General features: G+C 69.1%; 49 protein-coding genes and 1 pseudogene (1 of these 50 only partly in view). 29 read left to right on the forward strand and 21 right to left on the reverse strand.

What is annotated here, in order from left to right; genetic code table 11:
* The 4 genes from ACIBTS_RS20395 to ACIBTS_RS20410 all read right to left on the reverse strand — a co-directional run.
* Positions 1–2,130: the 5' portion of an Orn/Lys/Arg decarboxylase N-terminal domain-containing protein gene (locus ACIBTS_RS20395; protein ID WP_399321002.1), read on the reverse strand. The gene continues 249 nt to the left of window position 1, outside the view; only the first 2,130 of its 2,379 coding nucleotides appear in the window; its start codon is at positions 2,128–2,130; its stop codon lies beyond the left edge, outside the window.
* A gap of 240 nt (positions 2,131–2,370) precedes the next feature.
* Positions 2,371–3,006, reverse strand: a complete 636-nt coding sequence (locus tag ACIBTS_RS20400) for a dihydrofolate reductase family protein (RefSeq protein ID WP_399321003.1) — start codon at positions 3,004–3,006, stop codon at positions 2,371–2,373.
* Complete coding sequence (locus ACIBTS_RS20405; RefSeq protein ID WP_399321004.1) at positions 3,006–3,512, reverse strand: SRPBCC family protein; 507 nt, start codon at positions 3,510–3,512, stop codon at positions 3,006–3,008. Before ACIBTS_RS20405 ends, ACIBTS_RS20400 begins: the two co-directional genes overlap by 1 nt.
* A 3-nt stretch (positions 3,513–3,515) precedes the next feature.
* Positions 3,516–3,857: an ArsR/SmtB family transcription factor gene (locus tag ACIBTS_RS20410; protein WP_399321006.1), complete on the reverse strand. Its 342-nt coding sequence runs from the start codon at positions 3,855–3,857 to the stop codon at positions 3,516–3,518.
* 407 nt (positions 3,858–4,264) lie between these two features.
* Here ACIBTS_RS20410 and ACIBTS_RS20415 point away from each other — a divergent pair, with 407 nt between their 5' ends.
* From ACIBTS_RS20415 to ACIBTS_RS20430, 4 genes are all read left to right on the forward strand, one after another.
* Positions 4,265–4,507, forward strand: a complete 243-nt coding sequence (locus tag ACIBTS_RS20415) for a hypothetical protein (protein ID WP_399321007.1) — start codon at positions 4,265–4,267, stop codon at positions 4,505–4,507.
* A gap of 423 nt (positions 4,508–4,930) precedes the next feature.
* On the forward strand, positions 4,931–5,536 hold the full coding sequence (locus ACIBTS_RS20420; protein WP_399321009.1) for a SigE family RNA polymerase sigma factor: 606 nt from the start codon (positions 4,931–4,933) through the stop codon (positions 5,534–5,536).
* On the forward strand, positions 5,529–6,218 hold the full coding sequence (locus ACIBTS_RS20425) for a hypothetical protein (protein ID WP_399321010.1): 690 nt from the start codon (positions 5,529–5,531) through the stop codon (positions 6,216–6,218). The genes ACIBTS_RS20420 and ACIBTS_RS20425 overlap by 8 nt, the downstream gene beginning before the upstream one ends.
* A 194-nt stretch (positions 6,219–6,412) precedes the next feature.
* Complete coding sequence (locus ACIBTS_RS20430) at positions 6,413–7,945, forward strand: MMPL family transporter (protein ID WP_399321011.1); 1,533 nt, start codon at positions 6,413–6,415, stop codon at positions 7,943–7,945.
* Positions 7,946–8,074: 129 nt separating this feature from the next.
* On the opposite strand, the gene ACIBTS_RS20435 is transcribed toward ACIBTS_RS20430, so the two are convergent.
* Entirely contained in the window at positions 8,075–8,587 is a 513-nt protein-coding gene (locus ACIBTS_RS20435) for a pyridoxamine 5'-phosphate oxidase family protein (RefSeq protein ID WP_399321013.1), read from the reverse strand.
* Between the two features lie 443 nt (positions 8,588–9,030).
* On the opposite strand from ACIBTS_RS20435, the gene ACIBTS_RS20440 reads away from it, so the two are divergent.
* A complete protein-coding gene (locus tag ACIBTS_RS20440) occupies positions 9,031–9,918 on the forward strand; it encodes an MIP/aquaporin family protein (protein WP_399321015.1) in 888 nt (295 codons plus the stop codon).
* A gap of 219 nt (positions 9,919–10,137) precedes the next feature.
* Positions 10,138–11,655 (forward strand): glycerol kinase GlpK, encoded by a 1,518-nt coding sequence (gene glpK, locus ACIBTS_RS20445; protein ID WP_399321016.1) that lies wholly within the window; start codon positions 10,138–10,140, stop codon positions 11,653–11,655.
* Between the two features lie 76 nt (positions 11,656–11,731).
* Here glpK and ACIBTS_RS20450 read toward each other — a convergent pair whose 3' ends face one another.
* The gene (locus tag ACIBTS_RS20450) at positions 11,732–12,655 is read right to left on the reverse strand and encodes a LysR family transcriptional regulator (RefSeq protein ID WP_399321017.1); all 924 of its coding nucleotides are present in this window, start codon (positions 12,653–12,655) and stop codon (positions 11,732–11,734) included.
* Between the two features lie 143 nt (positions 12,656–12,798).
* Between ACIBTS_RS20450 and ACIBTS_RS20455 the strand changes: the two genes are divergently transcribed.
* From ACIBTS_RS20455 to ACIBTS_RS20465, 3 genes are all read left to right on the forward strand, one after another.
* A complete protein-coding gene (locus tag ACIBTS_RS20455) occupies positions 12,799–13,914 on the forward strand; it encodes a M20 family metallopeptidase (protein WP_399321099.1) in 1,116 nt (371 codons plus the stop codon).
* A gap of 104 nt (positions 13,915–14,018) precedes the next feature.
* On the forward strand, positions 14,019–14,759 hold the full coding sequence (locus ACIBTS_RS20460; protein WP_399321018.1) for a DUF6585 family protein: 741 nt from the start codon (positions 14,019–14,021) through the stop codon (positions 14,757–14,759).
* Between the two features lie 111 nt (positions 14,760–14,870).
* Positions 14,871–15,650: an MBL fold metallo-hydrolase gene (locus tag ACIBTS_RS20465; RefSeq protein ID WP_399321019.1), complete on the forward strand. Its 780-nt coding sequence runs from the start codon at positions 14,871–14,873 to the stop codon at positions 15,648–15,650.
* A gap of 69 nt (positions 15,651–15,719) precedes the next feature.
* On the opposite strand, the gene ACIBTS_RS20470 is transcribed toward ACIBTS_RS20465, so the two are convergent.
* The gene (locus ACIBTS_RS20470) at positions 15,720–16,700 is read right to left on the reverse strand and encodes a threonine/serine dehydratase (RefSeq protein ID WP_399321021.1); all 981 of its coding nucleotides are present in this window, start codon (positions 16,698–16,700) and stop codon (positions 15,720–15,722) included.
* Positions 16,701–16,981: 281 nt separating this feature from the next.
* On the opposite strand from ACIBTS_RS20470, the gene ACIBTS_RS20475 reads away from it, so the two are divergent.
* Positions 16,982–18,901, forward strand: a complete 1,920-nt coding sequence (locus tag ACIBTS_RS20475) for an ABC transporter ATP-binding protein (RefSeq protein ID WP_319674119.1) — start codon at positions 16,982–16,984, stop codon at positions 18,899–18,901.
* 105 nt (positions 18,902–19,006) lie between these two features.
* Here the strand turns inward: ACIBTS_RS20475 and ACIBTS_RS20480 are convergent, their stop codons facing one another.
* Together ACIBTS_RS20480 and ACIBTS_RS20485 are read right to left on the reverse strand one after the other, a co-directional pair.
* On the reverse strand, positions 19,007–20,653 hold the full coding sequence (locus ACIBTS_RS20480; protein ID WP_399321022.1) for a glycoside hydrolase family 27 protein: 1,647 nt from the start codon (positions 20,651–20,653) through the stop codon (positions 19,007–19,009).
* A gap of 96 nt (positions 20,654–20,749) precedes the next feature.
* Positions 20,750–22,168, reverse strand: coding sequence for a non-reducing end alpha-L-arabinofuranosidase family hydrolase (locus ACIBTS_RS20485; RefSeq protein ID WP_399321024.1), 1,419 nt, complete (start codon positions 22,166–22,168; stop codon positions 20,750–20,752).
* A 746-nt stretch (positions 22,169–22,914) separates the two neighbouring features.
* Here ACIBTS_RS20485 and ACIBTS_RS20490 point away from each other — a divergent pair.
* Positions 22,915–24,339: a family 43 glycosylhydrolase gene (locus tag ACIBTS_RS20490; RefSeq protein WP_399321100.1), complete on the forward strand. Its 1,425-nt coding sequence runs from the start codon at positions 22,915–22,917 to the stop codon at positions 24,337–24,339.
* A 378-nt stretch (positions 24,340–24,717) separates the two neighbouring features.
* Here ACIBTS_RS20490 and ACIBTS_RS20495 read toward each other — a convergent pair whose 3' ends face one another.
* Positions 24,718–25,743, reverse strand: a complete 1,026-nt coding sequence (locus ACIBTS_RS20495) for a LacI family DNA-binding transcriptional regulator (protein WP_399321026.1) — start codon at positions 25,741–25,743, stop codon at positions 24,718–24,720.
* A gap of 765 nt (positions 25,744–26,508) precedes the next feature.
* On the opposite strand from ACIBTS_RS20495, the gene ACIBTS_RS20500 reads away from it, so the two are divergent.
* The 11 genes from ACIBTS_RS20500 (at position 26,509) to ACIBTS_RS20550 (ending at position 39,739) form a co-directional block, all read left to right on the forward strand.
* Entirely contained in the window at positions 26,509–27,858 is a 1,350-nt protein-coding gene (locus tag ACIBTS_RS20500) for an ABC transporter substrate-binding protein (protein ID WP_399321028.1), read from the forward strand.
* 98 nt (positions 27,859–27,956) lie between these two features.
* Positions 27,957–28,940 (forward strand): sugar ABC transporter permease, encoded by a 984-nt coding sequence (locus ACIBTS_RS20505; RefSeq protein WP_319677393.1) that lies wholly within the window; start codon positions 27,957–27,959, stop codon positions 28,938–28,940.
* Positions 28,937–29,839 carry a carbohydrate ABC transporter permease gene (locus ACIBTS_RS20510; RefSeq protein WP_319339714.1) on the forward strand — a complete coding sequence of 301 codons (903 nt, stop codon included), beginning with the start codon at positions 28,937–28,939 and terminating at the stop codon, positions 29,837–29,839. The genes ACIBTS_RS20505 and ACIBTS_RS20510 overlap by 4 nt, the downstream gene beginning before the upstream one ends.
* 66 nt (positions 29,840–29,905) lie before the next feature.
* Positions 29,906–31,426, forward strand: coding sequence for an alpha-N-arabinofuranosidase (locus ACIBTS_RS20515; RefSeq protein WP_399321030.1), 1,521 nt, complete (start codon positions 29,906–29,908; stop codon positions 31,424–31,426).
* 136 nt (positions 31,427–31,562) lie between these two features.
* Positions 31,563–33,608, forward strand: a complete 2,046-nt coding sequence (locus tag ACIBTS_RS20520; RefSeq protein WP_399321031.1) for an RICIN domain-containing protein — start codon at positions 31,563–31,565, stop codon at positions 33,606–33,608.
* Between the two features lie 94 nt (positions 33,609–33,702).
* Positions 33,703–35,358 (forward strand): ribulokinase, encoded by a 1,656-nt coding sequence (gene araB, locus ACIBTS_RS20525; protein WP_399321033.1) that lies wholly within the window; start codon positions 33,703–33,705, stop codon positions 35,356–35,358.
* A gap of 41 nt (positions 35,359–35,399) precedes the next feature.
* On the forward strand, positions 35,400–36,917 hold the full coding sequence (gene araA / locus ACIBTS_RS20530) for an L-arabinose isomerase (RefSeq protein ID WP_319671490.1): 1,518 nt from the start codon (positions 35,400–35,402) through the stop codon (positions 36,915–36,917).
* Between the two features lie 24 nt (positions 36,918–36,941).
* Complete coding sequence (araD, locus tag ACIBTS_RS20535; protein WP_399321035.1) at positions 36,942–37,670, forward strand: L-ribulose-5-phosphate 4-epimerase AraD; 729 nt, start codon at positions 36,942–36,944, stop codon at positions 37,668–37,670.
* 83 nt (positions 37,671–37,753) lie between these two features.
* Entirely contained in the window at positions 37,754–37,945 is a 192-nt protein-coding gene (locus ACIBTS_RS20540) for a hypothetical protein (protein ID WP_399321108.1), read from the forward strand.
* 332 nt (positions 37,946–38,277) lie between these two features.
* Positions 38,278–38,775 carry a DUF4232 domain-containing protein gene (locus ACIBTS_RS20545; protein WP_399321037.1) on the forward strand — a complete coding sequence of 166 codons (498 nt, stop codon included), beginning with the start codon at positions 38,278–38,280 and terminating at the stop codon, positions 38,773–38,775.
* 175 nt (positions 38,776–38,950) lie between these two features.
* On the forward strand, positions 38,951–39,739 hold the full coding sequence (locus ACIBTS_RS20550; RefSeq protein ID WP_399321101.1) for a lysostaphin resistance A-like protein: 789 nt from the start codon (positions 38,951–38,953) through the stop codon (positions 39,737–39,739).
* Between the two features lie 124 nt (positions 39,740–39,863).
* Here the strand turns inward: ACIBTS_RS20550 and ACIBTS_RS20555 are convergent, their stop codons facing one another.
* From ACIBTS_RS20555 to ACIBTS_RS20570, 4 genes are all read right to left on the reverse strand, one after another.
* Positions 39,864–41,033 carry a permease gene (locus ACIBTS_RS20555; protein WP_399321039.1) on the reverse strand — a complete coding sequence of 390 codons (1,170 nt, stop codon included), beginning with the start codon at positions 41,031–41,033 and terminating at the stop codon, positions 39,864–39,866.
* A gap of 121 nt (positions 41,034–41,154) precedes the next feature.
* On the reverse strand, positions 41,155–41,322 hold the full coding sequence (locus tag ACIBTS_RS20560) for a hypothetical protein (RefSeq protein ID WP_399321040.1): 168 nt from the start codon (positions 41,320–41,322) through the stop codon (positions 41,155–41,157).
* Between the two features lie 237 nt (positions 41,323–41,559).
* The gene (locus ACIBTS_RS20565; protein ID WP_399321041.1) at positions 41,560–42,831 is read right to left on the reverse strand and encodes an MFS transporter; all 1,272 of its coding nucleotides are present in this window, start codon (positions 42,829–42,831) and stop codon (positions 41,560–41,562) included.
* 323 nt (positions 42,832–43,154) lie between these two features.
* Positions 43,155–44,402, reverse strand: a complete 1,248-nt coding sequence (locus tag ACIBTS_RS20570; protein WP_399321043.1) for a DUF418 domain-containing protein — start codon at positions 44,400–44,402, stop codon at positions 43,155–43,157.
* Between the two features lie 391 nt (positions 44,403–44,793).
* Here ACIBTS_RS20570 and ACIBTS_RS20575 point away from each other — a divergent pair, with 391 nt between their 5' ends.
* The gene (locus tag ACIBTS_RS20575; RefSeq protein ID WP_399321044.1) at positions 44,794–46,581 is read left to right on the forward strand and encodes an ABC transporter ATP-binding protein; all 1,788 of its coding nucleotides are present in this window, start codon (positions 44,794–44,796) and stop codon (positions 46,579–46,581) included.
* A gap of 225 nt (positions 46,582–46,806) precedes the next feature.
* Here ACIBTS_RS20575 and ACIBTS_RS20580 read toward each other — a convergent pair whose 3' ends face one another.
* Together ACIBTS_RS20580 and ACIBTS_RS20585 are read right to left on the reverse strand one after the other, a co-directional pair.
* Positions 46,807–47,925 (reverse strand): sensor histidine kinase, encoded by a 1,119-nt coding sequence (locus ACIBTS_RS20580; protein ID WP_399321045.1) that lies wholly within the window; start codon positions 47,923–47,925, stop codon positions 46,807–46,809.
* Positions 47,922–48,593 (reverse strand): response regulator, encoded by a 672-nt coding sequence (locus tag ACIBTS_RS20585; RefSeq protein WP_399321047.1) that lies wholly within the window; start codon positions 48,591–48,593, stop codon positions 47,922–47,924. The genes ACIBTS_RS20580 and ACIBTS_RS20585 overlap by 4 nt, the downstream gene beginning before the upstream one ends.
* 371 nt (positions 48,594–48,964) lie before the next feature.
* Between ACIBTS_RS20585 and ACIBTS_RS20590 the strand changes: the two genes are divergently transcribed.
* Complete coding sequence (locus tag ACIBTS_RS20590; RefSeq protein WP_399321049.1) at positions 48,965–49,552, forward strand: DUF418 domain-containing protein; 588 nt, start codon at positions 48,965–48,967, stop codon at positions 49,550–49,552.
* Between the two features lie 247 nt (positions 49,553–49,799).
* On the opposite strand, the gene ACIBTS_RS20595 is transcribed toward ACIBTS_RS20590, so the two are convergent.
* From ACIBTS_RS20595 to ACIBTS_RS20610, 4 genes are all read right to left on the reverse strand, one after another.
* The gene (locus ACIBTS_RS20595; protein WP_399321050.1) at positions 49,800–50,558 is read right to left on the reverse strand and encodes a DUF2182 domain-containing protein; all 759 of its coding nucleotides are present in this window, start codon (positions 50,556–50,558) and stop codon (positions 49,800–49,802) included.
* Positions 50,555–51,169 (reverse strand): DUF1326 domain-containing protein, encoded by a 615-nt coding sequence (locus ACIBTS_RS20600; RefSeq protein WP_319671504.1) that lies wholly within the window; start codon positions 51,167–51,169, stop codon positions 50,555–50,557. The genes ACIBTS_RS20595 and ACIBTS_RS20600 overlap by 4 nt, the downstream gene beginning before the upstream one ends.
* 167 nt (positions 51,170–51,336) lie before the next feature.
* The gene (locus tag ACIBTS_RS20605; RefSeq protein WP_399321052.1) at positions 51,337–51,924 is read right to left on the reverse strand and encodes an exonuclease domain-containing protein; all 588 of its coding nucleotides are present in this window, start codon (positions 51,922–51,924) and stop codon (positions 51,337–51,339) included.
* A 328-nt stretch (positions 51,925–52,252) separates the two neighbouring features.
* Positions 52,253–52,525 (reverse strand): hypothetical protein, encoded by a 273-nt coding sequence (locus ACIBTS_RS20610; RefSeq protein WP_399321110.1) that lies wholly within the window; start codon positions 52,523–52,525, stop codon positions 52,253–52,255.
* Between the two features lie 617 nt (positions 52,526–53,142).
* Here ACIBTS_RS20610 and ACIBTS_RS20615 point away from each other — a divergent pair.
* From ACIBTS_RS20615 to ACIBTS_RS20635, 5 genes and pseudogenes are all read left to right on the forward strand, one after another.
* Entirely contained in the window at positions 53,143–53,505 is a 363-nt protein-coding gene (locus ACIBTS_RS20615; protein WP_399321102.1) for a MarR family winged helix-turn-helix transcriptional regulator, read from the forward strand.
* Complete coding sequence (locus tag ACIBTS_RS20620) at positions 53,502–54,935, forward strand: MFS transporter (RefSeq protein WP_399321054.1); 1,434 nt, start codon at positions 53,502–53,504, stop codon at positions 54,933–54,935. Before ACIBTS_RS20615 ends, ACIBTS_RS20620 begins: the two co-directional genes overlap by 4 nt.
* Before the next feature lie 33 nt (positions 54,936–54,968).
* Entirely contained in the window at positions 54,969–55,262 is a 294-nt protein-coding gene (locus ACIBTS_RS20625; protein WP_319671507.1) for a DUF1330 domain-containing protein, read from the forward strand.
* A gap of 48 nt (positions 55,263–55,310) precedes the next feature.
* The gene (locus ACIBTS_RS20630) at positions 55,311–55,871 is read left to right on the forward strand and encodes a nuclear transport factor 2 family protein (protein WP_399321055.1); all 561 of its coding nucleotides are present in this window, start codon (positions 55,311–55,313) and stop codon (positions 55,869–55,871) included.
* Between the two features lie 4 nt (positions 55,872–55,875).
* Positions 55,876–56,210, forward strand: a pseudogene (locus tag ACIBTS_RS20635) (pyridoxamine 5'-phosphate oxidase family protein).
* Positions 56,211–56,288: 78 nt separating this feature from the next.
* Here ACIBTS_RS20635 and ACIBTS_RS20640 read toward each other — a convergent pair.
* Positions 56,289–56,798: a MarR family winged helix-turn-helix transcriptional regulator gene (locus ACIBTS_RS20640; RefSeq protein WP_399321057.1), complete on the reverse strand. Its 510-nt coding sequence runs from the start codon at positions 56,796–56,798 to the stop codon at positions 56,289–56,291.
* Positions 56,799–56,953 lie beyond the last annotated feature (155 nt).

Here is a 56,953-nt window from a genome sequence, read left to right on the forward strand (position 1 = left end):
GCCGGGCGGCGTCACCGTGACCATCGCCGCGGCGATGCGGCCCGGTGCGTCCCTCAGGCGGATCCGTTCCGTGCCGCCACGGATCAGGCTCTGATAGCACGCCTGGGGCGGGGCGACCGGTTGCGGGAGTTGCTGGAAGGCCGTGTCGAGCAGTTCGACCAGGCGAGCCTCGCGCAAGTGATCGTGCATCTCCTGGCACAGGTCGCGCAGCGTCAGTCCGGCGTAGCGCCGCGGGTGCTCGGCGATGAGCGCGGGCAGCACCCGCTCCAGCGGGGCGTCGGCGTCGTAGAGGTCCTTGAAGTCCATCAGGGCGTCCAGCAGCGTGCCCCACTTGCCCTTGGTGATGCCCATGGAGAACAGCACCAGCGCGGTGTAGCTGTCGGTCTTCTCCACGACGATGCCGCGCGTGGTCAGATAGGCGGTGAGCACCCGCGCCGGGACGCCCCAGTCGGACATGACACCGGTCGCGCCGAGCCCCGGGCAGGTCAGGGTGACCTTGATCGGGTCGAGCATGCAGTAGCCGTCGGTCAGACCGGGGAAGCCGTGCCAGTCCGCGTCGGGTGCGAGGTGCCAGCAGGACGGCTCGGTCCGCAGCAGGTCCGCCGGAGCCTCGTCGAACGGCAGCCGCGCCCCGCTCGCAGGGTCAGTCACCTCACCCGGCTGCCACACCCCGAAGAACCAGGAGGGCCGGTCCCCGGCGGCCTCGATGCGCCGCCCGATCCGCACCATCTCCTGGCGGAACCGGACCGCCTCCGACACCGCCTCGTCGACCAGCCACTGCCCTTGCGGACCGTCCATCATCGCCGTGGCCACGTCCAACGAGGCGATCATCGGATACAGCGGGGACGTCGTGCCGTGCATCATCAGCGCCTCGTTGAACCGCTCATGCTCCACCGGCGCTCGCGGCGCGGACCGGACGTGCACCATGGCGCCCTGCGACAACGCCGCCAGCAGCTTGTGGGTGGACTGGGTCGCGAAGACCGTCGGCCGGTCGGGGCCGGGGAAGGCCTCCTCGTCCACCGACATGCCGTAGCGTCCCGCGTAGAGCGGATGGAAGCGGGCGTACGCGAACCACGCCTCGTCGAAGTGCAGTCGGGGTGTGCCGGCCGCGAAGGCCCGGGCTGCCGTCACCGCGTCGTAACTCAACCCGTCGTACGTGGAGTTGGTGATCACCGCGTACTGGGCACGCGAGGATACCGCGTCCTGGGCGAGGGGGCTCTCCGCGATCCGCGCCGCCACCGAGTCCGCCGCGATCTCGGCCGGCGGCAGCGGTCCGGCGAGGCCGTAGCCGTTGCGGGTGGGTACCAGGTACACCGGCCGGGCGCCGGAGACGACCAAGCCGTGCAGAACCGACTTGTGGCAGTTGCGGTCCACCAGGGCGATCTCGTCGCGGGTCACGCTGAAATGGCCGACCAGACGGTTGCAGGTGGAGTCGCCGTGCAGGACGAAGTACGTGTGGTCGGAGCCGAAGACCCGCGCGGCGTTGCGCTCCGCCTCGCCGATCGGGCCGGTGTGCTCGAACAGCGAGCCGAGCTCCTCCACCGAGATCGACAGGTCGCTGCGCAGCAGCCGCTCCCCGAAGTAGTCGTGGAACGCCCGGCCCACGGGCGACTTGAGGAAGGCGACACCGCCGGAGTGCGCCGGGGTATGCCATGAGTACTCGTGCGCGTCCTCGAAGCGCCGCAGCGCCTTGAAGAACGGCGGGAGCAGGGCCTCCTGATAGGCGCGCGCGGCGGTGGTGATGCGCCCCGCGATGAACGCCGGCGTGTCCTCCAGCGGCCACACATAGCCCACCACCGACTGCGACACCCACAGCGGCAGTTCACGCAGCCCCTCGTCCGCCATGACCAGGAACACCGGCAGGTTTTGGAACCGGTGCCCGATCCGGCGCAGCACCGTCGCGCCGCCGGGGCCGTCCTCGGCTCGGGGCGGAAGGTCCCAGGCGACCACCGCGGCGGCCAAACCGGCCTCCGTCCTGAGCACCGCCTCGGCGTCACCGGCGCTCACCACCCACCGGACCGGTAAGCCGCGCGCCCGGATCCCCTCGGCGATGCGCGCCAACTGCTCAGCGGCGGCGCCCCCGTCCTCCGGATGCTCCGCCACCGCCACCAAAACCGTGCCCTCGGCCATGCCGTCCCCCTTCCCCGGTGGCCCGCGCCACCCCCCGACCAGTGTTCGCGGACTCCGCACGGACGATCGGCCGACAGCCGGCAAAACCACCCCATCGGCGCACAGCCCGGACCGCTCGTTGACGTGACAACGCCCGCTTCGGACCGCTGAACCGGCCGATCCTCTTCTTCACCGGCCAGCAGGCGGACTCGCCATCCCAGCAGGAACCGTCCGCGTCACCAACCTCACAGGGCAATACACCTAGCGCTCGTGGACGGTGTAGGTCAGGTGGGTCACCCGCTGCGTCGGCTCCGCGCGGACCGGCTCCAAGGCCACGCGGCCCGCGTCCACGCCCTCGAACAGACGGATCCCGGAGCCGAACAGCACGGGCGACAGCGCGATAGTGAACTCGTCGATCAGGCCGGCGTTCACGTACTCCAGGATCGTTGCGCCGCCGCCCGCGACGCGGACGTCCCGGTCGCCGGCGGCCTCGCGCGCCTGGTCGAGCGCGGGCTCGATGCCGTCGTTGACGAAGTGAAAGGTGGTCCCGCCCGGCCGCTCCCAGGGGTCACGCTTCTCGTGTGTCACGACGAAGACCGGAGTGTGGAACGGCGCATCCTCCGGCCACGCCTGCTCGCCAAGGTCGAACATGTGCTTGCCCATCACGCTCGCGCCGGTGCGCTCGAACGTCTCGCGCGCGATGTCGTTGTCGCGCCCTTCCTCGCCGCCCTCGCCGAGCTTCAGGTTCTCCCGGAAGAACCGCTGCGGGAAGATCCACTGCTGCAGTTCCATCCACTGCGCCATCCAGCGCTGCACATCCGGGTCGTCCACGCGCTCCTCGGGCGCGATGAACCCGTCCAGCGACATCGTCACGCTGAAGAAAACCTTCCCGGCCATCAGTCCTCAACTCCCTTCCGGACGATTTCGGCGACGTAGGCAGCCAGGTTGCTCAGGGTCTGCTGACCGCCCTCGATCGCGTGGTACTTCTCGATCGCTTCGTCGCGCAGCTCCTTGGTGGGGAACACCGTGCGCATGTCGATCCGGGTGTCCGCGCCGTCGGGCGCGAACGTCAAGACCGACTCGAAGGCGTTCGGGTCGTCGCGGGACTCACCGTGGAGCAGCGCGATCCGCTCCGGCGGGGCGATCTCGGTCCAGCAGATCCACTCCTGGTAGTCCGTTCCGTCCGGTCCGTGCATGACGAAGTCCCACTCCCCGCCGACGCGGAACTCGAACGTCCGCGTGGTGGTGGTGAACCCCTCCGGTCCCCACCACCGCGACAGGTGCTGCACCTCGGTGAACGCCTCGAACACCAGCTCCCGTGGGGCGCTGATGACCCGGGAGATCACGATCTCGCGGTCGGCCGTCGCGGACTGTGCCGCCGCTTCTCGTCCCGTCGCGCTCATCGGCTATTCCTCCTGCCTTGCCTGCTTGAGGTCCTGGACGTACTCGTCCAGCCGGGCGAAGCTCTCGTTCCAGAACCGCTCGAACCCGCCGGTCCACTCGTGAACCGGTCGCAGCCCGCGGGCGTCAAGGCCGTACAGGCGTCGCTTGCCTGCCTTGCGGTCCCGCACCAGTCCGACCTCGCGGAGCACCCGCAGGTGTTTGGATGCCCCCGGCTGGGTCATCCCCAACTCCTGGGCCAATTCGGTCACCGGCCGCTCGCCCGCCCGCAGCAGCATCAGGATCTCCCGGCGCTGCGGCTCGGCGATCGCGTTGAAGACGTCCGACGTCGTCGCTGCTCGTGCCATGACCCCATCGTATTCCGATATAGGCATACGTCAAGCGAGCGAAATCAGGTGGGTCTGGTCAGATGACGAGGGTGACCCTGTCAGCGGCTGCGGAAACACGTATTCCGGTGGGAGGCCGAGTGCGTGCCGCGGCCGGGAGGGAGGACGTACCGCTCGCGCTCGGGGCTGCCGGGCGGGCGCCGACCGTACGATGCTCACCCGGGTTGCTCGCGCCCGGATTGGCCGACGCTGTGGTCATCGGACCATCGCCGACCCAGGCATCCCGACCCCGCAGTGGGCCTCCCGGAACCTCCGTCCCAGCCATGACCCTCACCCTCACCATGGCCAGGAGTAACAGGGGCGGACTGAGCTGCGACAATCGGAGACGGGAGCACAGCCCATCGGCTGGGCACGGGAAGGAAGCAGTTGTGTTTGACCACATGGTCGGAGTACGTCCCGAGCAAGCCGCACGCTGGGCCGCGCTGGTCGAGGAGTCCCGGCCAATCCTTGAGAGCGATGGCATGGAGGCTGTCCAAGCCCTCCTGGTCGAGCGCGGCATGAGCACCATCCAGGCGATCGTCATCACGCGGGCACTACTGGGGAATGCCGAGACACCCCTCCAAGTCGCCATCGAAATCGTGGCCACGAGCAAGGCTCGGCAGTCATTTTAGGTTTCGGCATCCAGGTCTTCTGCTGCCGTCCCGACATCGAGGGGGCTCACGGGAAAGGCGTCCCGCACCCGCAGAGCGCCGTGGCCCCAGGTCTTCGGCGGACCGCTGTTGTGGTCGACCTCGCCGCAGGAATGATCACGTCGGCCTGTTGCCGGGCCCGTCGGAAATTAGGGCCTGCCGACCGGAGCGCCTGAAGCCGTCTACTTGCTCCATATGCCCCTTCGGGGACGGAACCTGTTCGGTGTGAGCCGACGGCCGCCCCGCCATGTGTCGGGTGCCTGCCGGCCGTGCGCTGGACGAGCGTCGCTTGGTCGCCCATGCCACTTTGACATCGTGTGCCTGCTGCCGTGCAACCTCGCACCCTCTCCGGGCGTGACAAGGTGGTGAGGGCACGACCCCTCAACCCGTGATGTGGAGGGGGCAATGCGCGACCCACGCGTCTTCGACGAGTTCTACGCCGGCCATGTACGCCGGCTGACCAGCCAGATATACGCGATGACAGGCAGCCTCGCCGAAGCCGAGGACCTGGTGCAGGAGGCCTTCGCCCGGGCCTGGCAGAACTGGGAGAAGGTGTCCGGCTATGCCGACCCGGAGGCCTGGGTGCGTTCGGTGGCTTGCCGTATCCGGGTGAGTGTCTGGCGGAAGGCGGTCAACCGGCTCACGGCCCACCGCCGCCACGGCGTACCGGACGAGGTGCCCGGTGTCAGCCCTGACTACGTCGCGATCGTCGCGGCGTTGCGGCGCATCCCCTACGAGCAACGGCGGGCGATCGTGCTGCATCACCTGGTCGGGTTGTCCGTCGACGAGACCGCACGTGAAACCGATGTCGCGCCGGGAACGGTCAAGGCCCGGCTCTCGCGTGGGCGCCAAGCGATGGCGCCGTATCTGTCCGACAGCGTGGCCGACGGTCGCGCCGGGGCCAGCCCGCCGATGGGCTTGCGGTCGGCCCTCGCGGCACCCGGCACCGCTCCCGCTGCCGCGACCGACGTCCTCGGCTCCACCGACCAGGAGGTGCACCACCATGACTGAGGACTTCGAGGCTGTCCTCAAGGCAGGGTCTGAGGAACTCGCCGCACGAACCGGCGCCCGGCCCGTCGCGGCTGTCCGGGCTCGCGGCGACGAGCTGCGTCGCCGTCACCGGATGGCCACCGCCGCACTGGCCGTCGCCCTGGTCGCCGCGGTCGGCGGCGGCGCCCTCGCCGTCACCGGCCCGGCGCGCCGGGCCTCCCCGCCCGAAGGGGCCGTGAGCCCGGCCACACCTGCCACGTCCGCGGCCCCACCGACCGCGACCCCGAAATCCGACACCGCGGCGCCGGACCCGGCGACCGAACCCCCGTCAAGCTCTTCACCAACATGCCGTTCCCTGGTGGTGCCACAGCAGATCAAGGACGCCGTGACTCAGGCCTACCGGCGATCGCAGCCGGGACTGGTGCACATCACCCCCGTGAAAGGCACCTTCTACTACGGCCAGTGCGACGGCGATTTCTACGCCGGAGCCTCCTTCACAGCGACGGCCGACGCCACCGGAAACGAACTGGTCCAGCTTCAGGACGAGGGGAGTGCGGAGAAGTACTTCATGAAGACCCACGACGGCGGTTGGACCTATGTGGCCAGTGACGGGTTCCCGCGCAGTCCCCGGGGCTGCGCCGCCATCCCGGAGATCCCGGCAGGGCTGGCCCCACTGTGGGGTGACTGCCTGGCCCGGCCCTGACCCCGCCAGAAGGCACCACGCCGCTGTGCCGGTGAGTTGAGACTCGATCCAGATGGCCTTGAGCGGCATGGACCGCTTCGAGCGGTCCATCCGTCCGACACCGCCGACGGCTTCACCGGCGCGGTGGATCTGCGGCAGGTGGCGTCTGCACGGCCGGCGCGGTGTCAGCTGCCGGCGTAGCCGGGGGTCAGTCCGTGAGCCGGCCGGGGCTGACCATCACCGCGCTGTTCGCGGTCGGCGGCGCCATCGGCTTGATCGCCCTGGCCTCGCACATCTTCACCGTCGCCGACTTCACCCCGCCCATCCTGATGCTCGTCGGCCTCGGCGTCGGCGTCGACTACGCCCTGCTGATCTTCTACCGCTACCGCCATGAACTCCTGGCCGGTATCCAGCCGGCGGAGGCCGGCCGCAAGGCCCTCGACTCCGCGGGGCGTACGGTCTTCTTCGCCGGCTGCACGGTCATCGTCGCCCTGTTGGGCCTGGTCGCCCTCGGGCTCGGCTCGCTCCAGGGCATCGCCCTCGCGGTGGCTGTCACCGTCCTGATCACCATGGCCGCCTCCCTGGCGCTGCTGCCTGCATTGTTGGCCCTGTCCGGCAAGCGCATCCAGCGTCATGTGCTCAAGCAGCGGGCCAAGGCCACCGAGAAGGGCAAGACCGAATGCAACCGCTGGCGCGCCATGGCACGCGCCGTGCAGCGACGCCCCATCCCGACCCTGCTGGCCGGCGTGATCGCGCTCCTGGCCCTGTCCGCACCGGCACTTGGCATGCGTCTGGGCTTCGCCGACTCCGGCAACGACCCCAAGGACACCACATTCCGCCGCGCGTACGGCCGGCTCGCCGAGGGCTTCGGTCCCGGCTTCAACGGTCCGCTCATCGTGCTGGTGAAGGGCGATCAGCAAGCAGGCAAGACCGTGCGGGCAAAGCTCGCCACCACCGATGGCGTCGCCGAAGCCAGCCCAGCGATGCCCTCTGAGGACGGCGCCCTGTCCACCGTTTTCGTCTACCCGACGACCTCGCCGCAGGACGAGGGGACCGTGAAACTCGTGCACCACCTGCGGGACGACGTGGCCCCGCCCCTGGAGCACACCACCGGCGCGGGGGTCCTGGTCGGCGGTGCCACGGCCGCCTCCCAGGATGTCTCCGAAACCCTCGCCAACCGGCTGCCCCTGTTCGTCGTCGTCGGTGTCTCCTCGCTCCTGCTCCTGCTGGTCTTCCGGTCCATCTGGATCCCCGTCAAGGCAGCCATCCTGAATCTGCTGTCCATCTCCGCCGCGCTCGGCGTGATCACCCTGGTGTTCCAGCACGGCTGGTTCGGAGCACAGCCGGGCCCCATCGAAGCCTTCATCCCAGCGCTGATCTTCGCGATCGTCTTCGGGCTCTCCATGGACTACGAGGTCTTTCTCATCTCCCGCATCCACGAAGAATGGACCCGTACCAAAGACCATTCGCAATCCGTACGCGAGGGGCTCGCATCCACCGGCAAGGTCATCACCGCCGCCGCGGCCATCATGATGTTCGTCTTCGGGGCCTTCGTACTCAGCTCCGACCGCATGCTCCAGCAGTTCGGTCTCGGCCTGGCCGTCGCCATTCTTCTCGACGCCGTCGTCATCCGATGCCTCATCGTCCCCGCCGTCGTGCAGATGCTCGGCAGATGGGCCTGGTGGCTCCCTGCCCCGCTGGCCCGAAAACTGCCCAAGGTGTCCATCGAGCGCCCTGAGCACAGCTGAGCAGCGGCCCGCGACGGCTCGGATCACCAGCAAAACCCACGCGCGGCGGAGACGCGGGAGTGCGCTTGGTCGGTCCTCCAGGCGACCCCGTTGGACCTCACCTCGGAAAGTCCCCTCTCAGTAAAGGACTCACGGCTGTGCATCGTGGTCCGAGAGAGGCGCGTCGGCGAGGGACGGCCGCTGTCCCAGCCACATTCCGTCGCGCATGATGACTCTCCCGCGCAGTTCCGGCTCGCCGCGCCAAGCGCGCACAGTCCTCGGGACCACGCGTACATACAGAAAGGAACCCTCTTCCACGCGTGGATCCCACCCGAACTTGTCGGCGAACGCCTCCGCTGCGCCTCCGGGCACCTCCTGGTCCGGGAAGCACTCCGCCTCCCCCTGGAGGAGCACCACGTCGAAGGTGTCCGGTAGCGACAGGCGAACGCGCGGCTCTTTGCGCACGTTCCGCGCAGTCACGGAAGTGGCGCCGGTGCACAGCCACACGGCTCGCCCATCCCACAAGAACCAAAGCGGCACCTGGTGCGGCCCGTGATCAGGGTGAGCCGTCGACACCCATACATCCCGCTCGGTGACGAGCCGCTCCAGAGCGTCGCGCATGCGCTCCGCCGTGCGGCGGCCAACGATTCCCGTGGTCTCCATGAAGACCGACCCTAGCCAAGCAGGCGCGAAGGGCGCCTGAGGCTGAGGACCTACTCCCAGCGACCGATGAAACCCTCAGCTTGCGGCCCGGGGCGACCGACTCCGGTGCACACACTTGTCTGCGGGGATCTCGTTGCCCCACACACTGCGCGACATGTCGGCGGCCCCCGGGACACAGGTCCGTTCGCCCGCGATATCGGACGCGGCACTGCCCTCGCCCTTGCCCTTGTCCGCGTTCAGGGAGAGCGCCAGCTTGCCGAAGCGGTCCGCTTTTCGTGTTCGTCGGACCGACAGCACACATTCAGGTTCAGTGGCGCTTTGGATTGCTCCATAGAGGGGAAAATCTGCGGATACACGCGCACGATCACCCAGATGCGCTTCCCTTCGCGTACGTTTTGGGCAAGGAATGGAAAGTTCCGATACTTTCTAATCAAGGAGGGACAATGGTTGAACGCACCGTGCGTCGACGCGGCTATCGCGAAGGCCTCGGCGGTGAGATGATTGCCGAGTTTCTGGGAACGTTCGTCCTGCTTCTGCTGGGCATCGGGTCGGTGGCTGTCGCAGTCGTCGGTCTGCCGGGATCAGGTCGACAAGTCGTGGAGTTCGGGCCCGCCAACTGGCTCATCATCTCGTGGGGATGGGGCCTCGCCGTGGTGTTCGGCGTCTATGTGGCCGGCGGCATCAGCGGCGCCCACCTCAATCCCGCGGTCACCCTCGGCTTCGCGGTTCGTCGGGCTTTCCCCTGGCGGAAGGTCCTGCCCTACTGGCTGGCGCAGGTTGTGGGCGCCTTCGTCGCCGCCGCGCTCATCTACGCGACCTACAGGTGGGCCATCGACGCGGCCAACACGAAGACGGGTACCCCGCGAGACAAATCGCTGGGAACATACTCGATCTTCGCCACATTCCCTGCCGAATACTTCGGAGACTCTTGGTGGGGTCCCTTGCTTGACCAGATCGTGGGTACCGGGATCCTCCTTCTGTTGATCTGTGCACTCATCGACACCCGCAATACGGCCCCGATGTCCAATCTCGGCCCGTTCATTATCGGCCTGGTGGTCGTCGCGATCGGCTTGACTTTCGGAACCAACGCCGGGTATGCGATCAATCCCGCACGTGACTTCGGCCCCCGATTGTTTACCTTCTTTGAAGGCTGGGGCTCTATTGCTCTGCCCGGTACGTTCGGGTGGTTCAGCGGCTACTGGTGGATCCCCATTGTCGGCCCGCTCATCGGCGGAGTCGTCGGTGTCGGCGTGTATGACCTGCTGATCACTCCGCTGGTCAAGGCCAGGGGCGGGGTTGCCGAGGAAGGCCCCGCCACCGAAGAGCCCTAGACGCGGCAGCAGGCTCCGTCACCTGTCCGGCAGGGGCAGTTGTCCGCTGAGGGAACGACGCCTGCGCACTCCGCGCCCCGGCCCTCCCGGATGGCCGTACTCCGCAGGCGTACGCACCAGGCTTGACCTGATGGTTCGGGACGGGCGACAGCACTGCCCGACCCGGAACGTCACCCCCAGAGCGTCATGACACCAGGACCAGGAGAAGAGGCGGCAACGATGCCCGAATTCGTCGGAGCGGTGGACCAGGGGACCACCAGCACACGGTTCATGATCTTCGATCACGCAGGCAACGAGGTGGCGAAGCACCAGCTCGAGCACCATCAGATCCTGCCGCGGTCCGGTTGGGTCGAGCACGACCCGGTGGAGATCTGGGAGCGCACCAACACGGTGATCCAGAGTTCCCTGCGAAGCGGAGGGCTCTCGGCCACCGATCTGAAAGCGATCGGCATCACCAACCAGCGCGAGACGACCGTGGTCTGGGACCCGCGCACCGGCCGCCCCTACTACAACGCCATCGTCTGGCAGGACGTTCGCACCGACAGCATCGCCGCCGCCCTCGAACGTGACGGCCACGGCGAGACCATCCGCCACAAGGCAGGCCTGCCGCCGGCCACCTACTTCTCCGGCGGCAAGATCAAATGGCTGCTGGAGAACGTGGACGGCCTGCGCGAGGCCGCCGAAGCGGGCCATGCCCTGTTCGGCAACACCGACGCCTGGGTGCTGTGGAACCTCACCGGCGGCCCCAACGGCGGTGTGCACGCCACCGACGTCACCAATGCCAGCCGCACCATGCTGATGAATCTGGAGACCCTGGACTGGGACGACGAACTGCTGGGAATCTTCAACATCCCACGCGCGATGCTGCCGGCCATCCACCCCTCGTCCGATCCTGAGGCGTTCGGCCAGGCTCGCACATCCCGGCCGTTGAACGCCGCCGTCCCGATTGCCGGTGTCCTCGGCGACCAGCAGGCGGCGACCGTCGGTCAGGTCTGCTTCGCCCCTGGCGAAGCCAAGAACACCTACGGCACCGGCAACTTCCTGGTCCTCAACACCGGTACGGAGTTGGTGCGTTCACAGCACGGTCTGCTGACCACAGTGGCGTACCAGTTCGCGGGCAGCCCCGCCGTCTACGCGCTGGAGGGGTCGATCGCCGTCACCGGCGCGGCCGTGCAGTGGCTGCGCGACCAGCTGAAGGTGATCAGGACGGCCGCGGAGAGTGAGCAACTCGCCCGCTCGGTGGAGGACAACGGCGGCATGTACTTTGTCCCGGCCTTCTCGGGTCTCTTCGCCCCGTACTGGCGCTCCGACGCTCGTGGCGCGATGGTCGGTCTCGCCCGTTACAACACCAATGGGCACCTGGCCCGGGCCACGCTGGAGGCCATCTGCTACCAGAGCCGCGACGTCGTCGACGCCATGGAGCAGGACTCAGGCGTGCACTTGGACGTACTCAAGGTCGACGGCGGGGTGACCGCGAACGACCTGTGCATGCAGATCCAGGCCGACGTGCTGGGCGTGCCCGTCAGCCGACCGGTGGTTGCTGAGACCACTGCGCTGGGCGCCGCCTACGCGGCCGGGCTCGCCACCGGTTTCTGGCGCGATACCGACGAACTGCGCTCCCACTGGCAGGAGTCGAAGCGCTGGAGCCCGGAGTGGAGCGAGGAGCAGCGCCAGGACGGTTATGAGGGCTGGAAGCGTGCTGTGGAGCGCACCCTGGACTGGGTCAAGGTCACCTGATGACCGGCACCTGGCTCTCGCGAAGGGCGCCTTCCCTCGGCTACCGCAGAGACCGGGAAGAGCGCCACCGCATCCATCACTCTTTTTGTCCTGGGTGATTGCCGCGAAGAACGGTTCGGTCAACGGTGTCGCGCAGCAGTTCCCGCAGCTTGAGTGCCGCCGGCAGTGGGGCGGCGGGCAGGGCCAGGTGGACCGTCCGTCGCAAGGCGGGGTCGGTGAGCCGGCACAGCGCGAGTTCGGCCGGGACCGCCCAGGCGGCCAGGGAGGGGATGAGCGCCACGCCCAGGCCGGCGGCCACGTATCCGAACTTGCCGGTCCACTCCGCGATTCTGATGATCTTTCTGGGGCTGAAGCCGGCGCGGGCGCAGGCGTCGGCGAGCATCGTGGGGCGGTCGCCGTACGCGTCCTGGAGCCAGGCTTCTTCGCGCAGGTCGTGCAAGTCGATCGCCCCGGTTCCCGCCAGGGGATGTTCGCGGTGGAGGGCGACGAGCAACTCGTCCTCCAGCAGTGCGGCTGTCGTGATGCCGTCGGCGGACGGCAGGCCGGAGGGGTAGTCGCTGACCACGGCGAGGTCGAGCGCCCCCTCCGCGAGGCGCTGCATCAACGCGCTGCTCCGACCCTCGACCGCGACGACCTCGACGTCCGGGTTGATCCGCCGGAACTCCCGCAGAGCGGCGGGCACCAAGGAGATGTTCGCGGTCGCGAAGGCTCCCGCCCGCAGCATGCCGCCGTGGCCCGCGTGGATCATGGTCAACTCCTGTGCCGCCCGCGCCAGACGTTCCAGTACGTCCTCGGCGTGATGGTGCAGTGCCCGGCCGGCGGGATTCAGCCGCACGCCCCGGGGGAGCCGGTCGAACAACGGCCCGCCTGCCTGCTGTTCCAGTGCGGCGATGCGCCGGGACACCGCGGACTGCGTGTAGTTGAGCCGGACCGCCGCCCCGGTGAACGACCCGGTCTCGGCCACCGTCACGAGCAGACGCAGCGCGTCGATCTCAAACATGTTCCCCCTTGTGCAGATCACCCTGACACATTCCATCAGTGCATGGCTTCCATGAAATGCAGTCGCTGGTGGAATGCCTTGCTCCCTCGTAACGTCTCATGACATCGCCGGTCCGAGGGGGAAACGTGATTGATGTGCCTGTGATGCTGGCCGACCTGGAGCAGCTCGTGGTCTGCGAGTCCTTCTCGGCCGACCACGTGGCGGTGGCTCGCAGTGCCAGGGTGGTCGGTGCCCTGGGAGCGAGACTGCTGGGCTCCGTGCCGGAGTCGATCGTGATCGACGGTGTGACCCACCTGCGGTGGACCTTCGGTACCCCGCGCGTGCTGCTGCTGGGCCATCACGACACGGTGTGGCCCGTGGGCTCGCTGGAGACCCACCCGTGGTCGGTGGTCGATGGGATCGCCCGGGGCCCCGGAGTCCTGGACATGAAGGCCGGGCTGGTGCAGATGTTTTACGCGCTGGCCTCCCTGCCGTCCCCTGCCGGTGTGTGCGTGCTGGTCAACGGAGACGAGGAAGTCGGCTCCCCGACCTCCCGGGAACTGATCGAGGAGTCCGCGCGCGGCTGTGTGGCCGCCCTGGTGGCGGAGGCCGCCGCAAACGAGGCGGGCGCACTCAAGACCGCCCGCAAGGGCACCTCACGGTATGAAGTCGTGGTGCACGGCAGAGCCGCGCACGCGGGCCTGGAGCCGGAGAAAGGGGTCAACGCCGCGGTCGAGGCGGCCCACCAGGTCCTGACCCTCGCCGACCTCGAAGCCTCACCGGCTGCCAGCGGTGCCGCCTGCCCGGTTCTGGGCAGGACGACTGTCACACCCACCCTCCTGGCGGCCGGGAGCACGCTCAACACGGTGCCCGCGGTGGCGAACATATCGGTGGACGTGCGCGTGCCGACCCTGGCGGAGCAGCACCGGATCGACGATCTCATGCGGGGGCTCACCGCCCGGACACCCGGCGCCCGGCTGACCGTGTTGGGCGGCAGGAGACGGCCGCCCATGGCACCGGAGTCCTCCGCCGAACTGTTCGCCCTCGCCTCCCGGATCGCGTCGGAGCTGGGTCAGGAGCCACTGAGCGGGGCCGCCGTCGGCGGCTCGTCGGACGGCAACTTCACCGCGTCCGCGGGCTGCCCGACGCTGGACGGCCTGGGCGCCGTCGGCAGCGGTGCCCACGCGGACACCGAGCACGTGGACGTCGCCCGGATGATCCCCCGCACCCGGTTGCTGGCCCAACTCATCACCCGTACACGGCGATGGCCCGACAGATGACCGGAACACGAGCGCTCCCGCCCGGACAGCAGAAAGTGGCCCGATCCGTGACTTCCCGTCCCTCTGCCGCTCCCACCCGCCACTGCCCCAGGAGATAGAGGCCAATGACCACAACGACCCTCCAGTCGTCCGAGGTTGCCGCCCTGGCCGCCCGTCATCGACTCGGCAGACTTGAGAGCGCGTTCACCCCCAAGCGTCTCGGCAAACTGCTGTTCGCCCTCCACATCAACACGCTCGTCCACCTCTCCGTGCTTTTCCTGGTGCCCGGTCTGCTGTACTTCCGGTGGCTGCGCCGATTCCCGAATTTCAGCAGGAAGCAGGCCGCCAAGCGCCTCTATCTGTTCGAGCACGGGATGATCGTGGAGCCGCAGTTCGGGAGCGGCATGACCGCCTTCCGCTGGGAGTCCGTACAGCTCTACCAGGACATCACCCAGTTGTTCATCAACGGCATCCCCGCCCCCACCAAGTATGTCTACTCCGTGGCCGCCCCGAGCTACGGCGGCGCGGAGATGACGGGGTTCTACGAGAATCCCGAGACCTGGGGACCGTTGCTGCAGGAGGCTGTTCTCCGTGTCCAGGGGCCGGTGGTGCTGAAAGCGATTCTTGAAGGCGGGACCGTCGACTTCGGTTCACTCTCGGTCTCCCGCACGGGTGTTGCCTCCACCAAAAGCGGTCATCTCCCCTGGTCCGCCGTCAAGGAGATATCGGTCAAGGCCGGCACCGTCCACGTCATGAAGTTTGATATGCCCAACCCCTGGTCCACCGTCCCGGTCAGCTGCATCCCGAATCTCTACGTCTTCCTGGCCATCGCCAGAAACCTCACCCCGGCCAGGCAGGTCGCTTGACCCACCGATCCGAAGTCCCAGTCCTCCGGCCGGCCCGCGCATCGACGCGGACTTCGCGCGCACTTGGATGGCGCAGCCTGACACCGGCACCCCAGATATTACGATCGCCCGATGAACAGCGAACCCATCCGTCTCACCGTCCTGGGAAGCGCGACGCCATACCCGAGCGCGGACAACCCATGTTCCGGCTACCTGGTGTCGAGCGGGGATACCCGCATCTGGGTGGACGCCGGAACCGGGACGCTCGGCCCGCTCCAGCGATATGTCCCGCTGGACGAGCTCGACGCGATCTGGATTTCCCATCTGCACGCCGATCACAGCGCAGACCTGCTCACCGCCTACTACGGCGCCCTGTTCGCCGACATCCGTCTCGCCGCGCCGATCCCTCTCTACGGCCCGGCGGGAATCGCCGACCGGCTGGCCGGCTTTCTCACCAACACCCCGAACCGCAGCCCGGTCGAATCCGCCTTCGCCGTCACCGAGCTGTACGACGGGCACCGGACCACCATCGGCGCACTCCGGCTGACCAGCCGGGCGGTGGCGCATGGCATCCCGGCCTTCGCCGTCCGCATCGAGACGACAGACGCCTCGCTGGTGTATTCCGGCGACACGGCCCCCTGCACCAGCCTCGCGGAACTGGCCAAAGGCTGCGACGCGCTCCTGTGCGAGGCCGAAAGCGCACAGCCACCGACCGAAGGCGCACAGGTCCACCACACCCCCGAGGACGCCGGAGAGACCGCCGCCGCAGCCGGCGCGAACCGACTGATCGTCACCCATGTCGGCCGCTTCCTCACCCCACAGGAAGCGGTGACACGCGCCGCCACCTGCTTCACCGGCCCCATCGACTACGCCGCCCCCAGCACCACCTTCACCATCCGACAAGACAGTTAAAGCCGGAATACCTCGGGACCAGCCGGTGTCAGCGGGAGCCGACGGCACCGCTTCGGTGACACCGACGAGTCATGGCTTGAGGATGGGAGCCGCACCAACCCAGCGGTGATAGGAGTTTACGTCGACGTTGCTGCCGCACACGATGGTGACGACGTGTCGGCCGGCGAAGCGGTCACGGTCTTCGAGGATCGCCGCGATGCCGAGCGCGGCCGACGGTTCGACGACGAGGCCGGCGTGGTCGAGGAGCAGCCCCATCCCGGCGATGATCGACGCCTCCTGGACCAGGACGGCGTCGTCAGCGACCAGGAGGAGGTCGTCCAGGACGGCGGGGATGGGACGCCGGCCGGCGACGCCGTCAGCGATGGTGTTGGTCGAGTCGGTGGTGACGACGCGCCGCGCGCGCCACGAGCGTGTCATCGCCGGTGCGCCCAGCGGCTGGACGCAGATCACCTCGGCTTCGGGCGCCATGGCTTTGAGCACATGACCCACGCCGGTGGCCAGCGCCCCGCCGCCGAGAGCGATCAGGACGGCGTCGAACGACGACGCAGTGTCCACCAGTTCCAGGCCGATGGTCGCCGCGCCCTCGCAGGTCTCGATGTCCAGGCTGTCTTCGACCAGCCGGATGCTGTCGCAGCGCGCGATGGTCGCCGCCCGCTCGCGAGCCAACTCGTGGTCACCGTCCACCAGTTCCAGCCTGGCGTCCAGTGCACGGATACGATCAAGTTTGGCCTTGGTCGCGAAGCGGGATGCCACGACGGTGACGTCGAGCCCTCGGCCGCGGCCCGACCAAGCGAGGGCTTGGCCAAGGTTGCCCGCGCTGGCGCACACCGCGGCTCGCGAGCCATTGTCGGCGAGCAGGCTCGCGACCACCTCGGTACCGCGGGCCTTGAAGCTGCGGACCGGGTTCGCCGTTTCGAGCTTGATGCTCACCGTGCACCCGAGGTCGGGCTCCAGCGCCTCGCAGCGGTACAGCGGAGTGTCGAGGAACATCGGGTTGATCACCCGGCGAGCCGCCCGGATCCGAGCAGTGTCGAGGCGCGTCTCCTGCATGACACAGCAGCGTAGCGCCGCCGGCACTGTGCCCTTTGAGTCTGGGATGTGCCTGCCGGAGTGCTGGTCGTACTCCGCAGAACAAGGAACTCGCCACCAGGGTCGGGCGGGCCCTGAACCGCGATGGACGGCTGCACCGACCACCGCGGGCTCACCACTGGATACGTCCGCTGCGTCCGCTGAACACAGCGGTGTCCGGTTCTCGCCGGTCTGGGTTAATTGCCTGGACTGGCGGCCTCCCCTGACGGGACAATTCCGACTTCCGAATCTCCGGGAGTGTGATGGGGACCACAGATATGCGAGGGCCGACGCCGGGCAGGAGCGCGGTCGTTCTGGCACTGCGCCGCTACGGACGAGAACTGCTGCGGCTACGACGGCTGGCCCTGCCCGCGCTGCTGCTGCCCGCCCTGGGCAACATCGGCACCCGCTACGTCGCCCCCCTGCTGATCGCCAAACTGGCAGGACAGGCCGCCGGTGACGGCGGTCTCACCCTCAGCTCGGCGCTGCCGTACGTGCTGGGCTTCGGCGTGACGCTGCTGCTCGCCGAGGCCGTGTGGCGGGTCGGGCAGCACTGCCTGAACCGCGTGGACGCCCTCGGCGTGGAACACCTGTACGTGAGCGGCATGGACGAACTCTTCGCCAAGGACGCGGCATTCTTCCACGACAACTTCGCCGGCTCCCTGACCAAGCGTGTGCTGAGCTTCGGCAAGCGCTTCGAGGACTTCGTCGACACGGTGACGTACCGGATCGTGGGGAGTCTCGTCCCCCTGGTGTTCGGTGCCGTGGTGCTGTGGAGCTACGAACCGATGCTCGTCGCAGGCCTTCTTGTGATGATCGTGCTGACCGTGGTGGCGGCGACCCCTCTGATCCGTCGTCGGCAGAGGCTCGTCAATGACCGTGAGGCGGCGATCGCCAGGGTCTCCGGACATGTCGCGGACAGCCTCATGAACATGGAGACCATCCGGGCGTTCGCGGCCGAGCGGCGGGAGGCCGACGAACACCGCAGCCGTGTCGCGGACTCCCGGCGCCTGACGCTGAGGTCGTGGGACTACGGCAATCTGCGCGTCGACACCCTGATCGCCCCCATGTCCGTGCTGACCAACGTGCTGGGTCTGTTGGTAGCCATCGCCTTCGGTGGCCCGGGCCAGGGAGTGGAGGAGGTCGTCGTCGCCTTCACCTACTACTCCAACGCGACCCAGATCATGTTCGAGTTCAACCAGATCTACCGGCGTCTGGAAAGCTCGATGACCGAGGCCGCGCAGTTCACCGAGCTGCTGTTGGATCCGCCCACCGTGCTCGACCCGACGGAACCCGAACCGCTCGCACCGAGGGACACCGGCATCCGCTTCGAGGCGGTGACCTTCGCCCACGCGGGCGCGAAGCCGATTTTCCGAACACTCGACCTGGATGTGCCCGCAGGCGCACGGATCGGTCTGGTCGGCAGGTCCGGTGGCGGCAAGACCACACTCACCCGGCTCCTGCTGCGGATGTCGGACATCGACGACGGACGCATCCTGATCGGTGGCCAGGACATCAGCCGGCTGCGCCAGACCGACCTGCGCTCACTGATCGCCTACGTCCCGCAGGAACCGGCCATGTTCCACCGCAGCCTGCGGGACAACATCGCCTTCGCCCGGCCCAGCGCCACCGATGCGGAGATCCGCGCCGCGGCCGCGGCCGCGCATGTCACGGAGTTCGCCGACCAACTCCCCGACGGCTTCGGCACCCTGGTGGGGGAGCGGGGAGTGAAACTGTCGGGCGGCCAGCGCCAGCGCGTCGCCCTCGCCAGGGCCATTCTGCGCGACGCCCCGGTCCTGCTGCTCGACGAGGCGACCAGCGCGCTGGACTCGGAGAGCGAGCTCCTCGTCCAGGACGCCCTGTGGCGGTTGATGGACGGACGTACGGCCCTCGTCGTCGCCCACCGTCTGAGCACCGTCGCCGGCATGGACCGACTCGTCGTCCTCGACCGCGGAAGCGTCGTCGAGCAGGGCGCCCACGAGGAGCTGCTCGCGGCGAACGGCGCCTACGCCAAGCTGTGGCAGCACCAGTCGGGGGGCTTCCTCGGCGAGAGCACCGAATCGGCGCTCGGACGCCCGGCCCCAGGATCCGGTCCCGGCGGACTGCCCGGACCGGCCGACCCGGCACCGGACGGGGACCGCGGGACGTCGTCGCACGCTCGTACGAGCACCGGGTCCACGTGACCGGGCGCCGCCGCTCCCGGCGGGAACGGCGGCGCCCAGGCCGGCGGTGGGGCCGGTGCAGTGGGTGTTCACAGGGCGTTTCCCTGCGTGGGCAGGGGTGGCGAGTTACGGGAGTGTGGTCCACTTCTGGTTGTTCTGGCCGGTGCAGGTCCACAGGATGACCGGGGTCCCGTTGGCGGTTCCTGCCTGGTCGGCGTCCAGGCACAGTCCGGCGTGGACGTTGCGGATCGACCCGTCGGCCTGCTTGGTCCACTTCTGGTTGTCCTGGCCGTTGCAGGGCCAGATGATGACCGGCGTGCCGTTGGCGGTGCCCTGTCCGGAGGCGTCCAGGCACTTGTCGCCGTAGACGCGGATCTCGCCTCCGGCCCAGCTGGTCCAGAGCTGGTTGGCGGCGGTGTGGCAGTCCCACAGCAGCGTCTTCGACCCGGCCGCCGTGGAGGCGCGATCCACGTCCAGGCAGCGGCCGGAGCCGGTCCCGCGCAACCGCGAGGTGGTGGCGGTCAACGGGCTGCCGCCACTCACCCGGAACACGGCGGCGCCGTGCGCGGGGACGCTCGCCGAGATCTGCCCCGACGTGCTCGATGTGCCGCCGGTCCACAGGTCGGTGAGGGTGAACGGCCCTCCGGTGAGGCCGACCTGGGCGGCCGTGGCGGTGACGGTCGCGGTGCTGCTCCCCCGGTTGAACAGGCCCACGGCGACGGAGCCGTCGGACAGGGGTTTGGCGAACACCTCGGTGTCGCCGTCGTCGCGGACCCGGCGTCCGCCCGCGCCCAGCGAGTCCTGGTTCACCGCCAGCAGGCGGGGGTTGCGCAGGATGGCGCTCACGTCGGAGGACATGGTGCGGATGTCGTTGCCGGCGATGAGGGGGGCCGAGAGCAGCGCCCACAGAGTGAAGTGCGAGCGGGATTCGGTCAGTGACAGACCGGGGCGGCCGACGACGAGCATGTCGGGGTCGTTCCAGTGTCCCGGTCCCGACTGAGCGGCCAGCGGCGCGGTGATGTCCAGGACGTTGCCGACGCCCATGGGGTAGCTGTTGGTGTTGCCGTTCTGCCAGATGTCGAGCAGGTCCTCGGTCGTCCGCCACAGGTCGGCGACCTGGCCCCAGTTGTAGGTGGCGCCGGTGATGGCGTGGAAGCTGTTGGGGTTGATGCTGTAGACGATCGGCCGGCCGGTGGCGCGCAGCGCGTCGCGCATGACGGTGAACTGCGCGACCTGATCGGCCAGGGTGCCGCTGCCGGAGCACCAGTCGTACTTGAGGTAGTCCACGCCCCAGGAGGCGAACGCGGCGGCGTCCTGGGCCTCATGCCCCTTGCTGCCGGTGGAGCCGGGGTAGGTGCCCACGCCCTGGGCGCACGTTTTCTCGTTGGGCGCCTGGTAGATGCCGAACTTCAGGCCCTTGCTGTGGATGTAGTCGCCGAGCGCCTTCATGCCGCTGGGGAACTTGGTCGGATTGGAGCGCAGATTGCCCGCCGCGTCGCGCTGCGGGTCGAACCAGCAGTCGTCGACGACGACGTACTGGTAGCCCGCGTCCTTCATGCCCGAGGACACCATTGCGTCGGCGGCCTGGCGGACCTGCGCCTCGGTGATCCCGCATCCGAAGCTGTTCCAGCTGTTCCAGCCCAGCGGGGGAGTGATCGCGGGACTGCCGGGCGCGGCCTCGGCCATCGTGCCGGCGGAGGCGGTGACGCAGGCGGAGAGCGTCAGCGCGGTGGCTGTGAGGAGACGCAGCAGTCGCCTGTGCATGGGAACCATGCAGATTTCCTTCCTGGGGGGGGGAGACAGGGCGCAAGCAGCTGGTGACCGTGCCTGTCGGGCACGGTCACCAGCTTGTGGTCGGGTGCGCGCGGGTCAGCGCTGCAGGGTGAGGACGCCCGGCCGGTACGGCAGTTGGATGTAGGGGGTGGTCGACGGTGTGCTGGTGGACAGGCCCTGGTAGAGGAACTGCAGGTTGCAGGGGTCGATGGTCATGGTCTGGTCGGGGTTGTTGCGGACCAGGTCACCGTGGCTGATGCTGTTGGTCCAGGTGGCGCCGCTGTTGGCCTTGCCCGCGAAGGGGTTGGACTCGGTGGCGGCCTGCGGGGTCCACGGTCCGTTCAGGCTGGAGGCCGTGAACGAACGGAAGAAGCGGTCCTCATTCACACCGCGCGCCTCGACGATCATGAGGTACTGGTTCTGGCCCTGGACCTTGTAGACCTGCGGCGCCTCGAACAGGTTCTTCTCCGTGTCGCTCATGACCGTGGTGTACGAGGAGCCGAAGCTGCCCGGGAAATTACCGATCGGCATGGTCGACTTGAAGATGCTGCCCTTGTCATTGGCGAAGAACAGGTACATGTTCTGGCTGTCACCGATCAGGGTCAGGTCGATCGGGGCGCCGGTGGGGAGGCTGCCGGTGAACAGCGGCTGCGGGGAGGACCAGCCGTTGGGGTTGGTGGGGTCGCTGGAGGTGCGGTAGACGAAGGGCGCCGAACCCCACTGGGACGCCAGCACCCAGATGTTCTTGGGCGCGAAGTAGAACAGTTGGGGCGCCACCGCGCCCTGGTTCATGGGGATCTGGGTGGCCGAGGCCATGTCGGACCAGTTCGTGAAGGGTGCGAACCCCGTCGATTTCCAGTTCGTTCCGTCAGAGGTGGTCGCGTAGACGAGGTGCTTGCCGTTGTACGTCACCGTGGTGAAGTCCTTCAGCGCGACCCACCCGTTCGTCGGCTGCGCCAGCGGACCCGTCGAGGCCCACTTGTACGTCGACGGAAGGGCACACGAGTTGGTCGTGCCGGACAGACCGGTCCACTTCTGGTTGTTGGCGCCGGTGCAGTTCCACAGTTGCACCGCCGTGCCGTTGGCCGTACCGCCGCCCGAGACGTCCAGGCACAGCCCGGACTCCACGGCGACGACCGTGCCGTCGGAGTTCACCCGCCACTGCTGGTTCGTGCCGCCGTTACAGGCCCAGATCACCGGCCGGGTACCGGCCGTGGTGGCGTGACCCGGTACGTCCAGGCACTTGTTGCCGTAGACGGTCAGCTGGTTGCTGTCCGTCAGCGTCCACTGCTGGTTGGACCCGCCCGTGCAGTCCCAGATCTGCACGTTCGTGCCGTCGGTCTGGCTGGCGCCCGACACATCGAGACACCGGCCGGACCCGACACCGCGCAAGGCGCCGCTGGTGGCCGCCTGAGCCGGGGCGGCGACGAGCATCGCCGCCAACGTGACCAGGGCCGCGACCGCAGCGGCGAACACCGCGGTCAGGCGTCTGCGGCTGGAGCTTCGTCTGTACATGCGGGCCTCGTGATTCCTTGAGTAGGCGGTTCCGGTCGGCCTCCGTCGGAGGCTGTACCGACAGTCGATGTGGTGCGGCCTCGACTTGTTCGCTATGTCGAACAATGGTCGGCCTGTCGAGCAAGCCGATGAAGGAGAACGGCCGAGATCTACTTCCCGGGTGGGAGGTGTCCCCGGTCATGGCGTACAGCTGTGCCCATGCCGTGAGGAAGTGCCCTTGGGGTGGGTGCGGAAGGGGAACGCCGGGCGCGCCCCAGCCGGCGCGACCCGGCGAGGAGATCCGGGGTCCGTAGGGGGCTCGGCCCCATTGATCCGCTCCGCTGATACATGGGATGGATTAACGGGTATGAGCGCATCCGTTGTCTAGTCTTGCGACTCAAATTCGTTACCCGCTGTCGGATAAGCGTCCGGCCGGCACCACGGCAGCCAAGTCGGACATTGGATGTGCCCAGAAGGGGCGCGGGATGACCGGGCGTTGGGCGGCTCGGGGTCTACGTATCCCTGCAACACGCGGGCGCTTGCCGTACCTTCGGCTCGCCTTCGGGACTGCTTCGAGCACCACGGACGCCAAGGATGATTTTGTGACGGGAGTGTTGACTGGGGCGGGTGCAGAACCTATCTTCTGGCCGGGTTTACGAACGGCGTTCGATATACCGGCAAGGTGTGGACAGGGGGTATCCCCGCACCACCAGCACCAGAGGGAGTACTCCATGAGGCCTGCGCTCACCCGTCGAACGGTCCTCGGCATGATCGCCGGCTCGGCCGCCGCCACCGTCACCGGTGTCTCGGCCGGCACCGCCCACGGCGCCGTGCCCGCGTCCCCCGGTGTGACGTACACGAACACCATCGCCGAGCAGCGGGCCGACCCGCACATCTACAAGCACACCGACGGCTTCTACTACTTCACCGCCACGGTGCCGGCGTACGACCGCATCGTGCTCCGCCGGGCCACCACGATCCAGGGGCTCACGTCGGCCGCCGAGACGACCATCTGGACCAAGCACGCCACCGGTGTGATGGGCGGCTACATCTGGGCTCCGGAGATCCACTTCATCGACGGCAAGTGGTACATCTACTTCGCCGCCGGTGACGCCAACAACGTCTGGCACATCCGGCCCTACGTCCTGGAGTGCGCGGACGCGAACCCCATCACGGGCACCTGGACGGAGAAGGGCCGTATCGCGCTGCCGCTGGACACCTTCTCCCTGGACGCGACGACCTTCGCCGTGAACGGCACCCGCTACCTCGCCTGGGCTCAGAACGACCCGGCCGTCGGCTCCGGCACCAACCTCTACATCGCACAGATGTCCAGCCCGTGGACCATCACCGGCACACCGGTCATGATCAGCCGGCCGACCGCCGCGTGGGAGACCGCCGGAGGGGCGACGGTCAACGAGGGCCCGGCCGTGCTCCAGCGGAACGGCAAGGTCTTCATGACCTTCTCCGCCAGCGCCACCAGTGCCGTCTACTGCATGGGCATGCTGACCGCGTCCGCCTCGGCCGATCTGCTCAGCGCCTCGTCGTGGGCCAAGACCGCGAACCCGGTCTTTGCCAGTAACGACGCCACCAGCCAGTACGGCCCCGGGCACAACCAGTTCACGGTCTCCGAGGACGGCACGTCCGACATCCTCGTCTACCACGACCGCAGCTACAAGGACATCAGCGGCTCCCCGCTCAACGACCCCAACCGCCGCACCCGCGTCCAGAAGATCTACTGGAAGGCCGACGGCACACCCGACTTCGGCATCCCGGTCGCCGACGGCCTCACCCCGATCCGGCTCTCCTCGTACAACTTCCCCGACCGGTTCATCCGGCACTGGGACTACCGCGCCAAGATCGAGGCGAACGTCTCCCCGCTGGCCGACTCGCAGTTCCGTGTCGTCACCGGTCTCACCGGCACCGGCACCGTCTCCCTGGAGTCGGCGAACTTCCCCGGCTACTTCCTGCGCCACAAGAACGGCGAGGTGTGGGTGGAGAAGAACGACGGGACGTCGCTGTTCGCCGGTGACGCCTCCTTCACCGCCCGGGCCGGCCTCGCGGACTCCGCCGGAGTCTCGTACGAGTCGTACAACCTCCCGGGCCGCTACATCCGCCACTACAACTACCTGCTCTACGTCCAGGCGATCAGCACGACGACCGACCGGGCCGACGCCACCTTCTACACCCAGTGAGCCACAACTGCGGCCCATTACCCCGGCGATGGCCCCGCCCCGCGTCCAGCACCGTGCTCAGCGCCGTCGCGAAGCCGCCACCAGTCGGCTGAGGCGGCCCAGGCGCGTGGTACGTGCTGGCCAACCGTGGCAGCCGCAAGGTACTCGATGCGGGCGACGCGACCACCGCCGACGAGGCGCCGGTCTGCTCACCCGGACCAACTCCCCCTGCTGACCGCCGAGGCATCCCGGGGGAGGGGGCGCCCCCCCCGTCGGCGAACGCGCCGGCGGGGCAAAGGCGTTGTCGGCCGCCGACCTCGAATCCCGCCCGGCACTCGGCGCGGCGCGGGGCCCTGGCGGGGCGCTGTTGCGATCCGGATTGGTCGGCAGCCTCGAGGGTCAGGCCTGCTGGCCCATCGTGCTTGCCCGTGGGATGAGCCGGTACGGTGCCCGGATCTCCATGCCGGGGACCGGTGTTGAGCTGCTGATCCGCTTGAGCAGGCGCTCCACGGCCGTCTTGGCTATCACGTCCTTGGCCGGCGAGATCGTGGTGACGGGCGGGTTCGAATAACGGGCGTCCTCGATGTCGTCGTAGCCGACGACCGCGACGTCCTGCGGGACGCGCAGTCCGCGTGCGGCCAACGTGTGCAGAGCCCCCAGGGCGATCAGATCGCTGTAGCAGAAGACCGCGTCCGGTGGTTCCTCGAGGTCGAGGAGGTGCGCCATGGCGGTGGCGCCGTCGGAGCGGTTGAAGCGGGGGGTGGAGATGACGTACTCCTCGCGGACGGGCACGCCGGCGCGCTCATGGGCCAGGCGAAAGCCCAGGGTGCGCAGTTGGGCGGCCTCGCCGGTGCGGTACGGCTGGTCGCCGATCGCGGCGACACGACGGCGACCGAGGCCAAGCAGGTGCTCGGTGGCCTCACGGGAGGCGGCGACGTCGTCGATGCCGATGTGGTCGAAGCCGCCGTCACTCACCCGCTCACCGAGCACGACGAGCGGAAGGCTCGCGTCGCGCTCGGACAGGTCGGGCTGGGCCAGGCCCAACGGGCTGAAGATGACGCCGTCGAAGAGCAACTGCTGGGAGCCACGGGTGAGGAACGACTTCTCGTGTTCCGCGTCGCCGTCGGTCTGGTCGATCAGGACGTTGTAGCCCTGCACCCGGGCCGCCCGGATGATGCCCTGCAGCAGTTCGGCGAAGTAGGGCGTGTCCAGGTACGGAACGACCACCGCGATCTGGCCCGAGCGCCCGGAGGCGAGGTTGCGGGCCAGCACGTTGGGCCGGTAGCCGAGCTCGTCGACGGCCTGCTGCACCCGCGCGCGAGTGGCCTCGGCGACCGGCGCGTAGCCGTTGACCACGTTGGACACAGTGCGGCTGGAGACGCCGGCCAGTGCCGCGACGTCGCGGAGTGTGACGCCGTTTGCCATAGGTCACCTTCATCCCGGAGGGGGCAATGTTGAAAGTTTCGCCCAAGCTCTTGCAGCGCGGCAATACCTCGGTTAACACTTTTGCAGCGCTGCAGAGACTAGCAGGGGCGGCCCGAGTGGATGATCGGGTACTGCATCCTCTCGCGATGCGGCGTAGTCCGTCGACGGATGTCGCGTGCCCGGTCCAGGGTGCGCCGCCGCCGGAGCCGGACGGAGGTCCGAGGTGTCGCCACGCCACGGACCGGATCCCCGGGAGTGCTTGCGGGGGAACGATCAGTAGGAGCCGCAGTGACACCAGTGACCGCTTCCGGTTCGGCAGCCGCCCGCCCTCGACAGGGCTGCCGATCCTTACTCGCCGTGGCCTAGGACGCCGGCCCTCTTTGCGTCCGAAATCTCGAACGGGATTCGTGATCAGGGCGGCGTCCGCCTGAACTAGCGGCGCCGACCGACCCGGTCGACGTCAACCCCTTCGCCACTTCCCCCCGACGTCACGCACGCCCACCCCGCCGCGTCCGTCGACGTCCGTCCCGCCCAGATCCCGGGCGGACGGCATCTCAAGTCCCCTCCGCCCGGCATATCGCGACGGCCGGCCCGGGGCCGCCGTACTCACAGGCGACCGGCAGCTGAACGCCCGGACGCCCTCGCGCGCCCCACCGCCGCCCGTTCCCTCCTCCCGCGCTCCGATCCCAGGCGCACGGACGGCGATATATGCCTAACCATCCTTTTTCTTCCTGCCGTTCAGGCACCTCACCCAGGAGAAAGCTCATGTCGTCCACCAGACAGTCCCGTTCCCTGCGCCGGACCGCGGTCGCGGCCACCTCCGCCGCCCTCGCCGGCGTACTCCTCGCGGCCTGCGGTTCCGGCGGCGGCAGTAGCTCCGGCGGCGCGCAGAGCGGCCCCGTGCACATCAAGGTGTGGGCCTGGTACCCGCAGTTCAAGCAGGTCGTCGCGGAGTTCAACAAGACCCACAAGGACGTCCAGGTCGACTGGGTGCAGGCCGGTGTGGGCCAGGACGAGTACACCAAGCTGAAGACCGCGCTGAAGGCGGGCCAGGGCGCGCCGGACGTCGTCATGCTGGAGTTCCAGGAGCTGCCCACCATCCAGCTCAGCAAGGGCCTGCTCGACATGGGCAAGTACGGGGCGGGCGCGGACAAGGACAATTACGTCTCCTGGGCCTGGAACCAGGCCTCCGACGGCGACCACGTCTACGCCATCCCGGTCGACGGCGGCCCGATGGCGATGATGTACCGGGCCGACCTCTTCGAGAAGTACAACCTCAAGGTCCCCACGACCTGGGCGGAGTACAAGGAGGAGGCGGCCAAGCTGCACAAGGCCGACCCGAACGCGTACATGACCGACTTCGGTAGCGACGAAACGGCCGGCGGCTGGCGCCAGGGCCTGATGTGGCAGGCAGGCTCGCGCCCCTACGCCTACTCGGCGAGCAAGCTGCCGAACATCGGGGTCAACCTGAACGACGCCGGGGCCAAGAAGGTGTACGACTACTGGGGCGACCTGGTCAAGAACAAGCTGGTCGACACCCAGTCGTACGCCACCACGGACTTCTACAACGGCCTCAGCACCGGCAAGTACGCCACCTACATCGCGGCCGGCTGGGGTCCGGGCTACCTCTCCAGCGTCGCCGCGAAGACCTCCGGCAAGTGGCGTGTCGCCCCGCTGCCGCAGTGGACGGCGGGCGCGGGCGCCCAGGGTGACTGGGGCGGTTCGAGCTTCTCCGTGACCTCACAGACCCAGCACCCCAAGGAGGCCACCGAGGTCGCCCGGGAGCTCTTCGGCACTTCGCAGGGCGCCTGGAAGATCGGCATCGACCAGGCCTACCTCTTCCCGCTGTCCAAGCCGATCCTCAACGGCTCGTACTTCGGGGACAAGAAGTACGACTTCTTCGGCGGCCAGCAGATCAACAAGGTGTTCGTGCCCGCCGCGAACGGTATCGGCAGCTTCGACTGGAGCCCGTTCCAGGACTTCGCCTACAACACCGACACCAGTGAGGTGGGCAAGGCCCTCCAGGGCCAGACCGACTGGTCCGCCGTGAACGACAACGTCCAGAGCCAGGTGACCTCCTACGCGACCAAGCAGGGATTCAAGGTCAACAAGTAACCGACCCGAACCCCCGGTCGACCACCACCCCCCGCCGGCGCGCAGCGCCTGGCGCGACCGCCGCCGGCGGGGGCTCGCACGACGCGCAAGGAGATGTGATGAGCCTGCTCCGACAGCAGGGATCCACCGCGATGGCACCGCCAAGTGCCGCCCCCGCCAAGGGACTTCGTACTCCCATGGCAGGCCGGCGCACCGGCGGGCTGTCCGCCCGCACCCGGCACAAGGGCATGGGCCTGCTGCTGGTCAGCCCGTTCCTCCTGCTCTTCCTGGCTTTCCTGGCGGCCCCGCTGGGCTATGCCTTCTGGCTCAGCCTCAGGACCTCCACCCTGGTCGGCGGCGACCACTTCAGCTGGTTCGCCAACTACAAGCAGACCTTCACCGACCCGCAGTTCCTGTCCGGCGTGCGCAGGGTCGCCCTCTTCGGTGTGGTGCAGATCCCGGTGATGCTCGGCTTCGCCCTGCTCGGCGCACTGATCATCGACGAGGTGACCAGCAGGCTCGCCAAGGTCTTCCGGATGACCCTGTTCATGCCGTACGCCGTGCCCGCGGTGATCGGCGCCCTGATGTGGGGCTTCCTGTACAGCCCGACCTTCGGGCCGGTGAACGCGATCAGCGACTCGCTCGGGCTCGGCAAGATCGACCTGCTGTCGCACGGTCTGATGCTGACCTCGCTGGGCAACATCGTGACCTGGCAGTGGACCGGCTACAACATGATCGTCCTGTACGCCGCTCTCCAGGGCCTGCCCCGAGAGGTGTACGAGGCGGCGAAGCTCGACGGCGCCGGCCAGGTGCAGACGGCCCTGCGCATCAAGATCCCGATGATCTCCTCGGCGCTGGTGCTCGCGCTCATGTTCACCCTCATCGGCACCCTGCAGTTCTTCACCGAGCCGCGAGTCCTGGAGAAGACCGCGTCCTCGGTGATCACGCCGGACTACACGCCGAACCTGTACGCCTACAACCTGGCGTTCCAGTACTCGGAGTTCAACTACTCCGCCGCCATCTCCTTCTCCCTCGGAGCGGTGGTCTTCATCGGCTCCTACCTCTTCCTGTTCGCCGCACGCAAAAGGAGCGGACTGAAGTGACGACCGCCGTAGCCCCCGCCCCCGCCGTCACCGCCCCGGCCGCCCGCCGCGAGTCCGGCGCCCGTGGACGCGTCACCGTCAACGTGGTGATGGTGGCGATGATCCTCTACTTCCTGATGCCGTTCTGGTGGCTGGTCGTCGCCGCCACCAAGGACAACGACGCGCTGTTCTCCACCGCGGCCCTGTGGTTCCACTCGCCGGGCTCCTTCTTCACCAACCTCCAGCAGCTGTTCACCTACAACGACGGCGAGTACCTGCGCTGGATGGGCAACACCGCCGTCTACGCGGGCGTGAGCGGGGTGGGCGCCACCGCCGTGGCGACCCTCGCGGGCTACGCCTTCGCCAAGTACCGATTCCCCGGCCGGAACCTGCTCTTCTCCAGCCTCCTCGGCGCGATCATGGTGCCCGCCACCGCGCTGGCCATCCCCACCTACCTGCTGCTGAGCAAGGTCGAGCTGACCAACACCATGTGGGCGGTCATCCTGCCCCAGCTGCTCAACCCGTTCGGCGTCTACCTGGTGCGGGTGTACGTGCAGGAGTCCCTGCCGGACGAGCTGCTGGAGGCGGCCCGCATGGACGGGGCCGGTGAGATGCGCGTGCTGTGGTCGGTGGCGCTGCCGACCCTGAAGCCGGCGCTCGTCACCGTGCTGCTGTTCTCCATGGTCGGCACCTGGAACAACTTCTTCCTGCCGCTGGTGATGCTCAACAACGACAAGCTCTTCCCGCTCACCGTGGGCCTGCAGTCCTGGTACGAGGGCGCGATGATCCAGTCCGGCGCCAACGCGCTGTTCACCCTCGTCATCGCGGGTTCCCTGGTGGCGATCCTCCCGCTCATCGTCACCTTCCTCCTCCTCCAGCGGTACTGGCGCGGCGGTCTGACCGTCGGAAGCCTCAAGTAACCCGGCTGCCCCGCTTTTTCCCCTTACTCGCGTTCCTCCTCCCGCGCACCTCCCGGAGCGACCTTCATGCTGCACGCCTCCCTGACCGTCGACCCCGCCTTCCGCGTTGCCGACGTGAGTCCCCGGACCTTCGGCTCCTTCGTCGAGCACATGGGCCGCTGCGTCTACACCGGCATCTACGAGCCCGGCCATCCGCAAGCCGACGAGGACGGTCTGCGCCGCGACGTCCTGGACCTGGTGCGCGAACTGGGCGTGACCACCGTCCGCTATCCCGGGGGCAACTTCGTCTCCGGCTTCCGCTGGGAGGACAGCGTCGGGCCGGTCGCCGAGCGGCCCACCCGTCTCGACCTGGCCTGGCACAGCACCGAGACCAACGCCTTCGGCCTGCACGAGTTCGCGGGCTGGGCCCGCAAGGCTGGCGTCGAGCCCATGATGGCGCTCAACCTCGGTACCCGAGGCGTCCAGGAGGCCCTCGACCTGCTGGAGTACTGCAACCACCCCGGCGGCACCACCTGGTCCGACCAGCGCATCAAGAACGGCGCCCAGGACCCCTTCGGCATCCGCATGTGGTGCCTGGGCAACGAGATGGACGGCCCCTGGCAGACCGGCCACAAGACCGCCGCCGAGTACGGCCGCCTCGCCGCCGAGGCCGCCCGCGCCATGCGCATGATCGACCCCGGGCTGGAGCTGGTGGCCTGCGGCAGCTCCAGCTCCTCGATGCCGACCTTCGGCGCCTGGGAGGCGACCGTCCTGGAGGAGGCGTACGACCAGGTCGACTACGTCTCCTGCCATGCCTACTACGAGGAGCTCGACGGCGACCTCGGCAGCTTCCTCGCCTCCGCCGTCGACATGGACGGCTTCGTGGAGTCGGTGGTCGCCACCGCCGACCACATCCGGGCCAAGCAGCGCAAGAAGAAGCGGATCAACCTCTCCTTCGACGAGTGGAACGTCTGGTACAACACCCGGTTCGAGGCGCAGGAGAAGCCCAGCCAGTGGGGTGTGGCCCCGCGCGTCATCGAGGACGAGTACAACGTCGCCGACGCCGTCGTCGTCGGCGGGCTGCTGATCAGCCTGCTGCGCAACAGCGACCGCGTCACCGCCGCCTCCCTCGCCCAGCTCGTCAACGTCATCGCCCCCATCCGCAGCGAGGCCGACGGCCCCAGCTGGCGGCAGACCACCTTCCACCCCTTCGCCCAGGCCGCCCGCCACGCCCGCGGCACCGTCCTGCGGGTCGAGCCGGACGCGCCCGTGTACGAGACGAAGCGTTTCGGTGACGTCCCGGTCGTCGACGCCGTCGCCACCCACGTCGAGGGCGCCGAAGGGGCCGACGAACTCACCGTCTTCGCTGTGAACCGGCACCAGCACGAGGACGTCGAACTCGCCCTGGAACTGGGGGCGTTCCCCGGCTACGTGCCTGTCCAGCACTCCGTGCTGAGCGACCCCGACATCCGCGCCACCAACACCCAGGACGCCCCCGACCGGGTCCGCCCGCGCCAGGCCGCCGTCACCTCCGTCACCGACGGCCGCCTCGCGGTGCACCTGCCGCCCGTCTCCTGGAACGTCATCCGCCTGCGCCGCGCCGGCTGACCCTCCTGCCGGCTGACCCCCTGCCGACAGGCACCCCCTAGGACACCCGCCGCTCCCCTCCCCCCTTTCCCCCCGGGAGCGGCGGGCCCAGCACCACCACCATCCCGTCCCTTCCGGACAGCCATTGGGAGCCGCCATGTCCACCACCAGGGAAGGCGCAAGACTCCGCGCCGTACCCCGACCCCAGGCGATCACGCTGCTGCTGGCCCTGCTCGCAGCCGCCGTCGCCCTCGTCCTGCCCGTATCCGGCCAGGCGCACGCGATCACGCGCGCGACCCAGACGATGTACACCTCACCGTCGACCGCCCCGTCGCCCGGCGCGCTCTACCCGCGCGGCCTGCGCCTGCAGCACAGCGGATCGTCCAACGGCACCATGCTCGCCACGTTCGAGCAGTACAGCTCCGGCACCCCCGTCTTCCCTATCTACCGCAGCACCGACAACGGCAACAGCTGGACGCAGATCTCCAGCATCACCGACACCCACAACGGCTTCGGCATGCGCTACCAGCCGCAGCTGTACGAACTGCCCACCGCCATCGGCAACTTCCCGGCCGGCACGATCCTCGCCGCGGGCAACTCCATCCCGAACGACCTGTCCTCGACCGAGCTGGACCTGTACGCCAGCACCGACCACGGTGCGACCTGGTCGTTCGTCAGCAGCATCGCCCAGGGCGGCAGGGCCGACGTCACCAACGGCCTGACCCCGGTGTGGGAGCCGTTCCTGATGGTGTCCGGCTCCAAACTGATCGTGTACTACTCCGACCAGCGTGACCCCAACCACGCCCAGAAGGTCGTCCACCAGACCACCACCGACGGCATCACCTGGTCCTCGGTCGTGGACGACGTGGCCATGCCGACCTACACCGACCGCCCCGGCATGCCGACCGTCGCGCAACTGCCCAACGGCAACTACGTGATGACGTACGAGTACGGGGGTGCAAGCGAAGGCAACTTCGCGGTCTACTACAAGATCTCCTCCAACCCCGAGGCGTTCGGCTCCGTCACCGGCACCGTCCTGAGGTCCACCGACGGGTACGTGCCCACCAGCGCCCCGTTCATCACCTGGCTTCCCACCGGCGGTCCCAACGGCACCCTGGCGGTCAGCGGCCAGAGCACCACCGACCTCTTCCTGAACACGCAGAACGGCGCGGCGGGCGCCTGGACGCGCATCGCCTCCACCGTCCCCCGCGGCTACAGCCGCGGCATGGTACCCCTCGCCGACGGCCACAGCCTGGAAATCTTCAGCGCGGGCGTGGTCAGCAACACCGTCGAGAACCCGGTCACCTACGGCACCATCGACCTGGGCGGCGGCATCTCCGACGGCGCCACCTACACCATGTCCAACGCCAACAGCCACCTGATGCTGACCATCGTCGGCGGCACCACCACCAACGGCACCTTCGCCACTCAGCAGAACGCCGACAACGCCACCGACCAGCAGTGGAAGTTCGTCCAGCAGACCTCGGGCTACTTCAAGATCTTCAACGTGGCCAGCGGCAAGCTCCTGGGCGTGCAGAACGCCTCCACCGCCAACGGCGCCAAGGTCCTGCAGTGGGACGACAACGGCACCCTCGACCACGAGTGGGCCGTCGCCCCGAACCCGGCGGGCGGCTTCACCGCCATCAACCGCAACAGCGGCAAGTACCTGGAGATCCCCAGCGCCTCCACCACCGTCGGCACCGCCGCGGGACAGTGGGACAACACCGGCTGCGCCTGCCAGCGCTGGAACCTCACCCAGACCGCCCTGCCGAACCTGGCCACCGGCCAGTACCGCCTGATCAACAAGAACAGCGGCAAGATCATGGAGATCCCCGGCGCGTCCACCACGGTGGGCAGGCAGGCCGGCCAGTGGGTGAACACCGCCAACAACTGCCAGCTGTGGACCTTCACCTCGCAGAGCGGCGGGGCGTGGACCGTGAAGAACGTCAACAGCGGTCTGTTCCTCGACAACAACGGCTCGGCCTCGGCCGGCGCGGCCGTCGTCCAGAACTCGTCGTCCACCGCGAACGGCCAGAAGTGGACGCTCACGGACGCCGGCAACGGCTACTTCAAGCTCGTCAACGTCGGCAGCGGCCTGGTGGCGGACGTCGCCTCGGCCTCCACCGCCAACGGCGCGCTGATCGTCCAGTCCACGGACACCGGCGCCGATGACGAACTCTGGCAGATCGCCCGGATCAACTGACCTGTCCCGGGGGCCCGGTTACGGCCGGGCCCCCATTCTTCCGTCCAGTATCTCGAACGATGGCTGTCATACCGAACAAGAGAGGTGGGGCGTCGTGCCTGAAGAACCCTGCGTTGTGGGTGTCGACTTCGGAACCCTGTCCGGCCGGGCCGTGGTCGTCCGCGTCCGCGACGGCGCCGAGCTGGCGTCGGCGGAGCACGTCTATCCGCACGCGGTGCTGGACCGTGAACTGCCCGACGGCACCCGGCTGCCTCCCGACTGGGCACTCCAGGTGCCGTCCGACTACATCGACGTGCTGCGCAACGCCGTACCGGAGGCCCTCGCCCGCGCGGGTGTCCAGGCCAGACAAGTCATCGGCATCGGCACCGACTTCACCGCCTGCACGGTCCTGCCGACGCTGGCCGACGGCACGCCGCTGTGCGAGCTGCCCGAGTACACCGCCCGCCCGCACGCCTACGTCAAGCTGTGGCGCCACCACGCCGCGCAGAGCCAGGCCGACCGGATCAACGCGCTGGCCGCCGAACTCAAGGAGCCGTGGCTGGAGCGGTACGGCGGGAAGATCTCCTCGGAGTGGGAGTTCGCCAAGGCGCTGCAGGTGTTGGAGGAGGACCCGGAGGTCTACCGGCGCACCGAGCGGTGGCTGGAGGCGGCAGACTGGATCGTGTGGCGGCTGTGCGGGACGTATGTCCGCAACGCCTGCACGGCCGGCTACAAGGGCCAGTACCAGGACGGGAGGTACCCGTCACCGGACTACCTGGCCGCCCTGCACCCGGACTTCGCCGCTTTCGTCACCGACAAGCTGGACCAGCCGATCGGCCAACTCGGTGAGGCGGCTGGGCGGTTGACCGCCGAGGCCGCCGCCTGGACGGGCCTGCCGGAGGGCATCGCGGTCTGCGTCGGCAACGTCGACGCGCATGTGACGGCCCCGGCGGCGGTCGCCGTGGAGCCCGGCCAGATGGTCGCCATCATGGGCACCTCCACCTGCCATGTGATGAGCTCGGACCAGCGCGGCATGGTCCCCGGCATGTGCGGTGTCGTCGATGGCGGCATCCTGCCCGGACTGTGGGGCTACGAAGCCGGACAGAGCGGCGTCGGCGACATCTTCGCCTGGTTCATCCGCACCAGCCTGCCCGCCGAGTACGCCGAACGTGCCGCGGCCGCCGGCCAGAGCCCGCACGAGTACCTGACCGAGCTCGCGGCCGAGCAGAAGGTCGGCGAACACGGCCTCATCGCCCTGGACTGGCACAGCGGCAACCGGTCCGTCCTGGTCGACCACGACCTCAGCGGCCTGCTGATCGGCCAGACCCTCTCCACCCGCCCCGAGGACGTCTACCGCGCCCTGCTGGAGGCCACCGCCTTCGGCACCCGCACCATCATCGACGCCTTCGAGGCCGCCGCCGTACCGGTACGGGAGCTGATCATCGCGGGCGGCCTGACCAAGAACGCCCTGCTCATGCAGATCTACGCCGACGTCACCCGCCGCCCGCTGAGCATCATCGGCTCTGCCCAGGGCCCGGCCCTCGGCGCCGCCATGCACGCCGCCGTCGCCGCTGGCGCGTACCCCGACATCCGTGCCGCGGCCCACGCCATGGGCAAGGTCCACCGCCGGGTCTACCTGCCTGACCCCGAGCGTGCGGCCGCCTACGAGCGCCTCTACGCCGAATACCGCGAGCTGCACGACTACTTCGGCCGCGGCGCCAACGAGGTCATGCACCGCCTGCGCCGCATCCGCGCCGAAGCTTCCGCCTGAGCCGGACCCCTGTGTATCCCTGTGAAGAAAGGCCCCCTGTCATGACGACTTCGACACTGCCCCTCACCGGCCAGGAGATCTGGTTTCTCACCGGAAGCCAGGGCCTGTACGGCGAGGACACGCTGCGCCAGGTCGCCTTCCAGTCCCAGCAGATCGCCGAACGGCTCGACGCCACCGACGAGATCCCGCTGCGCATCGTCTGGAAGCCGGTCCTCACCGACGCCGAGTCGATCCGCCGCCTGTGCCTCGAGGCCACCGCCTCCGACACCTGCGTCGGCGTGATCGTATGGATGCACACCTTCTCCCCGGCGAAGATGTGGATCGCCGGCCTGAGCGCGCTCGACCGGCCGGTCCTGCACCTGCACACCCAGTACAACCTGTCGTTGCCGTGGTCGAGCATCGACATGGACTTCATGAACCTCAACCAGGCGGCCCACGGTGACCGCGAGTTCGCGCACATCGAGGCGCGGGTCGGCGTCAGCCGCAAGATCGTCGCCGGACACGCCACCGACCCCAGGGTCGTCCGGCGCGTCGCGGCCTGGTCCAGGGCTGCCGCCGGCCGCCACGCCGCACGCACGCTGCGGCTGGCCCGTTTCGGCGACAACATGCGCGACGTCGCTGTCACCGAGGGCGACAAGGTGGAGGCGCAACTGCGCTTCGGCTTCTCGGTGAACACCTACGGGGTCAACGACCTGGTGGCCGTCGTGGACCAGGTCGAGGACAAGGCCACCGCCGAACTCGCGGCCGAGTACGTCGAGTCGTACGACGTGGTCCCGGCCCTGCGCCCCGGCGGCATCCGCCACGACTCGCTGCTCTACGCGGCCCGTCTCGAACTCGGCCTGCGCGCCTTCCTCACCGAGGGCGGCTTCACCGCCTTCACCACCAACTTCGAGGACCTCGGCGGCCTGCGCCAGCTGCCCGGTCTCGCCGTCCAGCGGCTGATGGCCGACGGCTACGGCTTCGGCGGCGAGGGCGACTGGAAGACCTCAGCCCTGCTGCGCACGATGAAGGTCATGGGCGCCGGAGAGCCCGGCGGCACCACCTTCATGGAGGACTACACCTACCACCTCGGCCCCGGCACCCCCCGCATCCTCGGCGCCCACATGCTCGAGGTCTGCCCCTCGGTGGCCGCCGATCGCCCCCGCTGCGAGATCCACCCCCTGTCCATCGGCGGTCGCGAGGACCCCGTCCGCCTGGTCTTCAACGCGGCCGCAGGCCCCGCCGTCGTCGTCGGCCTCTGCGACCTCGGCGACCGCTTCCGGCTCACGGCGAACGCCGTGGATGTCGTCGCCCCCAGCGAGCCCCTGCACCGTCTGCCGGTGGCCAGGGCCGTGTGGAAGCCGCGCCCCTCGCTCGCGGAGTCCGCCGAGAGCTGGCTGCTCGCCGGCGCACCGCACCACACGGTGCTCAGCTCGGCCGTGGGCACCGAGACGCTGAGCGACTTCGCGGCCATGACGGACGTGGAACTGCTGACGATCGACGAGAACACGACCACCGACCGACTGGCCAAGGAGATCCGCTGGAACGCGGCCTACCACCGCCTGGCCCAGGCCCTCTGAAGCTCGCCTCGAAAGGAAACGATCATGGCAACAGATGTCCGGGCGGGCCTGCGCCAGGAGGTGCTGGAGGCGAACCTCGCCATCCCACAGGTCGGTCTCGCGACCCTGACCTGGGGCAACGTGAGCGGAATCGACCGTGGGGCGGGGGTCTTCGTCATCAAGCCGTCGGGCGTACCGTACGAGGACCTCACGGCCGATGACCTGGTGACGGTACGGCTGTCCGACGGTGCGGTGGTGGACGGTGACCTGCGGCCGTCCACCGACACCGAGACGCATCGCTGCCTCTACCTGGCCTTCCCGTCGATCGGCGGGGTGACCCACACCCACTCCACGCACGCCGTCGCCTTCGCCCAGGCACGGCGGGACATCCCCGTCCTCGGCACGACGCACGCCGACACCTTCAACGGGCCCATCCCCGTCACCCGCGACCTCACCGCCGAGGAGTGCGCGCAGGACTACGAGTACAACACCGGCCACGTGATCGTCGACCTGCTCGCCGGCGACGACCAGCGGGCCGTCGAGGTGCCCGCCGCGCTCGTCGCCGGCCACGGCCCCTTCACCTGGGGCGCGTCGGCCCGCAAGTCCCTGGAGCACGCGATCATCTGCGAGGCCGTCGCCGACATCGCCCTCCACACCCTGTCCCTCTCTCCGACCACTCCGCCCCCACCCCACCTCCTGAACCGCCACTACACGCGCAAGCACGGCCCCGACGCCTACTACGGCAATCCGGACACAGCCGTCGCCACCCGCTGACCAGGCCGCTTCCCGCCAACCCGGCACCCGGTCAGGAGTCTCACACGACGAAGTCAAGCCGCCTGCGTGACCGCGGAGTGGAGGTGAAGACCCGTCCGTCACGCAGGAGTGCCCACAGCACGTCGGCCGGGCGGCGGGCGGCGGGCGACGGCGATGACGGCTTGGACGTGTTCCACGCGGACGCCTGCCAGCCGGCCTCCACGGCCGGGCTGGTGCCCGTTCCCCGCGACTCCGGCCGCCGGACCGGCAGCCTGCACCGCAGCCGTACTTCGTGATCCACAGGCTGAGTTCAGGCGAGAGGCGCCGTTTGCATTCGCGGAAACGGATGGGTAGTGACCGCGGCGGGCTCCGGCCCGGTTGCGACCGTCTGTGCTGGTGGGGGCTTGTGACCGGGCCGCAGCCAGGGAGCGGCGGGGGCCTCAGGCGGTAAAATGACGTCGTCGGGCCCGCACATTGCACACACAGCAGTGCCCCTTCGCTCCGGCGTCCTTGAGAGTGCGAGCCCGAATCTCATGGACGGCACACGTCGAGCCGGACACCGGCTCACTTGAGTCTCGTCCCGCCGAATGCGGGAGAGTTTTCCTTCCCTGGCACGGAAGCGTGCGTCATGATCAACACCTCCACCCGGATAGCGGCCCTCGCCACCACCGCCCTGCTCGCCGCTACCGGCGCCGTGGTCGGTGCCACCCAATCGTCGGCCTCGCCAAGAATCCCCACCTGCCACGTGGCCGACCTGCACCTGTCCGTCGGCAGGTCCACAGGCGGCGCGGGATCGCTCTTCTATCCCCTTCGGATCACCAACACCTCACACCACACCTGTTCGTTGCGCGGATACCCCGGCGTCAGCATCCTGGACGGCCGTCGCCACCAGATCGGTGCCCCGGCGACCCGTAACGCCCATCCGGTGTCCACCGTGTTCGTCCACCCAGCCCGGACGGTGTTCGCCACCATCCGCACCAACAATCCGAGCGTGGTGCCCACCTGCCGGCCGACATCGACATACATCCGTGTCTACCCGCCGGCCAGCTTCCAGTCCATGCTGATCCGCTACCACCTGAAGGTATGCGGAGCCTTCGAGATCAACCCGGTGCAACGCACGGCATAGGCGCCGGACGTCCGTGGCATCCCCGCCCCGGCCGGCCGGCCGGCCGACCGCCCCGCGACGCCTCGACCACCTGGCCGGGAAGACACCGAGCCGCGCCTGGCAGAACCTGTCCGTCGGACGCGGCGCGAAGAGCCACGGGCACCGTGCGGGTTGCCGCGGCTACGCTCGCCCCGTGATGGAACGGTGGAAGGGCTACGTAACCCGTCATCCCGTCTGGGGCGCCGTGGAGTTGACGCTGGCCTGGCATGCCGTACTGGTGCTGTTCGCCAAGGTGATCCTGCCGCCGCTGGCACCGTCATGGTTCCCGGGCCTGGGCGCTGCCTTGGTCAACGCGATCTGCTTCGCCGGTGTTTGGTGCGTGCTGTGGCGGTGGGGGTGGCTGCGCGCATCCGGCACCACCACGCTCGGCCGCCCGCGCCGCTGGTGGCTGGCGGTGCCGATGCTGCTGATCGCCGGCTCGTACGCTCTGGCCGGGCTCGACGGCAGCACGACGGTGGTCGTCAGCTCGCTGGTGTCCCTGCTGTGGGTCGGCCTCAACGAGGAGGTCTACAGCCGCGGCCTCGTCCAGCAGACCCTCACCTCACTCGGCCCGCTGCGTGCGGCCACCGGCGTCGCCGTCCTCTTCGGTATCGGGCACCTGCAGAACTACCTGTTCTTCGGCGCCGCGTTGGACGACACGCTGTGGCAGATGCTGTCCGCCGCGCTGTTCGGCTTCACCTGCGCCGGCCTGCGTTTCGCGATCGGCTCCGTCTGGCCGATGGTGGTCGTCCACGCGCTCGACGACTTCTTCCAGATCCGCTCTCCGGGCGCGGCCCCGGACTGGTGGCAGGTGGGCGTGTACGTCTTTCACGCCGCGTACGGCTGGTGGCTGTTGCACCACTACGGCAGCCGAGCCCCTCTCCCGCTGCACGGTGCCACTGCGGACGACGACGAGCGCCCCGAGGAAGCCGCGGCACTCGACTGACTCAACTGCCGCTGAGCCGCCTGCGGTTGCAGCCGACAGGCCGGCAGATCGTTCAGCGCGATGCCGAGCAGACCCGGCGGATCCGGTGTTGCTCCGGGTGCCGCAGCCCCAGCCCGCACAGGACCTACGCCTCGGTCGTGGGCTCCGACGCCCCCTTCGGCATGTTGCCGTGCTGGTGGTGGTCACCACCGTGCCGGCCGGTCTCGGGAGGACCACCCATCATGCGGAGCATGGCCCGTCCACCGGTTTGCCGGAAGCGCGCGAGGAGCATGGCGGCGAGGAGGAGGAAGGCGATGTTGAGCCACGTGGTGTAGTTCCAGCTGATGCCTTCCGCCGGCAGCTTCGCATCTTCCTGATGGGGGATCAGGCCAAGCCCTCCGAAGGCGATCTCCACGACGTACCCGGCGATGACCATCGCGAAGTAGAAGGTGACGAAGATGAATGCGGTCGTCCTGGCACCGTAGTACTTGCGGTAGATGTTGAGGATCGGCAGGATCAGCAGATCGGCGAAGATGAACGCCACCACACCGCCGAAGCTGATGCCGCCTTTCCACAGCACCACCGCCAACGGCACGTTGCCGACGGAACAGACGAACGAGGCGACTGCCACGAGGGGGCCGATCACGGGTCCCCACAGTTTGGCCGCCAGGGGACGCCCGTCGAAGAAGAAGGCGCGCCAGAACGAGTCGGGCACCCAGGCGGCGATAGCGCCGGCGACGAGCAGACCAATGACCACGTCACGGATGATCGCCGCCCACTCCATGATGAAGACATGGCTGGTGGACGTGAATCCCTCACGGGAAAACAGCCGGCTGGCGAAGGAGCCCTCACGCTGGAGGGACATGTCCATCGCAGCATGTCCCTCCATGGATCCGGCACGTCCTCTTTCGGCCTGATCGCGCGCCTGACGCAGCAGCCTGTCGCGGAGGAACAGTCTGAAGAGGACGGCCAGAACAATGATCATGATGGGTCCGCCCGCGAACTCCGCGGCGGTGAACTGCCAGCCCATCAACAGGGCGAGGATCATGCCCAGTTCGACGACGAGATTGGTGGACGCGATCTCGAAGGCCATGGCGGCGGTGAAGTTCGCCCCCTTGCGGAACAACGAGCGGGCGAGTGCCACCGCGGCGTAGGAACAGGACGAGGACGCTGTGCCCAGGGCCGAGGCGATGGCGAGGGTGCGGGGCCGGTCGTCGCCCAGCAGGGAGACGATGGTGCCCTTGCGTACCACGGCCTGGACAACGGCGGACAGCGCGAACCCGAGGATCAGGGCCCAGGTGATGTCCCAGGTCATCGAGCCGATGCCTCGGTGATCGGCATGCCGTGCGAGAAACCCGGGTTCACCTTGAGGGTCCCGCTGGGCAGGAGCTTTGACGGGAGCCTGGACGAGTCGTCGATGGGCACGACCTGGCCGCTCATTCCAGGCCGGTCTTGCGGACCGTCTCGACCAGCAGCACACGCTCGGCCTGTGAGACCACCGCCCGGCCGCTGCCCTCGATGTGGGCGGCCGGTGGCGGGACGGTGCGCGCGGAGATCCCGCTCGGTGGCTTCCTCGACCAACTCGTGGTTGAGCGCGGCGGCACAGGTCGCTCCCATCCCGGCCGCCGTGATCGCCTGGGCCCGTGGATCGACCACCTTCCCGATGGCCCGGAGACCCGATGACCCGGAGACCGGGGCGGCTGATGCGCCCGACGGGGCCGGTGCGCAGGGAGCCCTGCTCGTCCCTCGAGCCCCGAGACAGCTCCGGCGCCGCTGGGAGCGACATGTCAACGAGCAACGCCCCCGCCATCGGGCCAAGGCGCTGCTCCAGATGGTCTGTTTCAGGATGCCTTGTGGTCGGCGGGCTTCTCGATCTCGATGGTCACCGGTGCCCCTCGGAAGAGCACCGGGAGCCACAGGAGACATGCCAGCAGGGGGACCGCGGCGTAGGTGGCCATGCCCACACTGGAGCCCAACCCGTCCATGAGCGCGCCGACGACGAGATAGCCGATGCCGATGAGCGCCGACTCCACGAATGCGATCATCGACAGCAGGCTCGCCCGGTGGCGTGACGGCACGGCCTCGTTGAACACGTTGTCCACGATCACGGCGGTGATCTCGGGAATTCCGACCAGGGCCAGGAACGCGGCGATGGTGACCCAGACGAGGCCGAGGCCGCTCAGGCCGAGCGCCGCGGCGAGCGTCAGGAGAGACACCGGGACGATGACCCGATACCCGATGCGCCGGTCCGCGCGGTCCGACAGCAAGGGAGTGAGCCCGCCGGCGAAGAACCCCGCCGATATGACCACGCTGACCAATGCGGTGCCCGCTCCCTGATCGGAAAGGGTCTTCTGCGTAAAAATGATGTACGGCGTCAAAGTCGCATGCATCAGTGCGGACACCACGACAAGTGTCACGAGCGCCGGCGTGGCGACCCGAAGCATCGCCCGCCACGCCGTGGCGTCGCCGTGCTCGTCCTTGGCTCCGTCCTGCTCGTCCACCGCGTCCGCGCCGCGGATCTCGGGCACCCGTGACATCAGCACCACCACGGCCAGGACGAGGCAGGCCGCCGAACCGACGTAGACGATTCCCCAGGAAATCTGCTGCAGTTGGCCGCCGAGGACAATGGCGGCTCCCGAGGTGACCGTCCCGAGCATGGTGAACCGGGACTTGATCTTGATGTAGCTGGTCGTTGCGCCACGACGCACGAGCAGGTCGTACAGCAGGGCGGTGTCCGAACCGGATACACATGCCATGCCCACGCCCTGCCCGACGAACAGTGTCAGGAACGCCCAGTAGTTGGAGGACGCCACCTGCCCGAGCAGACATCCAGCTATCAGCATCTGGCCGATCACGATGCCGGCACGCCTGCCGATTCGGTCGGCGATGACTCCCGTCGGCAACTCCGCAAGTCCGCTGACCAGGTAGAGCAGTGTCTGAAGTAGCGCCACTTGCCCGGCGGAGAAGCCTCGCTGCTGAAGGAAGAGGACGAATACGCCGCGCTGGAACAGCGTGTTGGCGAGCACGGCGTATACGTAGAACGGGCGCGTGACGCTTCGTGCTGCATCGTCGACTGCAGTCGACCCGCCAAGGGCCTCCGTGGTGCCGGTCATGCTGCGGGCTCCCCCTGGTGCCTCCGGTGACCATCAGTGTGGGGCCTCCGCCGCCGACCGGAACCTCCAGTCCACACTTCGCACAGGATAGACGACCTCGCAGGCCGGATCGGGGTCAGGGGAGACCGCTACAACGAGCACCACATGTCGCAGGTGAACAGGTAGCGGACCAGTTCACGCCGGTCGTGGCCGCGGTCACGAACAGGGTGGTGAAGTCAGGGTCACCGCGCGGAGACCGGCGTGCACCCCGGCGCATGCGTCTGCTGGATCCATGAGCGGTCCAGGCCGGGTGGGGCGTGGAGGAGTCCCGCCCCGGCCGGGTGTCATCGGAGGTACTTGGCGGGCTTGGTGGCGGCGTTGAGCAGGTATTCCAGGGGGCCGCGGCGGAAGTAGCGGGACCAGACGGTGGCGAACACGATCGCCCCGAGGATGAACATGAGCAGCGGCACCCAGGACTGCTGGGTGCCGGTTCCGCCGGGCAGGGACAGCGCGGACTGGGCGAGGAAGTGGCCGACGTAGGCGGTCAGGGACATGGTGCCCACGGCGATGACCGGTTTCGCCAGGCGGCGCAGTCGCGGCAGGCGATCCATCGCCACCGTCGCACCGACGATCACGAGGATCGCGACTCCGACGCTGCCGATGATGTCGAACGTGGTGCCACTGTGCGGCCCGGCCGTCAGGAGCAACGACGCCGGCATATCGGGGAACGACCCGCCGTCAGGGGGCATCGACCCGGAGCCGCCGGACGACGGCCCGCCTTCCGCGAGGCTCCGCAACGCGCCCTTGCCGGCGAGCAGCAGGGACATGCCGTACGCGGTCACGGTGAGGGCGGCGCCGAGCGCGGCCAGGCGCCGCTGGACGGTTCCGGAGGACAGGTCGAGGCGGGCCAGCGCCATACCGGCGATCACGAACGGCATCCAGGTGATCACCGGGTAGAAGCCCGTGAACAGCAGATCGAGCACGCCGACCTCGCTGAGCCGGTGGAGCGGGTCGTAGGCGTTGACGCTCTGTTGGACCGACTCGCTCAGCAGCGAGTTGAGGGCGAAGGCCAGCTGTGGTGTGACCACGGCGAGGGCGGCCGCGGTGATCGCGAGCGTCCTGGCGCGCAGTCGCACCAGCGGCAGGGCGAGGAGGAAGTAGACGCCGTAGAAGCCGAGGATGATCACTCCTCCGTACTCCATCGCCATCGCGGTGCCCAGTGCCAGCAGGATCACGGCGCGGATCGCGATGCGGGCTTTCGCCTGTCGGCCGGCCAGGCCGGTCTTGGGTTCGCGGCGTCCGGCGATCAGCATCAGTGAGAACCCGGCGAGGGTGGCGAACAGGACCGACGAGTGCCCCTCTGCCAGGTACCGGATCCAGCTGGCGACGCCGTCCGTGGCCGACAGCGGAGGGCCGATGTGTACGACGTACATGCCGAACACCGCCAGCGCGCGGGCCAGGTCCACCCCGACGAGGCGTCCCATCGAGGGACCGGGCGAGGCCGGCCCGGCGGACTCGGGGGAGGTTCGGGGCTGCGGAGGCGAGTTCTTCTGCGGAGCTGATGTCTCCTGCGGCGGCTGGGTCTGTGTCATACGGAGAATCTCGCGTGCACGTCAGGGGGCGGACCATCCGGCAGTCTTCGGTGTCGGCCCCGCCGATCAGCGGGTCCCGCCCTGCCGACCGGCGGGGTCTCGTCCCGCCCCGTCCGCACTGTCGGACGGCTGTCGTCTTCAGCCACTTGGCGGGGGTGGACCCGACGGTTGCCGGATGGGCGCGGGGCGGACGGGCTTCCAGGCTGGAGGCATGACACACCGTGCGCGACACAACGAGCGCGAGGACTTCCTCGGGTCATCGGCCGAGGCGTTGGTGCACACCCTCGCCACGAGCACAGCCGGACTCGTCCACTGACCCGACACATGATCACGCCCTGGTGTGCCGGACCGCTGATGCGGTGCCCGGCAGACCGCAGAAGAAAGGAATGTCGTGAACACCGCATCCGCCCCGACGACGGATGAGACGTCCGTGTCCCCCCGAGAGACGGTCAAGGCACTGTGCGCCTATACCCGGCCGCACCGGTGGGCCGTCGCTCTCGGCCTGCTGTGCGCCCTGATCGGGGCCGCCGGGGGACTGCTGCAGCCACTGGCCACGAAGACACTGGTGGACCGGCTCGCCTCCGGTGGGACCATCACCGGGATCCTGATCGCGCTCACCGCGCTGGTGCTGCTGGGCACGGCGGTCGAGGCGTTCGGCAGGTATGTGCTGGAGCGGACGGCGGAGTCGGTGGTCCTGACCGCGCGGCGCACCCTGGTGGGACGGTTGCTGCGGCTGCGGATCGCGGAATGGGAGCGGATCCCGCCGGGCGATCTGATGTCCCGGGTCACCTCGGACACGACGCTGCTGCGGGCGGTCAGCACCCAGGCGGTCGTCTCCGCGGCCACCGGCGCGGTGGCCTTCGTCGCGGCGATCGTGATGATGGCGTTCCTGGACGTCGTGCTGCTGGGCGTGACGCTCGTTGTCGTCGTACTGGTCGGCGGGGCCGCCGCGCTGGTGATGCCGAGGATCGCGCGGGCCACCGAGCGGTCGCAGCAGGCGGTGGGGGAGATCTCCGTCGCGTTGGAGCGGGCCTTCGGGGCGTTTCGCACGGTGAAGGCGTCCGGCGCCGAGGAGCGGGAGACCGCCCGGGTGGAGGCGGCGGCGCGGCGGGCATGGCGGCACGGCGTGAAGAGCGCGAAGTGGGAGTCCGTGGCGGGCTCGGCCGACGAACTCGCCGTACAGCTGGCCGTCCTCGCCGTGCTCGCGGTCGGCGGGGCGCGCGTGGCGTCCGGGACGATCCCCGTGTCGACCCTCATCGCCTTCCTGTTGTACCTCTTCTACCTGATCGAGCCGGTGTCCAGGCTGGTCGACGCCGTGTCGCAGTACCAGGAGGGGGCGGCGGCGATCTCCCGGATCGCGCAGGTGGAACGCCTGGCGACGGAACCGCCCGCCCCGCAGGAGGGCGTCCTGCCCGGGCAGCGGGCGGCGGTGCCGGGCCCGGCGTCGGTCCGTTTCGAGGACGTGACCTTCCGCTACCGCCCGCGCCTGCCGTACGTCCACCAGCAGGTGAGCTTCGAGGTGCCGGGCGCCGGGATGACCGCCTTCGTCGGACCGTCCGGAGCGGGCAAGTCGACGGTGTTCGCGCTCATCGAGCGGTTCCACGAGGCTACCGGCGGCCGGGTCCTGGTCGACGGCAAGGACGTACGGGACTGGCCCTTGTCCCAGCTGCGGTCCGCCATCGGCTATGTGGAGCAGGACGCTCCGGTGCTGGCCGGCACACTCAGGGAGAACCTGGTGTTCGCGGCGCCCGGCGCGTCGGACGACGACATCCGCGATGTCCTGGCCCGCACGAAGCTCGACACTCTCGTCGAGCGCCTGCCCCACGGTCTGGACACCCCGGTCGGACACCGCGGTTCGAAGCTGTCGGGCGGCGAGCGGCAGCGCATCGCCATCGCCCGCGCTCTGCTGCGCAGGCCCCGGCTGCTGCTCCTGGACGAGGCGACCTCGCAACTCGACGCGGTCAACGAGCTGGCGCTGCGTGACGTCATTGCGGAGGTGGCCCGCGAGACCACCGTGCTGGTGGTGGCCCACCGCCTGTCGACGGTGACAGGCGCCGACCGGATCATCGTGATGGAGGACGGACGGGTTCGGTCTGTCGGCACCCATGAGGAACTGGTGGCCCAGGACCGGCTGTACGCGCAGCTGACGGCCACCCAGCTGCTGGCCCCCGCGCGATGACCCCCCATACGCGGGGTTGTCCGGCCGTCCCTGCACCATTTCCGGCCGGACAACCCCACGCACCGGGCGGGTACGGGCTTCGTGTATCGAGTTCGGCCGTCGCCGCGCTCACGCAGTTCGGCGAGGTGACTCGGGCGGCGCATGGAGGACGCCGCCGGCAGCCACCAGCGCGACCGCGTACGGCAGCGTGGCCGTGACAGCACGCCGACACGAGACCCCGGTCGGTCAGTCCGCACCGAGCGGAATCCGCAGCCGCACCCGGTATCCGCCGTCCGCGGTCGGGCCCGCATCCAGGGTGCCGTGCAGGATGTCGGCCCGTTCCCGCAGACCGACCAGGCCCTGCTGCGAACCCGGGAGGGAGAGGGAGGGACGCGTGGGCGCGGTGTTGGTGATGGTCACTCCGACGTCGTCGCCGTCCTGCCACAGCTCGACGCAGGCCGTGGTGCCGGGGGCGTGCTTGCGGACGTTGGTCAACGCCTCCTGGACCGTACGGTAGAGGGCCCGTTGCGCTGGTGTGCCCACGGCGGGCGGCAGCTCACCCGACAACTCCACGTGAGTGCCGCTGGATTCCACCAGTTTGCGCAGGTCGGCCAAGGTGGGCTGAGGCGTCGGCTCGGTGGCGTGGCCGCCGGAGGCGCGCAGCAGCGTGACCATGGTGCGCAGTTCGTCGAGCGTGGTCACGCTCAGCGAACGGATGGTGCGGGCAGCCTCTTTGGCGTCCGCGTCCTTGGTGGCGACCTGTAGGGCTCCGGCCCGCACGGCGATCAGACTGACCTGGTGGGAGACCACGTCGTGCATCTCGCGGGCCAGTTGGGCACGTTCGCGGGCGAGCACGGCCTGGGCGTGCAGGGCCCGCTCGTGCTCCCTGGCCTCCTCGATCTCGACAAGCCGCCGCGCCAAGTCCCGATGCGTCTGGAGAAGTTGTGCAATGAGGACCGGTGCGGCGGCGGTCGCCAGGCCGTACACGAAGGTGACCAGCGTCATGGTCCGGCCGACCTCGGTCAGGCTGGCCAGGGGCCACGGAGTGCTGTTCGCCACGGCGGTCAGGGCGACGCACACCGCGAGGAGAAGGCGGTTGCGGGACCGTTCGGCCAGCGTGAACAGCGCCGCGAGCGGAGCGACGGCGACGGGCTGCGTCAGCGCGATGGGCAGGGTGAGCAGGAACACGCCGAGCGGGAACCGGCGCCGGAAGGCCAGTGCGACGCAGCCGAGCGTGGCCAGCGCGACACCGAGGCGCGTGTCGTCCCACAGGTTCAGCCGCACGTCCACGGCCGCTGCCACCACCAGGACGAGGTCGACGACCGGCGCGGGCACACGCTCCCACAGCGCGCGGGCGCGATTCATCGCCCGGCCTCCGACCGCGCGTGCCCGTCGAGCAGACCGGCCCGCTGCGCCAGCAGCGCGGCCCGCACCCGGCTCGTCACCCGAAGTTTCGTGAGGATGGCGCTGACATGGTCCTTGACCGTGCCGGCACCCAGGTGGATGCGCGCCCCGATGTCGGCGTTCGACAGCCCCTGCGCCACCAGGACGAGGACGTCACGCTCCCGCGCGGTGAGCAGCCGGACCCGGGCGGCCTCCTCGTCGACGGCGGCCTCGGTGCCGGGGTGGCTGTGCAGCAGCGTCCGCGAGGCCTTCGGGGAGAGCACCACACCACCCGCTGCCAGGGTGCGCACCAGGTGGGCGAGCTGCTCCGGCTCGGTGTCCTTGAGCAGGAAACCGGCCGCACCGCAGTGCAGCGCGGTCAGGATGTACTCGTCGGCGTCGAACGTCGTCAGCATCGCCACCACCGGAGCGGCCGGACCCGCTCGCAGCTCGCGCAGGACGGTGAGCCCGTCGACGTCCGGCATCCGGATGTCCAGCAGCACCACCTCGGGCCGCTCCCGGCGGACGGTCTCCACGGCTTCGCCGCCGCTCGCGGTCGCGACGACGTCGATGTTCTCCGAGGCGCCCAGAATGAGTTCGAAGCCCGAGCGGACCAGTGCCTCGTCGTCCACCACCACTACCCGGATCACGCGCGCTCCGCCTCACCTTCGTTCATGCCGTCCGGCCCATGCCGACTCGACCCTAAAGCCAGGCAGAGCCCCGGCGGCCCGACGAGCGGCAGCTCCAGCCACACGGCGGGGTAGCACCCACCAGTCGGCAGGGACAACACAGCCGCCTGCCGGACAGTCCATGACCGGCCCGGTCTCCAGCCTGAGGGGCATGACACCTCACGCCGACTCCCCGCTGCTCCCGGCCGACGCGGCGTCCCCTGCACGCGAGCGCAGTGACCCCTCGACGGGCGCGCCAGGCGTGGGCCGGCTGATCGGGCTGGACCTGGCCCGCGGCCTGGCCGTCTTCGGCATGTACGCGGTCCACGTGGGCCCCGCCCCGAGCCAAGGCGGTGTCATCGGCTTCCTGGCTGGGCGCCAAGCCGCTGGCGCTGATCGTCGCGGGATGGGCCCTGGTGGGCCCGTATGGAGGCTCCTGGCTGGCGCTGCGTCTCGTGCCAGGTGCCACCGAAGCCATCCGGGAAGCTGCAGGAGGGGGACCGGGCATGTCGTCCGCACCGCCCGGCAGCGAGGGCATCTTCGGCGACACCCCCGCCGGGATGCCGGTCGCCTCCCCGCACAGCGAGGCGACCCTGTCCTTCGTGGGCAACACGGGTGTGGCGATCCTGGTGATCACCGCGCGCCTGGCCGCCATGGACGCCTTCCCCCGGCTGCGCCGGCTGTCGGGGCCCGTCATCGCGGTCGGCTCGATGTCACTGACGGCGTACGTCCACCACATCATCGCCATCTGGCTCCTGGACACCGAGCAAGCGACCGTCCAGCCCCTGTACGTCCTGCTCGGCTTCATCGCGTCCGTCACCGTCCTCGCCACCCTCTGGTCCCGCTTCTTCCAGCGGGGGCCGCTCGAATGGCTGATGGGCAGGGCGACCGGGATCGCCCGACACATTCGATCCCGCCGAACCATCGCCCCGATCGACTGAGACAGCCGGTTTCCAGTTGCCGCGCACGGGCGGCCCAACGGGGGCGTGGGCGATGGGGGAGAAGCAGACGTGGAGAAGACAGGGCACGAACGGTCCTGCTCTCGCCGCTCGCGTGGACCGCACCTTCGAGGGACGGCTGGCACCGTGGCCCTCCTCGACGAGCCGGCCATCACCCCCCGGTGACCCCGAGCGACGTACCCTCACGTACCCGCCCGGCTTGTGATCTCCCGGCGGGCGCGGCCCGTCCTCACATCCCGGCCATACCACCGCCGGTGAGCCCCGGAGCCAGCGCCGGGACCCAGAAGACGGCAGCGGCCAGGACGATCGAGACGATCCCCGCGGCACGGGCCACCAGGCGACCGACCGGAGTGAGTTTCTCGGCGGTGATCACGGCGGCCAGGACCACCATGGCCCACAGGTTCATCACACCGAACGCCGCAAGGAGCACCATCAGCGACCAGCAGCAGCCCAGGCAGAAGGCGCCGTGGTGGGCCCCGGCGCGCAGATCGCGCGAGGCCCTCGGGTACGAGGCGTAGCGCAGCATCAGGCCGATCGGCGAACGGCACCTCGCCAGACAACGGTCTTTGAGCGGCGTGAGCTGGTAGACGCCGCTGACCGCGAACACGGCCGCGGCCACTGCCGTCCCCGCCGCAGGGGGGAGGCGCGCCGCCCGGCCGAGGCCGACAGCCAGCGCATACGCCGGCAGCCCGGCCACGGCCCAGACGAGCAGGTACGCGACCGTGAAAACGACCATGCGCGATGCCCGGTGCACGGTGATGGTGCGGGCGTACAAGGCGGCGACGGGTGCCGTGGCGGGCAGCATCATCGCCGTCATCATCAGCGTCCACACGGCCAGGAAAGCGGCCAGGCCCAGTCCCATGGTGCCGGGCATCGCCGACATGCCGCTCCAGCGCGTCACCATCCAGACCCAGGCGGCGGCCGCCACGACCAGCAGCAGCCCGGCAGGGGCCGACCGGATGCGGACGGTGACCGGCCCACCGGTCATCCGGACCACGTGAAGGGCGCCGAGTGTCCGTTGCCGCCCGTGAAGTCCCAGGACCGGCCGTATACGCCGTTGCCCGTCGCCCGGGTGGACCGGGCGATCGTCAGTGTGCTGTTCACCGGGTGGAACATGCCCGTCAGGCGCATCACCGGACCGTCCTCGCCGAACTGCGGGGCGATCTGGTCCTCGATCTCGATGTCGATGGCATCGCCCACCCGCGCGGCGTGGCGGCGACCGTCGTCGCGGTAGTCGATGGGGACGCGTTCCACACCGAGGACCTCTCCGATGAACGGAGCGAACCCCGCCATCGGTCCGCCCACCTGGCCCGAGAAGACCTTGCCCAGCGCCTCCGCCTGGCCGTCGTCGGCTGAAGCGTCGACGTACAGCGCCACCTGCCAGCCGCCCTCGGTCAGCAGCCGCGGCCCATCGATGAAGACGGCCACGCTGCGGTCGGAGACGTCGACGTCGTCCACGGTCCCGCTGTCCACGTGGAACGCGAAGGTCACCTGGCAGCGCTCGTGGTCGGCCGGTGCGGTGAGGCCCGAGGTGGTGCAGGGGCACACCACGTCACAGTTACAGCTCTCCAGGTACGTGCCGTTCAGATTCCAGGACATGACTCTTCCCGCCTGTTCTGCAGCCCCCGGGGGTAAGGGGATGCGTCAGGAGGATCCGCCCCGCCCCGGTGCCGCTCTTCTCCAGGCTATTCCTGACGACCCCCATCGCGCAGATCCGCTGTCAGCGCAGCTCACCGGCCTGGTACCGAGTCCGTGGGGAGTCCGCGTCAGACGACTGTGGCCGTGACTGGCCATGCCCCGCGGCCCAACAGATCGAGGACGAGTGCCGCGATGTTCCACGCGTCGTCCTCGCCGCGGTGATGTCGTCCCTCGAGCGGCAGTCCGGCGATCTGCAAAGCGTGGTCCATGCCGGGCTTCTTCCGCAGCCCGTACGCCGCAGCGAATACGGCCTTGGCGTTGGTGTGGGTGCGTTCCGTTGGGTAGCCGAACGGGTAGGCCACTCCGTCGGCCTGACTCTGTCGAGCAAATTGCCGACGGTCGTACTCGCCCCAGCTCGCCCAGGGGCGCTCCCCGGCCTCGTATTCCTCCACGAGGATCCGGCATGCCTCGGCGAAGGTGACGCCCCGTTCCACCTCGGCCTGCGTCAGCCCCGTCAGTTCGGTGCAGAAGTTGCTCACTGCCGACCGGACAGGGCGGACCAAAAGACGGTGCCGGGACACACGGCGCCGTGCCGACACGTCCACGACGGTGAGACCAATCTCTATGATCTCGTTCACAGAGCCGGGCGGCGGCTGTCCGTCCCAGCACGTGGCTTCCACATCGATGACGTTCAGCAGGGCGGATTCGTGGCGCATGGCCCCGAGGGTAGGGACGCGCGCCCGGTTCCGGCACCTCGATTTCCACATGGTGTGCTGTTCGGCCCTTCCGGGAGCACTGCACAGCAGCCGGCGCCCACCAGCTATTGCAACGGCATTGGGCCTACGAGGATGTCTCACGTGGTGATGTCTCGTCACGGGCTGCCCGCTTGAGTGCGCCAATGACGCCACAGCGTTATCGCCGTTCCCCGGCTGCCGAGTAGATTCTTGACCCTCACACCGTGTCAGGCGGTCAGCTCGGAGACATCATGTTCACCATCGAAGACTTCGCCCGGCACGGCCGTGTCTCAATCCGGATGCTGCGTCACTACGACGCGACCGGCTGCTGCACCCGGCTGCCCAGGCTGGCACCAGAAGTGGATAGGTCAATCCGATTGCTGGGCCGGCAGGCATCCATGGACTGGATGAACAGGGCGACGACGCACCGCCAGGCCTTGTGCGCGGCACCGCCGGTGGCGTTGACGACACCGGCGGTGGCCATGCGGAGCAGCACGATGTCCGACGCGTCGAAGTCCTCGCGCAGCCGTGGGGCGGCGGTGTCGTCGGGGTGCTGGGAGTCAGGAGTCAGCTCGCCTCCCATCCCTGGGGGATCAACACCCCTCCCGTCGAATCCGGACGCGACCAACTGACCCCAGGTCGGTACCGCCGTGCCTCGGCACAGCACGACAGCAGCATGAGGAAGGGCGCGCCGGGTCGACGACTGAGAGCACTGGCGCCTACCTGCTCCAGGTGGAGCACGTCAGGGGTGGCTCCCGCCTCCTGCGGTGTGATCCGCTCGGCGAGAGCTGCGAGGGGATCCGGGTGGTCCGCGATACCGGTGGTCCGGGGAACGGGGTGACGACGACGGTCGTGGGGCCGGTGACTCCAAGACTGGTGGCAGCGTCGAGACTGTCGGTCTCGGAGCTGCCGGGGTCGCAGGCGATCCTCACCGCGGCGTCGGCTGTACGTGCGTCTTCGCGAGGCCCCGGTAGCGGTACCGGTGTCCGCGGTGGCCGTCCACGAACTCCTCCATGCTGCCCTCGGCCCCCGAGCGCAGCCCGTAGAGCCGACGCCAGTCGCCATTTCCATAAACTATGAATATAAAAGTGCTATGCTTCGAGCATGAGTCGTCAAGACACCGCTCCTGGCGTGTCCGCTGCCATCGGGGCAGCCCTCTACGGCCTGGCCACCAGGGCCGCGAGACGCCTGCCCCGGGACATGAGCCTGACGTCCGCCGCCACCCTGGCCACCCTGGACCGGACCGGCGCGCGGCGCATCACCGATCTGGCCGCGGTCGAGGGCGTCACCCAGCCCGCGATGACCGCCCTGGTCCGGGTGATGGAGGAGTCCGGCCTGGTCGAGCGGCGGGGTGACGCGTCCGACAAGCGGGTCACGCTGGTGTGCCTGACCGAGGCCGGCGCCTCCTATGTCCGGACGCGGCGCCAGGCGGGCGTCCACGCGTTCGAGCGGTTGATCGGCGAGCTCACCGGCGACGAGGTCGAGGCGCTGATGGCGGCCCTTCCGGCGCTGAAGCATCTGGCAGAGCTCGAAAACCAGGACCGCGAAGGGCCGAAGCGGTGACCGGGCAGCCGGTCGGCGGGGTCGCGGGGAAGACGTGCCCGGTGGCGCGATCCGAGGCGCGGCTACTGGTCCCCGCCCTGATGTTCATCGCTCTGGTCGTGGCGGCGGTCGCCAGCCTCGGGACGCCGCTCATCACCAGCGTGGCGACCTCGTTCCACGTCTCGCTCGGCAGCGCGCAGTGGACGCTGACCGTCGCGCTGCTCAGCGGCGCCGTCGCCACGCCGGTCCTGGGCCGGCTCGGAGCCGGCCCGCACCGGCGGGCCACGATCCTCGTCACGCTGGCGGTCGCCGTCGCCGGCAGCGCGCTCACCGTGCTGCCGCTGCCTTTCGCGTGGCTGCTGGCCGGCAGGGCGGCCCAGGGCGTCGGGCTCGGGCTGACGGCGCTGATGATGGGCGTGGCCCGGGACCACCTCCCCGAGGAGCGCAGCGCGGCCGTGATCGCCCTGATCTCGGTGGTCTCGATCATCGGGGCCGGCGTCGGCTACCCGCTGGCCGCACTGCTCGCCGAGCTCGGCGGGGTACGGGCCGCCTACGGCCTCGGCCTGGTCGTCACCGCCGCCGCCCTCCTGACCGCGTGGCGCTCCATGCCCGAAGCCCCCGAAGGCCGCTTGGCCCACGTGGACGTGGCAGGCGCGGTCGTCCTGGCCGCTGCGCTGCTCCTGGTGCTGTTCCTCGCCGGCGAACGGAACCTGTGGAGCCGGCACCTCGCCGTGGCGGCGGGCCTCGCCGTCGTCGCGGTGGTGCTGCTCTGCGTCTGGGCCGTCATCGAGCTGCGCAGCACGACGCCCCTGGTCGATGTGCGGGCGGTGCGGCACCCGGTGGTCGCCGGGGCGAACCTCGCCATGTTCGTCGGCGGGATCGGCATGTACCTCCTGCTCACGCTCATCACCCGGTACGCGCAGACGCCGCACGGCGCCGGCTACGGCTTTGGGCTGACGACCTTCGTCGCCGGGCTGGTCCTCATCCCGTTCTCGGTACTGGGGTTCGTCGCCGGCAAGCTCACGCCGCGGGTCCGGACACGGATCGCCGACCCCCTGCTCCTGGCCGGCAGCGCCGTCGTGGTCGGCGGCGGGTTCGCCCTGTTCGCGGCGGCCCGGTCGGACCTGACCGAACTGTTCGCGGCGATGGGCGTGCTCGGCTTCGGCGTCGGCGGCTTCTCGGCCGCGATGCCCGGCGTCATCCTGGCCGTCACCCCCAAGAGCGAGACGTCGAGCGCCATGAGCTTCAACTACGTCGTCCGCAGCGTCGGGTACTCCCTGGGCAGCGCCATCGGCGGCCTGATCCTCGCCGCGGGCACCGGCCCCGGCCATCTCTTCCCCGACGACAGCGCCTACACCACCGCGGCGCTGATCGGCATCGGTGCCATGGCGATCACGACGCTGACAAGCCTCGCTCTCGTCCGCCGACGCTCGTCCGAGACCAACCCGTAAGTCAGATGCACTCATCCCAACACTGGAGGTTCCATGCCCAAGGGCTACTGGGTCAGCGTCTACCGCACCATTTCAGACCCTGAGAAGCTGGCTGCTTACGACAAGCTGGCCGGTCCGGCCGTCGCGGCCGGGGGCGGTCGGGTCCTCTCCCGTGGCAGTCGGGTCGTGGCGTATGACGCCGGAATTGCCGAGCGCACCATCCTGATCGAGTTCGACAGCTTCGAGCAGGCCGTCGCGGCGCGCGAGAGTGCGGCCTACCAGGAGGCGCTCGTCGCCCTCTCCGACGGCGTCGAGCGCGACTTCCGCATCGTCGAGGGCATCGACTGACCGAGGTCCAGTCGGATCTTCACTGAAGCTCACCTGATACCTCCGAGGATGCCCCGGCCGTCAGGCCGGGGAGGGATCGGACTCCTGCGGAGCAGGGCGGGGAAAGCGGAATCGCCGTCAGGACGGTTCGGCGTCAGCCGCGGCGGCGTCGCGCTCGACCTCGAGCCGGTAGACGATCTCGGAGTTGAGGGACCTGCGAGCGGACTAAGTTCGCGGCCCTGCGCTACTTCGCTCTCAACGGCACCGACCACCGCAGCCACACCGAGCAGAACGCCGTCATCGCCGCGCTACCGCACCGGGAAACTCCTGCCCGGGCAGGAGGTCCACAGCGCCAAGCAGTTCTCCGGCGAGCACAAGGGCCAGGGCGCCGTCTTTCAGATGCTCGGCCGGATGATGGAGGCCAGTCAGGGCACCTTCGCCATCGACACGGTCCACACACTTATGGCCAACGGCGACTTGGTCACCGCCACCATCCGCTTCAGTGGCCGTCGCGACGACGCGTCCATGACCATGGACGGCGTCGACCTGCTGCGTATCGCAGACGGCAAGATCACCGAGATGTGGCTCTTCTCCGAAGACCCGGCCACCGAAGACGCCTTCTGGGGCTGACCCCCTGGGTGTCCGGGGCCGGCTCGTGGCCCCGGACACTCGCACCGGCAAGCTGTCCACCGTTCGCGCCGACCGTAGCCCCCACGTGACACCGGTCTGGTTCCTCCTCGACGGCGACGACATCGTGCGCACCACCGAAAAGGACGCCGTCAGGGGCCGCAACCTCAGCCACGACGGGCGATTCGCTTTCCGCGTCGACGAGGACCGGCCACCGTACGGCGCCCACCACATGGAGACGACCGCGTCGAGGAGTACGCCGCACGCAACGGCGGCCCTGGCAACCTTCTCGTCTGCGGACGCATCGACAAAATCATCGCCTTCGACGGCATCGCCGACTGACCTGTGGGATGGGGCGGACGGACGACCGAGTTCGTCCGGCCCCGCCCATCAGCCCACAGGCACCGCGCAAGCCGTCGCTCACGACGCCGGCCGGCCGGGCTGCTTCGGCGCCCGCACGCCTGGCGCCGGCGTCTGCCCGGCGGCCCTCCGCTCCGCGTCCAGAACCCGTCCGGCTGCCCGCAGAGTGCCGAGTGCCGCCGTCATCTCGCGCACGGACTGCTCGGAAATCACCGACCCGATCCGCAGTTCCAGCTCCTCCTCGAAGACCTTCAGGGCTCCGTCCACCAGTTTCCGACCCGCAGGCGTCAACTCGACGAGAGAAGAACGGCGGTCGTTGGGATTGGCGCGCCGCTCGCACAGGCCCGCCGCCTCCAGACGGTCGACCACCTTGCTCGTGCCGCCCACGGTGATGGAGAACTCCTCCGCGATGTCCTGGATCCGCGACTCGGGTCGGCGCGACAGCAGGTGCAGCACCTCGAACGAGGTCAGCGGCAGGTCGTACTGGCTCCGCAACCGTCCCTCGATGCCGTTCCACAGCTCGATCTCCAGCGAGACCAGCTCCCGGTACAGCCGCTTCAGGTCAGCCATCACGCATCTTCCGAAGAATTATCTTCTATGGATGGTTAATTGTAGGCGATCGGTATCGGGAGTCTCGGTTCATGCCCGTCGGGCGTCGCGCCCGTCGCTGTCGGGCGACCGGCCTGTCGCCGACCGCATGTCGCCACTGCCCTTCGAGGCTGAGG

It is taken from the genome of Streptomyces sp. NPDC050121 (genome assembly GCF_044460385.1).
Classification (GTDB): Bacteria; Actinomycetota; Actinomycetes; order Streptomycetales; family Streptomycetaceae; genus Streptomyces; species Streptomyces soliscabiei.

Excerpts from the sequence above, each read along its gene's own strand:
- ACIBTS_RS20450 (WP_399321017.1), bottom strand. The coding sequence starts at position 12,655 with ATGTTTGAGATCGACGCGCTGCGTCTGCTCGTGACGGTGGCCGAGACC.
- ACIBTS_RS20605 (WP_399321052.1), bottom strand. The coding sequence starts at position 51,924 with ATGCGCCACGAATCCGCCCTGCTGAACGTCATCGATGTGGAAGCCACG.
- ACIBTS_RS20630 (WP_399321055.1), top strand. The coding sequence starts at position 55,311 with ATGCCCCGGCCGTCAGGCCGGGGAGGGATCGGACTCCTGCGGAGCAGG.
- ACIBTS_RS20440 (WP_399321015.1), top strand. The coding sequence starts at position 9,031 with ATGGTTGAACGCACCGTGCGTCGACGCGGCTATCGCGAAGGCCTCGGC.
- ACIBTS_RS20545 (WP_399321037.1), top strand. The coding sequence starts at position 38,278 with ATGATCAACACCTCCACCCGGATAGCGGCCCTCGCCACCACCGCCCTG.
- ACIBTS_RS20455 (WP_399321099.1), top strand. The coding sequence starts at position 12,799 with ATGCTGGCCGACCTGGAGCAGCTCGTGGTCTGCGAGTCCTTCTCGGCC.
- ACIBTS_RS20500 (WP_399321028.1), top strand. The coding sequence starts at position 26,509 with ATGTCGTCCACCAGACAGTCCCGTTCCCTGCGCCGGACCGCGGTCGCG.
- ACIBTS_RS20410 (WP_399321006.1), bottom strand. The coding sequence starts at position 3,857 with ATGGCACGAGCAGCGACGACGTCGGACGTCTTCAACGCGATCGCCGAG.
- araA (WP_319671490.1), top strand. The coding sequence starts at position 35,400 with ATGACGACTTCGACACTGCCCCTCACCGGCCAGGAGATCTGGTTTCTC.
- ACIBTS_RS20480 (WP_399321022.1), bottom strand. The coding sequence starts at position 20,653 with ATGGTTCCCATGCACAGGCGACTGCTGCGTCTCCTCACAGCCACCGCG.
- ACIBTS_RS20495 (WP_399321026.1), bottom strand. The coding sequence starts at position 25,743 with ATGGCAAACGGCGTCACACTCCGCGACGTCGCGGCACTGGCCGGCGTC.
- ACIBTS_RS20595 (WP_399321050.1), bottom strand. The coding sequence starts at position 50,558 with ATGACCGGTGGGCCGGTCACCGTCCGCATCCGGTCGGCCCCTGCCGGG.
- ACIBTS_RS20465 (WP_399321019.1), top strand. The coding sequence starts at position 14,871 with ATGAACAGCGAACCCATCCGTCTCACCGTCCTGGGAAGCGCGACGCCA.
- ACIBTS_RS20610 (WP_399321110.1), bottom strand. The coding sequence starts at position 52,525 with ATGGGAGGCGAGCTGACTCCTGACTCCCAGCACCCCGACGACACCGCC.
- ACIBTS_RS20640 (WP_399321057.1), bottom strand. The coding sequence starts at position 56,798 with ATGGCTGACCTGAAGCGGCTGTACCGGGAGCTGGTCTCGCTGGAGATC.
- ACIBTS_RS20425 (WP_399321010.1), top strand. The coding sequence starts at position 5,529 with ATGACTGAGGACTTCGAGGCTGTCCTCAAGGCAGGGTCTGAGGAACTC.
- ACIBTS_RS20515 (WP_399321030.1), top strand. The coding sequence starts at position 29,906 with ATGCTGCACGCCTCCCTGACCGTCGACCCCGCCTTCCGCGTTGCCGAC.
- ACIBTS_RS20435 (WP_399321013.1), bottom strand. The coding sequence starts at position 8,587 with ATGGAGACCACGGGAATCGTTGGCCGCCGCACGGCGGAGCGCATGCGC.
- ACIBTS_RS20475 (WP_319674119.1), top strand. The coding sequence starts at position 16,982 with ATGGGGACCACAGATATGCGAGGGCCGACGCCGGGCAGGAGCGCGGTC.
- ACIBTS_RS20490 (WP_399321100.1), top strand. The coding sequence starts at position 22,915 with ATGATCGCCGGCTCGGCCGCCGCCACCGTCACCGGTGTCTCGGCCGGC.
- ACIBTS_RS20405 (WP_399321004.1), bottom strand. The coding sequence starts at position 3,512 with ATGAGCGCGACGGGACGAGAAGCGGCGGCACAGTCCGCGACGGCCGAC.
- ACIBTS_RS20460 (WP_399321018.1), top strand. The coding sequence starts at position 14,019 with ATGACCACAACGACCCTCCAGTCGTCCGAGGTTGCCGCCCTGGCCGCC.
- ACIBTS_RS20550 (WP_399321101.1), top strand. The coding sequence starts at position 38,951 with ATGGAACGGTGGAAGGGCTACGTAACCCGTCATCCCGTCTGGGGCGCC.
- ACIBTS_RS20470 (WP_399321021.1), bottom strand. The coding sequence starts at position 16,700 with ATGCAGGAGACGCGCCTCGACACTGCTCGGATCCGGGCGGCTCGCCGG.
- ACIBTS_RS20565 (WP_399321041.1), bottom strand. The coding sequence starts at position 42,831 with ATGACCGGCACCACGGAGGCCCTTGGCGGGTCGACTGCAGTCGACGAT.
- ACIBTS_RS20615 (WP_399321102.1), top strand. The coding sequence starts at position 53,143 with ATGAGCCTGACGTCCGCCGCCACCCTGGCCACCCTGGACCGGACCGGC.
- ACIBTS_RS20485 (WP_399321024.1), bottom strand. The coding sequence starts at position 22,168 with ATGTACAGACGAAGCTCCAGCCGCAGACGCCTGACCGCGGTGTTCGCC.
- ACIBTS_RS20555 (WP_399321039.1), bottom strand. The coding sequence starts at position 41,033 with ATGACCTGGGACATCACCTGGGCCCTGATCCTCGGGTTCGCGCTGTCC.
- ACIBTS_RS20625 (WP_319671507.1), top strand. The coding sequence starts at position 54,969 with ATGCCCAAGGGCTACTGGGTCAGCGTCTACCGCACCATTTCAGACCCT.
- ACIBTS_RS20520 (WP_399321031.1), top strand. The coding sequence starts at position 31,563 with ATGTCCACCACCAGGGAAGGCGCAAGACTCCGCGCCGTACCCCGACCC.
- ACIBTS_RS20570 (WP_399321043.1), bottom strand. The coding sequence starts at position 44,402 with ATGACACAGACCCAGCCGCCGCAGGAGACATCAGCTCCGCAGAAGAAC.
- glpK (WP_399321016.1), top strand. The coding sequence starts at position 10,138 with ATGCCCGAATTCGTCGGAGCGGTGGACCAGGGGACCACCAGCACACGG.
- ACIBTS_RS20580 (WP_399321045.1), bottom strand. The coding sequence starts at position 47,925 with ATGAATCGCGCCCGCGCGCTGTGGGAGCGTGTGCCCGCGCCGGTCGTC.
- ACIBTS_RS20420 (WP_399321009.1), top strand. The coding sequence starts at position 4,931 with ATGCGCGACCCACGCGTCTTCGACGAGTTCTACGCCGGCCATGTACGC.
- ACIBTS_RS20400 (WP_399321003.1), bottom strand. The coding sequence starts at position 3,006 with ATGGCCGGGAAGGTTTTCTTCAGCGTGACGATGTCGCTGGACGGGTTC.
- ACIBTS_RS20600 (WP_319671504.1), bottom strand. The coding sequence starts at position 51,169 with ATGTCCTGGAATCTGAACGGCACGTACCTGGAGAGCTGTAACTGTGAC.
- ACIBTS_RS20505 (WP_319677393.1), top strand. The coding sequence starts at position 27,957 with ATGAGCCTGCTCCGACAGCAGGGATCCACCGCGATGGCACCGCCAAGT.
- araD (WP_399321035.1), top strand. The coding sequence starts at position 36,942 with ATGGCAACAGATGTCCGGGCGGGCCTGCGCCAGGAGGTGCTGGAGGCG.